This is a genomic window from Vibrio eleionomae (assembly GCF_009874545.1).
Taxonomy (GTDB): Bacteria; Pseudomonadota; Gammaproteobacteria; order Enterobacterales; family Vibrionaceae; genus Vibrio; species Vibrio nitrifigilis.
Genome location: NZ_WEKT01000009.1, coordinates 57672 through 115342, shown reverse-complemented (window position 1 = coordinate 115342; position 57671 = coordinate 57672). Strand labels below are relative to the sequence as shown.

Annotated in this window: 49 protein-coding genes and 1 pseudogene (2 of these 50 cut by a window edge); 24 read left to right on the top strand and 26 right to left on the bottom strand. The window is 42.6% G+C overall.

Annotated elements, in window-relative coordinates; all coding sequences use genetic code 11:
* The 3 genes from F9817_RS07650 to F9817_RS07640 all read right to left on the bottom strand — a co-directional run.
* Positions 1-780 carry the 5' portion of an APC family permease gene (locus F9817_RS07650; protein ID WP_161154370.1) on the bottom strand. The gene continues 666 nt to the left of window position 1, outside the view, so only the first 780 of its 1446 coding nucleotides appear in the window; it begins with the start codon at positions 778-780; the stop codon falls past the left edge of the window.
* 52 nt (positions 781-832) lie between these two features.
* Positions 833-2062 carry an aminotransferase class III-fold pyridoxal phosphate-dependent enzyme gene (locus F9817_RS07645; protein ID WP_161154369.1) on the bottom strand — a complete coding sequence of 410 codons (1230 nt, stop codon included), beginning with the start codon at positions 2060-2062 and terminating at the stop codon, positions 833-835.
* A 604-nt stretch (positions 2063-2666) separates the two neighbouring features.
* Positions 2667-3632 (bottom strand): nitrilase family protein, encoded by a 966-nt coding sequence (locus F9817_RS07640; protein WP_161154368.1) that lies wholly within the window; start codon positions 3630-3632, stop codon positions 2667-2669.
* A gap of 97 nt (positions 3633-3729) precedes the next feature.
* Here F9817_RS07640 and F9817_RS07635 point away from each other — a divergent pair, with 97 nt between their 5' ends.
* Positions 3730-4611 carry a LysR family transcriptional regulator gene (locus tag F9817_RS07635; protein WP_161154367.1) on the top strand — a complete coding sequence of 294 codons (882 nt, stop codon included), beginning with the start codon at positions 3730-3732 and terminating at the stop codon, positions 4609-4611.
* Between the two features lie 192 nt (positions 4612-4803).
* Here the strand turns inward: F9817_RS07635 and F9817_RS07630 are convergent, their stop codons facing one another.
* The 3 genes from F9817_RS07630 to F9817_RS07620 form a co-directional block, all read right to left on the bottom strand.
* Positions 4804-5439, bottom strand: a complete 636-nt coding sequence (locus tag F9817_RS07630; RefSeq protein ID WP_161154366.1) for an alanyl-tRNA editing protein — start codon at positions 5437-5439, stop codon at positions 4804-4806.
* Between the two features lie 69 nt (positions 5440-5508).
* A complete protein-coding gene (locus tag F9817_RS07625) occupies positions 5509-6081 on the bottom strand; it encodes a helix-turn-helix domain-containing protein (RefSeq protein WP_161154365.1) in 573 nt (190 codons plus the stop codon).
* An 82-nt stretch (positions 6082-6163) separates the two neighbouring features.
* Complete coding sequence (locus F9817_RS07620) at positions 6164-6976, bottom strand: carbon-nitrogen hydrolase family protein (RefSeq protein ID WP_161154364.1); 813 nt, start codon at positions 6974-6976, stop codon at positions 6164-6166.
* A 194-nt stretch (positions 6977-7170) separates the two neighbouring features.
* Here F9817_RS07620 and F9817_RS07615 point away from each other — a divergent pair, with 194 nt between their 5' ends.
* The 7 genes and pseudogenes from F9817_RS07615 to F9817_RS07590 all read left to right on the top strand — a co-directional run bounded on the left by F9817_RS07615 (position 7171) and on the right by F9817_RS07590 (position 12247).
* Positions 7171-7590 carry an Lrp/AsnC family transcriptional regulator gene (locus F9817_RS07615; protein WP_161154363.1) on the top strand — a complete coding sequence of 140 codons (420 nt, stop codon included), beginning with the start codon at positions 7171-7173 and terminating at the stop codon, positions 7588-7590.
* A 498-nt stretch (positions 7591-8088) separates the two neighbouring features.
* Entirely contained in the window at positions 8089-8550 is a 462-nt protein-coding gene (locus tag F9817_RS07610) for a GNAT family N-acetyltransferase (RefSeq protein WP_161154362.1), read from the top strand.
* Between the two features lie 138 nt (positions 8551-8688).
* Positions 8689-9093 carry a GFA family protein gene (locus tag F9817_RS07605; protein WP_161154361.1) on the top strand — a complete coding sequence of 135 codons (405 nt, stop codon included), beginning with the start codon at positions 8689-8691 and terminating at the stop codon, positions 9091-9093.
* A 451-nt stretch (positions 9094-9544) separates the two neighbouring features.
* Positions 9545-10564 carry a TauD/TfdA family dioxygenase gene (locus F9817_RS07600; RefSeq protein WP_161154360.1) on the top strand — a complete coding sequence of 340 codons (1020 nt, stop codon included), beginning with the start codon at positions 9545-9547 and terminating at the stop codon, positions 10562-10564.
* Positions 10560-10667: pseudogene (locus F9817_RS23985) on the top strand (NAD(P)-dependent oxidoreductase); the annotation flags it as partial. The gene F9817_RS07600 and the pseudogene F9817_RS23985, both read left to right, overlap by 5 nt.
* 20 nt (positions 10668-10687) lie before the next feature.
* Positions 10688-11470, top strand: a complete 783-nt coding sequence (locus F9817_RS07595; RefSeq protein ID WP_161154359.1) for a sulfite exporter TauE/SafE family protein — start codon at positions 10688-10690, stop codon at positions 11468-11470.
* A gap of 231 nt (positions 11471-11701) precedes the next feature.
* Complete coding sequence (locus F9817_RS07590) at positions 11702-12247, top strand: GrpB family protein (RefSeq protein ID WP_161154358.1); 546 nt, start codon at positions 11702-11704, stop codon at positions 12245-12247.
* Between the two features lie 4 nt (positions 12248-12251).
* Here F9817_RS07590 and F9817_RS07585 read toward each other — a convergent pair whose 3' ends face one another.
* Entirely contained in the window at positions 12252-13412 is a 1161-nt protein-coding gene (locus tag F9817_RS07585; RefSeq protein ID WP_161154357.1) for an MFS transporter, read from the bottom strand.
* Positions 13413-13542: 130 nt separating this feature from the next.
* On the opposite strand from F9817_RS07585, the gene F9817_RS07580 reads away from it, so the two are divergent.
* The gene (locus F9817_RS07580) at positions 13543-14427 is read left to right on the top strand and encodes a LysR family transcriptional regulator (protein WP_161154356.1); all 885 of its coding nucleotides are present in this window, start codon (positions 13543-13545) and stop codon (positions 14425-14427) included.
* Between the two features lie 67 nt (positions 14428-14494).
* On the opposite strand, the gene groL is transcribed toward F9817_RS07580, so the two are convergent.
* Both groL and F9817_RS07570 read right to left on the bottom strand, forming a co-directional pair.
* Entirely contained in the window at positions 14495-16093 is a 1599-nt protein-coding gene (groL, locus tag F9817_RS07575) for a chaperonin GroEL (protein ID WP_161154355.1), read from the bottom strand.
* Between the two features lie 37 nt (positions 16094-16130).
* Positions 16131-16421 (bottom strand): co-chaperone GroES, encoded by a 291-nt coding sequence (locus F9817_RS07570; RefSeq protein ID WP_161154354.1) that lies wholly within the window; start codon positions 16419-16421, stop codon positions 16131-16133.
* 466 nt (positions 16422-16887) lie between these two features.
* Here F9817_RS07570 and F9817_RS07565 point away from each other — a divergent pair, with 466 nt between their 5' ends.
* Together F9817_RS07565 and F9817_RS07560 are read left to right on the top strand one after the other, a co-directional pair.
* Positions 16888-17913 carry a DMT family transporter gene (locus F9817_RS07565; RefSeq protein ID WP_161154353.1) on the top strand — a complete coding sequence of 342 codons (1026 nt, stop codon included), beginning with the start codon at positions 16888-16890 and terminating at the stop codon, positions 17911-17913.
* Between the two features lie 118 nt (positions 17914-18031).
* Complete coding sequence (locus F9817_RS07560) at positions 18032-18421, top strand: ribosome recycling factor family protein (RefSeq protein ID WP_161154352.1); 390 nt, start codon at positions 18032-18034, stop codon at positions 18419-18421.
* 77 nt (positions 18422-18498) lie between these two features.
* On the opposite strand, the gene F9817_RS07555 is transcribed toward F9817_RS07560, so the two are convergent.
* The 3 genes from F9817_RS07555 to F9817_RS07545 are packed head-to-tail and all read right to left on the bottom strand — an operon-like array spanning position 18499 to position 21842.
* The gene (locus F9817_RS07555; protein ID WP_161154351.1) at positions 18499-19359 is read right to left on the bottom strand and encodes an ABC transporter permease; all 861 of its coding nucleotides are present in this window, start codon (positions 19357-19359) and stop codon (positions 18499-18501) included.
* Positions 19359-20279 (bottom strand): ABC transporter permease, encoded by a 921-nt coding sequence (locus F9817_RS07550; RefSeq protein ID WP_161154350.1) that lies wholly within the window; start codon positions 20277-20279, stop codon positions 19359-19361. Before F9817_RS07550 ends, F9817_RS07555 begins: the two co-directional genes overlap by 1 nt.
* A 15-nt stretch (positions 20280-20294) precedes the next feature.
* On the bottom strand, positions 20295-21842 hold the full coding sequence (locus F9817_RS07545) for an ABC transporter substrate-binding protein (RefSeq protein ID WP_161154349.1): 1548 nt from the start codon (positions 21840-21842) through the stop codon (positions 20295-20297).
* Positions 21843-22151: 309 nt separating this feature from the next.
* Between F9817_RS07545 and F9817_RS07540 the strand changes: the two genes are divergently transcribed.
* The 4 genes from F9817_RS07540 (at position 22152) to F9817_RS07525 (ending at position 27258) form a co-directional block, all read left to right on the top strand.
* Positions 22152-23294 (top strand): ROK family protein, encoded by a 1143-nt coding sequence (locus tag F9817_RS07540; RefSeq protein ID WP_161154348.1) that lies wholly within the window; start codon positions 22152-22154, stop codon positions 23292-23294.
* Between the two features lie 52 nt (positions 23295-23346).
* Complete coding sequence (locus tag F9817_RS07535; protein WP_161154347.1) at positions 23347-24783, top strand: M81 family metallopeptidase; 1437 nt, start codon at positions 23347-23349, stop codon at positions 24781-24783.
* Positions 24784-24856: 73 nt separating this feature from the next.
* Positions 24857-26674, top strand: a complete 1818-nt coding sequence (locus F9817_RS07530) for an ABC transporter ATP-binding protein (protein WP_202436379.1) — start codon at positions 24857-24859, stop codon at positions 26672-26674.
* A 332-nt stretch (positions 26675-27006) separates the two neighbouring features.
* A complete protein-coding gene (locus F9817_RS07525) occupies positions 27007-27258 on the top strand; it encodes a hypothetical protein (RefSeq protein WP_161154345.1) in 252 nt (83 codons plus the stop codon).
* Between the two features lie 77 nt (positions 27259-27335).
* On the opposite strand, the gene F9817_RS07520 is transcribed toward F9817_RS07525, so the two are convergent.
* The 4 genes from F9817_RS07520 to iolD all read right to left on the bottom strand — a co-directional run bounded on the left by F9817_RS07520 (position 27336) and on the right by iolD (position 32866).
* Positions 27336-28523, bottom strand: a complete 1188-nt coding sequence (locus F9817_RS07520; RefSeq protein WP_161154344.1) for an arabinose transporter — start codon at positions 28521-28523, stop codon at positions 27336-27338.
* 365 nt (positions 28524-28888) lie between these two features.
* Complete coding sequence (locus tag F9817_RS07515) at positions 28889-29776, bottom strand: DMT family transporter (protein WP_161154343.1); 888 nt, start codon at positions 29774-29776, stop codon at positions 28889-28891.
* 170 nt (positions 29777-29946) lie between these two features.
* On the bottom strand, positions 29947-30828 hold the full coding sequence (locus F9817_RS07510) for a sugar phosphate isomerase/epimerase family protein (protein ID WP_161154342.1): 882 nt from the start codon (positions 30826-30828) through the stop codon (positions 29947-29949).
* A 97-nt stretch (positions 30829-30925) separates the two neighbouring features.
* Positions 30926-32866, bottom strand: coding sequence for a 3D-(3,5/4)-trihydroxycyclohexane-1,2-dione acylhydrolase (decyclizing) (gene iolD, locus F9817_RS07505; protein ID WP_161154341.1), 1941 nt, complete (start codon positions 32864-32866; stop codon positions 30926-30928).
* A gap of 336 nt (positions 32867-33202) precedes the next feature.
* Here iolD and F9817_RS07500 point away from each other — a divergent pair, with 336 nt between their 5' ends.
* The 3 genes from F9817_RS07500 to F9817_RS07490 all read left to right on the top strand — a co-directional run bounded on the left by F9817_RS07500 (position 33203) and on the right by F9817_RS07490 (position 37467).
* Positions 33203-35125: a bifunctional 5-dehydro-2-deoxygluconokinase/5-dehydro-2-deoxyphosphogluconate aldolase gene (locus F9817_RS07500; RefSeq protein ID WP_161154340.1), complete on the top strand. Its 1923-nt coding sequence runs from the start codon at positions 33203-33205 to the stop codon at positions 35123-35125.
* A 193-nt stretch (positions 35126-35318) separates the two neighbouring features.
* Entirely contained in the window at positions 35319-36149 is an 831-nt protein-coding gene (locus F9817_RS07495; protein ID WP_161154339.1) for a MurR/RpiR family transcriptional regulator, read from the top strand.
* A 268-nt stretch (positions 36150-36417) separates the two neighbouring features.
* Positions 36418-37467 carry an NAD(P)-dependent alcohol dehydrogenase gene (locus tag F9817_RS07490; RefSeq protein WP_161154338.1) on the top strand — a complete coding sequence of 350 codons (1050 nt, stop codon included), beginning with the start codon at positions 36418-36420 and terminating at the stop codon, positions 37465-37467.
* 369 nt (positions 37468-37836) lie between these two features.
* Here F9817_RS07490 and F9817_RS07485 read toward each other — a convergent pair whose 3' ends face one another.
* On the bottom strand, positions 37837-40050 hold the full coding sequence (locus F9817_RS07485; RefSeq protein ID WP_161154337.1) for an AAA family ATPase: 2214 nt from the start codon (positions 40048-40050) through the stop codon (positions 37837-37839).
* A 763-nt stretch (positions 40051-40813) separates the two neighbouring features.
* Between F9817_RS07485 and ltrA the strand changes: the two genes are divergently transcribed.
* Both ltrA and F9817_RS23980 read left to right on the top strand, forming a co-directional pair.
* The gene (gene ltrA, locus F9817_RS07480) at positions 40814-42286 is read left to right on the top strand and encodes a group II intron reverse transcriptase/maturase (RefSeq protein WP_161154336.1); all 1473 of its coding nucleotides are present in this window, start codon (positions 40814-40816) and stop codon (positions 42284-42286) included.
* A gap of 382 nt (positions 42287-42668) precedes the next feature.
* The gene (locus F9817_RS23980; protein ID WP_161154335.1) at positions 42669-43046 is read left to right on the top strand and encodes a DUF4430 domain-containing protein; all 378 of its coding nucleotides are present in this window, start codon (positions 42669-42671) and stop codon (positions 43044-43046) included.
* Between the two features lie 95 nt (positions 43047-43141).
* Here the strand turns inward: F9817_RS23980 and iolB are convergent, their stop codons facing one another.
* Together iolB and F9817_RS07465 are read right to left on the bottom strand one after the other, a co-directional pair.
* Positions 43142-43960: a 5-deoxy-glucuronate isomerase gene (gene iolB / locus F9817_RS07470; RefSeq protein ID WP_161154334.1), complete on the bottom strand. Its 819-nt coding sequence runs from the start codon at positions 43958-43960 to the stop codon at positions 43142-43144.
* Positions 43961-44049: 89 nt separating this feature from the next.
* A complete protein-coding gene (locus tag F9817_RS07465; RefSeq protein WP_161154333.1) occupies positions 44050-45558 on the bottom strand; it encodes a CoA-acylating methylmalonate-semialdehyde dehydrogenase in 1509 nt (502 codons plus the stop codon).
* Between the two features lie 730 nt (positions 45559-46288).
* On the opposite strand from F9817_RS07465, the gene F9817_RS07460 reads away from it, so the two are divergent.
* Positions 46289-47842 carry a DUF1593 domain-containing protein gene (locus F9817_RS07460; RefSeq protein ID WP_202436378.1) on the top strand — a complete coding sequence of 518 codons (1554 nt, stop codon included), beginning with the start codon at positions 46289-46291 and terminating at the stop codon, positions 47840-47842.
* Positions 47843-47930: 88 nt separating this feature from the next.
* Here F9817_RS07460 and F9817_RS07455 read toward each other — a convergent pair whose 3' ends face one another.
* From F9817_RS07455 to F9817_RS23970, 7 genes are all read right to left on the bottom strand, one after another.
* Positions 47931-49100, bottom strand: coding sequence for an ROK family protein (locus F9817_RS07455; protein WP_161154332.1), 1170 nt, complete (start codon positions 49098-49100; stop codon positions 47931-47933).
* Positions 49101-49339: 239 nt separating this feature from the next.
* Positions 49340-50515 (bottom strand): pectate lyase family protein, encoded by a 1176-nt coding sequence (locus F9817_RS07450; RefSeq protein WP_161154331.1) that lies wholly within the window; start codon positions 50513-50515, stop codon positions 49340-49342.
* A gap of 11 nt (positions 50516-50526) precedes the next feature.
* Complete coding sequence (locus F9817_RS07445) at positions 50527-51615, bottom strand: pectinesterase family protein (protein WP_161154330.1); 1089 nt, start codon at positions 51613-51615, stop codon at positions 50527-50529.
* A gap of 109 nt (positions 51616-51724) precedes the next feature.
* Positions 51725-52474: an oligogalacturonate-specific porin KdgM family protein gene (locus F9817_RS07440; protein WP_161154329.1), complete on the bottom strand. Its 750-nt coding sequence runs from the start codon at positions 52472-52474 to the stop codon at positions 51725-51727.
* A gap of 12 nt (positions 52475-52486) precedes the next feature.
* Positions 52487-53323, bottom strand: coding sequence for a hypothetical protein (locus tag F9817_RS07435; protein WP_161154328.1), 837 nt, complete (start codon positions 53321-53323; stop codon positions 52487-52489).
* A 464-nt stretch (positions 53324-53787) separates the two neighbouring features.
* A complete protein-coding gene (locus tag F9817_RS23975; RefSeq protein WP_237476202.1) occupies positions 53788-54297 on the bottom strand; it encodes an AEC family transporter in 510 nt (169 codons plus the stop codon).
* Positions 54278-54727 carry an AEC family transporter gene (locus F9817_RS23970; RefSeq protein WP_237476201.1) on the bottom strand — a complete coding sequence of 150 codons (450 nt, stop codon included), beginning with the start codon at positions 54725-54727 and terminating at the stop codon, positions 54278-54280. The genes F9817_RS23975 and F9817_RS23970 overlap by 20 nt, the downstream gene beginning before the upstream one ends.
* A gap of 314 nt (positions 54728-55041) precedes the next feature.
* On the opposite strand from F9817_RS23970, the gene nifH reads away from it, so the two are divergent.
* The 3 genes from nifH to nifK all read left to right on the top strand — a co-directional run.
* Positions 55042-55920, top strand: a complete 879-nt coding sequence (nifH, locus tag F9817_RS07425; protein WP_161154327.1) for a nitrogenase iron protein — start codon at positions 55042-55044, stop codon at positions 55918-55920.
* Positions 55921-55964: 44 nt separating this feature from the next.
* Positions 55965-57443: a nitrogenase molybdenum-iron protein alpha chain gene (gene nifD, locus F9817_RS07420; RefSeq protein WP_161154326.1), complete on the top strand. Its 1479-nt coding sequence runs from the start codon at positions 55965-55967 to the stop codon at positions 57441-57443.
* Positions 57444-57516: 73 nt separating this feature from the next.
* Positions 57517-57671, top strand: partial view of a nitrogenase molybdenum-iron protein subunit beta gene (nifK, locus tag F9817_RS07415; protein WP_161154325.1) — the beginning only. Its footprint extends 1417 nt past the window's final position; 155 of the gene's 1572 nt are visible here — the first part of the coding sequence; the start codon lies at positions 57517-57519; its stop codon lies off the right edge, out of view.

Sequence of the window (57671 nt, the reverse complement as noted above, 5' to 3'; positions counted from 1 at the left end):
CGTAAGGAAATAAAATATCGCAATGGAACTAACACCTAAAATTAAAGAACGTGGAATAGTTTTATCTGGATCGACCGCTTCTTCTGAATAAAGAACCGCTGTTTCAAAGCCTATGAAAGATGTAAAGCCGATCATTACAGCTATGCCTAAACCTGCGCTAAACATATATTGGTGAGCAAATATCTCAGTTGGTAGAGCATTGGTTGTTTTATGTATTCCTATGGTTGCATCTAAAATAGTCAGAATAATAAATTCTACCATTACGATAATAATGACACCACGCGCACCAATATCAGCCGACTTTCTACCTAAAAGCGACACGAGAATGAAGTAAATCAGTGTCCATAATTGCCAGCCAAGGTGGATACCATATGGCGAGACTGTTATATCAGTAAAATACCCTGCTGCGGCTCCGACAGCAGAAGTTAATGATGAGTAGGAAAACAGAGCGACAAACGCTGATGCCATACCTACTTTCTTACCCAAGATAGTATTTATGTAGGTGTAAAATCCTCCTTCACCTTTGACTTCAACGGTTAGTGCAGAAAATCCAATTGTAAAGCACATTAAAATAGCGCCAGCAATAATATAGGCGATAGGCAATCCTGGCCCATTACCTAATAACACCCCGACCGACACATTTCCAAGCATTGAAGCTAGAGGCGCTGCACAAGCGATAATTAAAAACACAATATGAGACGTTTTAAGATAGCGTTTCATATGCTCTGAATTTGGAGGTATTTTGTTTTTCGACTTTTGAGAAAGTGCCGTTTTTTCCATACTAGTCACCTTATATCCCTATATCAGTTAACATTGATGTATTAATGGTGTTTTATCGATAACAAGCGAGCTTTATAAATGCCTGTTCCGTTGCGTAGAGAGTCGCTTCGATATCAGATTTTTTATGAGCAGCACTGATGAACATGTTGTGATAAGGGTGAAAATAGACCCCTTGTTCAATCAGTTCAGACGTCCATTTAAAGCCCAATTGAGCTTTAGGATCGTTAGCAAACAACATTTGTGGCATAGCGACAGGACCTGTTTGATGTAATTCAAAATCATATTGTTCTGCTTGTTTAGTAATACCTTCACGCAGCATTGTCGCCATAGCATAAATGTGCTCTAGATAGGACGTATTCTCGATGATGTTGAGCGTCGCAAGCGCTGCTGCCATTGGGACAGCAGAGAACCAGTATGTCCCGGTAACGAATATTTTTGTAGCGGCATCGCGCAGTTTGTTATTTGCACATAGAGCTGAAATAGGGTAACCGTTACTTAATGCTTTACCCCAAGTAGAAATATCCGGTTGAACACCCATTTGGCTCCATAAAGTATCACGGGCGACTCGAAAACCTGTACGCACTTCGTCTACTATTAAAATAGCATCGTGTTCATCACAAAGTTGTCGTGCTAGTTTTGCGTATTCGACATCTGGGAAAAATTGGTCTTCGAATGTCTCGTGGCGAAATGGTGTTGCAAAAATTCCAGCAACATCACCGTTAGCTTGAGCAAATGCATCATGTAAACTTTGCGGATCGTTATATTCAAAATAAATAATATTGGCACGGTCTTCTTTAGTGATACCAACTAACACTGGCGTATTCCAGTTTGCCGAACCGTGATAAGCTCCGCGAGCTACTAATATTGTTTTTTTTCCTTTATAGGCACGAGCTAACATCATCGCGATGTTATTTCCATCTGCTCCATTTTTACTGAACATAGCCCAATCGGCATGGGAAATCATAGAAACCAACTTCTCCGCTAGTGATACGATGAGTTCGGTTGGTCCTGTTAACGTATCAGCCATCATCTTTTGTCCTAACGCTGCGGCTTCAACTTCACAGTGGTTATACCCCAAAAGGTTAGCACCATAGCCACACATATAATCTATGTATTCATTATCATCAACGTCCCACATTCGACAGCCGCTAGCTTTTTTAAAAAACTGTGGATAGTTGCTTGGCAAGCTTGCCGAATTTAGATGTCCATACATTCCTCCTGGAATTACCATTTGTGCGCGGTCTTTCAATTCATCGTGTTTTACCAGTTTTCTGTTGCTCATATCGATCGTCTCAAATAGGTAGAAAATTTCATTTTTATCCTATGCATTTACCTTGCCACCGCACTGGTTAAGTCATTTTTAGGTTTTTTTACAACTTAAACGCTAAATAATGCACCATGATGGATTTATTGCTTTATTTTTGTTCAATAATCTTCGGTTAAAATAAAATTATCTATCAGATATGGTTCAATGTTTGCTCTGTTGATTCGTTGTTAGAAATGTTTTTCTGTAATCATGTGATGAAACGACAAAATATTGAATGGGTGCTCGTAATGATTGGGAAACACAAATAAAGGCAAAACCATCCAATGCTTGTGACCCCGATGGGAGCTCATATGACGATTGATTTCGATGAACAGCAAGTCGTGCTTGATCAGCCTTGGATTGGTGATTAAAGACTGCGTTTAATACGGTTGTTTTATCTTGTTATCATTTTAAACATGAGCGATGAGGACAGGCACTTTAGGAAGTGCCTGTTTTTTGTAAATTTTAAATTTATTCAATTATTTAGTTCTATTGTTTTTCGACCTTTGTATTGTCTATCGTCCAAACGGGATTGCCAGTCAGGATAAGTCCAAGTTAGCCAACCGGATACATAGTAACTCTAGTCGATTTCTTCTTTGGAAAACCTCGCGTCAAATGCTGATAATTCATCGCCTTTGGCTGTAAGTGGTTGATAGAGTTCTGGCCTGCGACCACGAATCCAACGCCTGCCCGTACACATATCTAGCTCCTGTGCTTTGAGATCTGCAATAACCATATCATTATCAACACTATCGGTTTCAGCTAAGATCTGTCCATATGGATTGAGGATCATGGCGTTTCCAGTCCTGACTTCATTCATATCGACACCCACACCATTGCTAAATATTAGAAACATCCCGTTGTCATGAGCGCGTGAAGGCAACCAGCGCATTAGCCATTCACGGCCTTTGTGTCCATGCATCTCTTGGCGAATGGCCTCAGGGTTTTGGTTTCGGTTGTACCATAACTGTGTATCGATAAGTCCCATAGCGTTAGGGCTACGGGAGTCACATCCACCGGTTTGGTGGGGAGCAAGCAGAATATCTGCTCCTTTGAGGGCCGTGATTCTAGCGTTTTCAATCAAGTTGTTATCCCAACAGATAAGTATTCCGACGCGACATCCATGTGGGGTGTCAAACACGGTATATTCATTACCGCTTGTCATGTGTCGACTCACAAAAGTATGCAGTTTTCGATGTTTCGCCAGTCGACCATCAGGCATCGCTACTAGATAGGTGTTATAGAGTTTCCCTTTCTCATCTATTTCAATTAGCCCAGCACCAATACTGATCTGGTACTTCTCGGACATAGCAAGTAGAGCCAAAGATATTTCTCCTTGGGGAACAAACTCCGCCAGATCTTGAACCTCTCGCTTACTGAGTTTTGATACATGCCAGTATCCGGTAATGCACATTTCGGGGAAGACAATAATACTCACATCAAGCTTTGCTGCTTCTTCGACATAATGCTGAATAATCGAGATATTATAGTGCTTGTCATTGGCTCTATGATTAAACTGAACTGAGGCAACGCGTATGTCTTGCATGAAAACTCCTTAGCTGTTGACTATTAACGTTGTCAGTATAAAAACTCAGTTACATTCCATATAATGAATAATATTCTGCATTCAATGACTATATAGAATGGATATCGATCAACTACGAACATTTTGCCAGTTAGCATTAGATTGTAACTACCGAGTTGCGTCTGAGCACCTTTGTATCACTCAATCAGCGCTAACCAAAAAGATTCAGCGTCTGGAGGCGCATATTGGATTGGTTTTGTTTGAGAGAGGGAGAAAGGGCGCATGTTTAACGCCTGCCGGACAAGTGTTGTTACCTGAAGCACAGCGTTTGGTGGATAATTTCAGCGCTTTCCAAGCTCTAACGTATCGGGTCGCTGAGGGGATAACAGGATCTTTAAAAATGGGGTTCGGTATATCTTCTTATACATTAGCGCCAGATTATATCGTAAGGTTTAAATCACAGTTTCCTCATATTCATATTGAACTCAATGACATACCATCACAGGTACAAACGGATTTGTTACTTCGTGGAGAGCTTCAGCTTGGTTTCAGCCGACTTCCTGTGTCCTCTCCGCCGCTTAAAGGTATCAAGCTTAAGTCCGATCATTTAGTGATCGCCGTTCACCGTAGCCATACTATAGATGAGGATAACCCTTGGGATGCATTAGAGCATTTGGATTATTTAAGGCTTACTCCAGTACGAGGGAAAGGGTTATCGAAGCAGATAGACAAGTTATTAATAGAGGAAAATCAATCAATAAACCCGGTACAGGAAGCGGATGATATTGCTACGCTGCTCGCTCTTGTTTCGGCTAATACGGGGTTTACAATTGTTCCTGTCAGCGTTGGCCATATTGCTAATGATAGTGTTCGACTTATTCCATTAAGTAGTCCAAGTGCCGTATGGGATATAGGCCTAATTTGGAATGAGCGGCTAGATTGTGCTGCGAGAGACCGTTTCATTCAGTTTGTCGTTAGAGAACCACATGCTAACCTTTGACTCTAAGTTACCTTGCTCTTACTTAAAGTTATGCTGTCGAATGAAAAGACAGCTCTAATGGGGCTAGTATTTTTGGTCCACTTTCGTTTAAGAATGCTCTGGCTGAAACCTTTTAGCCCCATTTAATTTAAGCCCAGCAGATTTGTGTCGTTATTTGACATACTTTAATAATGAATAAGCGCCATAAAGTGCTCATTCTACTGTAATTTCTACTCGTTCCTTTCCTCGACCAAGATTTCTTCGCCGTAATTTCACTTTACCCACTTCAGACGTTCTACGGATATGTGTGCCTCCGCAAGGAACCTCAGAGAACCCATTAATTTTCCAATATCTTCGTTCTTGACCTATATCGGAAAAACAACTTTCAACCACAACATCAGCATCAACTATTTCTTGTACTTGTTTTTCTATTTCTTCAGCTAAGCTTCCAATATTCCCATCATAACGGAAGTCGATTCTGCTTTTGTCTTCAGAAATATGAGCCCCAATTTTCTCTATGGTCAGGCGTTTATAAAAGCACTCAAGAACTAATTCCGCAGCAAAATGGAGCTTCATCAGAGAATATCTTCTGGGCCAGCTTATTACAGTAATCACGTCGTCTCCAATGGAGAAGGGAGGAGCAGAATTGAGGGTATACTGAATACGTGTCCCTGTTTTATCAGCTCGAATTACCTCAATTCCACCGATTGTGCCGTGATCACTTTCTTGACCACCAGACTCTGCATAAAAGATAGTTTCGGACAGTTCGATAGTTTGACTGTCGATACTGGTGACACGAGATGTTAGTTCACATAGATAGGGGTCTTCCCAAAACATTTTTTTAGTCATAATTTTCCCTTTTTAAAATCCATTTCAAAAACAAAACCAATAATGACAAGCCCATTAATAATGATGAGTTCAGTAATCAGTCGGTGGATAGTGAATAATGTTGTGAAAAACAGCACGACCATTACCAATATTCTTATATGAATGAGGCTGAGCACCACTAAAACGAATAGCTTGTCCTTCTCCCAAAACATGCCAAGCATCGTCACAGTGAATTGCCATTCGCCCAGATACACATATAACGTGCTCAATTACACCGAGGTTATGCGCTTCTGATTTATGTTCGTAACTTTCTTTAAGTCCAAGTTCATAAACTTCGAAGCCAAGTGACGCCTCGTAAGGGAAAAGTACATTGACGAAAAAATCATCATTGACCCAATCATCTGCAGATCGGTCATCACTCATTTTGAGTGTGTTTGGTTGAGTGTTTATCACCGGACTTGCAATAACGAACTGTGAGAAGGATACATTTAACCCTGAAGCTATCTGCCATAGTCTTGCGATAGTTGGACTAGATACCCCGCGTTCTATCTGACTTAACATGGCTTTACTAACTCCTGTTAATTCCGCTGTTTTATCCAACGTCAGGCCTTTTTCTTTCCTTATACGACGTAAATTTTTACTGACTTCTTGGTCTATTTGCATAACCCTAAACCTAAATCTGCTATAACATACAAAAGGTAGCATAAATCTGTTATAGCATACAACAACGCTGAGATAACTAGGATTAGTCTTGGATGGTCACTGATCTTTCGGGTAAGCACTGCGATATGAAAGTTTCACGCACATAACATGGGTATTGTTTTTGCTGTTTTTTAACTAATTCTAAATCAAGTTCAAATGAAACTATGGGGTTATTGGTAGAAGTTTCAGATATGAACGAGCCATCGGGGGCAAAAGCAAATCCTTTACCGCCGAAAACTAAATGGTCATTGATTTTTCCGACACGGTTAGAGCTGACGACATAACAACCAGAAACAATTGCAGCCATTGATGCTGCTGTTTTCCATTTTTCAAAGCTCTGTTCTGTTGCTCTAGGTACAACAATTAATTGAGCGCCTTGGTATCGGTAAGACCTAGCCCATTCATTGAACATGACCTCCGTACACAAAAGAAAGCCTACGGCTAAATTCTCGCTTTTGAATACATCAAAACCTTTCTTTTCAGTACGAAACCATGATGTTTCATAAAACCCCGTCTCTTCAGGGAAGTAATGTTTCTGATGTGCAAAGCTATATTCACCATTTACGAGAGCAAACGCTTCGTTTGCCAGAATATCCTCACATTTGATTGGTCGTGAGGACAGAATAAGAGGAATATTAAGCTCCTTTAATGCGTTGATGCCAATGTGATGAGCAGAAATAGACTCTTCTGCGCACTGTGCGTCGAAGTTGTTACTTGCGGATAGCCATTTTCCAAAAGGCATTTCATTTGTTACCAACACATCAGGTCTTTCAGAAGCAATTTTTTTCCTTATATCTTCCCAATCACTACCTTCGGCTGTTAAACCTTCAGGGAATTCAACATAGGTAATTTTCATCTTGTATAATCCTTATCGCTGGTCGATTGATGCTTGATTACTAACTTACCGTGACAACGGAAAAATTCAGATAGGCAAGACGTCATCATTAACCAACGATCTGTTGTTTATGCAGGTGAATCGTCGGTGATGCTGATAGATATGCTATATTGCATATCTCTAATGACTTCGAACTACTGATTTTGAAAGGGTTTATGGACAAGTTTGATCAGAATATATTAGCTTGCCTAACTAATGATGCACGCCAAACTAACGCAGAAATAGCACGAAAAGTGGGTTTATCGCGCAGTGCTGTGTCGGAGCGCATTCGTAAAATGGAGGAACAGAAACTTATTCTGGGCTATCGAGCTGCTCTAAAGGCACAAGAAAACAAGATTGCTGCTTATTTTCAATTGTCCTTTAGTAAGAGTTGTTGTGATGAAGTTGAGGTTATTATTCGGCCATACAAAGAAATCAAAAGTTGCCACAGTACTTCGGGGGAAGTGGATATGATTATTTTTGCCGAAGCTGAGGGGATAACCGAATTAAACAACCTTAGAAACCGTCTTGAACAACTACCGAATTTGACGAGAATTATCACGCATACAGTCTTAGAAGAGCGTATTCGTAGGTAACGCACCGCTGCCATAAAAGGTTACCTAAATCACCAGAAAACCGATTGGTATGAGTTAATCTAGTATCGATATTCAATTACCGCATAGATTGTTTGGGTGATGAAAGGAGTTATCCAGTACCTTTCGGTATTATTGGTGCCATTTCGTTATTGGGAATACAAGAAGTTATCTGCAGATCGATTTTGACGGCTTTATTCTAAGTAGCATTTGTCCCAACCCCAATTTACGGAACTGTTAGGTAAAAAAACTGCTCTAAAATCATCTAGTAAACAATTCGTGATCACTCTATTAAGTCAGTTATTGACCGACTTTTCTTAATGATAGATTATGCTTCTAGTTGAGCATTTTTAACTAGACAGACATGTTCTGTAATTTGTGAGCGCTAGGAAAAATAAGACACATAGAATAGTATGTTGCAGCTATGGCGTATGTATTTTCTGAAAATATTATAAAGACAATGTCTGCTGAAAAGACACTGTTAGTCGTTTAGGGAGAAAAATGGAAATTTCTTTATTAGCGGAACATCCGCACTGTGTACCAGAAATTGCTCAATGGTACTTTACTGAATGGGCTTCTAAATCTCCTACCGGAACTCTCGAAAAAGTAATAGTTGATGTAAAAGCTAGGTCAGAGAATAGAGACAAACTGCCACTTTCTTATATTGGGTTACAAAATGGAGTTTTAGCTGGTGTAGTGGAGCTAAAATTCAGAGAGCACAAAAAGTATCCGGAATATGAGCATTGGCTGGGAGGAGTATACGTTAAATCAGATTTTCGTAAGCAGGGAGTAGCAAAGGCAATAATAGTAAAAGCGTTGTCTCATGCTGACAGTTTGGGTATTTCTGAATTGTATCTCCAAACGGAAGAAAAGAATGTGTCATTATACGCGCAGTTTGGTTTTAAAGAGCTTCATAAAGCAGAGCTTGGCATAACAATAATGGTACGGTTAAAAAAGGGATAATAGATTGCTCAAGCAGACTGCTAATACGTGGCATTTTTAATCTAAAAAGTTTAGTGATTGTAGAACATTACGATAAGCAGGGTATTGCGTTACCCAGTCGCTTATCAAGGCATTATGTAACTATAGAAGGATCTCACTATGACAGTAATTTATAAAGGGAGTTGTTTATGTGGTCAGGTTACTTTTGAAACTTCTGGTTTCAAAGATCATATAGCAAATTGCCATTGTTCAATGTGCCGTAAATTTCATGGGGCTGCATTTGGCACATTATCTAAAGTTAAAAATCTAACTTGGCTATCAGGTCAAGAACTACTCAAAGATTATGTTGCTCCAAACGGCACAATTAGAACATTTTGTGCAAACTGCGGGTCTAGTATTGGTTTTCGTAGTAAAGGTAATCCTTTGTCAGAAATCGAGCTTTCGCTGTCGTTATTCGATGAAAATATTCCAGTAAAAGCCGATGCCCATATTTATACGGATTACAAAAGTAATTGGTATGAAATAACCGATGATCTGCCCCAATATAAGGAAGGTCGAGAGTAACAGTATAGTTACATAACAAACGTCCAATACTTTTCCTAATATGGCAGAAGCTAGTCCTAGCTCGTTTGGACAAACGTACCTCGACCAATAAATAATTTTCCCCTTTGTCATTTAGCGACTTATAAGCTCTTGAAACAGTTATAGGCGTCGTTCCAAGTTTTTCAGCGAGTAACCGATGAGTGGTTAAGCTCTTTGAACTCGGTGAACATTCACCTGCTTTGATTTTCTTGTCGACGAATTTTGCTATTCGGAAGAATTTACTATTACTCACAAAGGGTCACTAGAGCAATCTTCATTCTCAATAGCATATAACATATGTTTTTTTAGTAATTCTTATTATTTAAATATATCAAATCAATATTGACATAACTCAATTGTGGTAATAATCTACAAAAAATAATATTGAATCAATTCAATGCAAACTATAACAACATCAAATCAGGCTTAAAAAATGTTAAAAGAAATGGTAGAGGCACTTAAAAAGCAAAGTGTTCAAAAAGTACATGTATCATATGAAGCTACAAATAAGTTAGTTAGTGCATTCAGTCACTTACGATTTAGAGAGGACAGTGAGTGGCTTAACGTAAGAGAATGGCTTGGAAATGTAGTCAAGCACAGCCTTAATGATGAAGTAATCCATTCTATTCAGGGTTTTAAATCAGATGATGAGCAATGTGCCCTGATTATCCGCGGTTTACCTGTTGATAGTCATTTATGTGCGACGCCATACAACGGTTATGTTCCACCATCAAAAATTCCTTTAGCTATCGCCATTCACATTGGAATATATCAATTGGCTGGAATTGAACCAGTGTCATACCAAAATGAAAATAAAGGGTTGTTATTTAGGCATGTGGTACCAGCACTCAATGCTCTAAATGAAAAGTCCTCTCATGGATCCACTTTTACCTTTGGTCATCATGTTGATAACCCCGATTTACCATTAGCATGTGAGCCAGTGACAGAAAGAAGTGGTTGTCCTGAATTCTTATCACTAATGGCATTACGATCCGATCTTAAGGTTAGATCGAATTTTATTCTATTGGATGATTTGATTGCTCAACTAAGCCACGGTGTAGTTAACGAATTATGCCAACCTAATTACCGTATTAACCGACCTGATTCATTTGGTCAGTCACGTTCTAGCCGTCTTCCTGTTTTGATAATTGGAGAGGACGGTACGATGTTATGTCGTTATGACAAGGAAAATACAACGCCTCTTACTGAAAGTGCCGCAGCAGCATTAGTAATGCTGGAAGCTCAGTTACAAAACGAGTTATTAAAACAACTCGTGGTATATCAACCTGGTGATTTATTGATAATTAAAAACCAGCGGCTTCTGCATAGCCGTGAAGGTTTTAAATCTAGATCAGATGGCGCAGACCGCTGGTTAGTTCGCATGTTTGGGATGAGTTCATTAGAGCGTATCGTTCCGGCTTTACCAGAATATAAACACATCGGCAAAGATTAAGCTTCCATTAACTAAGAAAGTCGACAATGAATATCAAATCCTGCGGCAACGAGGTTTAGGCCGTATGGATACCTCTGTGCTTTTCAAAATCTACAGTTTATAACTTCAATAGGAAACTACCTTATGGAACTCTTCGGTAATGACATTACATTTTTAATATTAATAGCATTAATGGTATCGGCCTTTGCGGCCGGTTTTATTGACTCAGTAGCTGGTGGGGGAGGTTTAATTTTAGTTCCATCTTTTATCCTTGCTGGATTGCCTCCTCAGTTAGCTCTTGGACAAGAAAAAATTGTTAGTACATTAGGTACTATCGCAGCAATACGCAATTTCATGCGAAATAAAAAGGTAATTTGGACTGCAGTTGCAACCGGCATTCCTGCAGGTCTTGTCGGTGCATATGCGGGAGCACAATCAATTCTTTACTTTGATCCCGATACTATCGGCAAAATTATTCTCTTTATGCTTCCTTTCGGAATAATCTTATCTTTCATTCCGAAAAAGAAACGCAATGAAGATAATTCTACGCTAATTAATAAACAGGTCCTTTTATTCGGCGTACCAGCCGCTGTGTTCGTAATTGGTTTCTATGATGGATTCTTCGGGCCTGGTACAGGTAGCTTTTTAATTCTAGCGTTACACTACTTACTGAGGTTCGATTTAGTTTCAGCATCCGCGACTTCAAAATTATTTAATTTTTCGTCTAACATAGGCGCATTATTCGCCTTCATGATTGCAGGTAACGTCTTATATATGTTGGCGATACCTTTAGTAGCAATGAATTTACTTGGTAACCATGTTGGTAGCTCATCAGCAATGAAGTATGGCGCTAAACTGATTCAACGAACCATTTCAGTTTCACTTAGTCTACTGATGATTTCACTGGGGTATAAATTTCTGTTCTAAGCGTCAGCCACAAAATTTATACGATAGAACTCTCATTCAATGCGGATGAGAGTTCTAGCACGTCACTGCCACAAATCCTATAGAGTTGGGGCGGTCCTAGCCCTAAGGATGACTCCTTGTGACTTTATGCATGATGTTGTTAATGCAACTTTGTTGATAGTGTTTGTGTATTCTTAACATATTTTAAAGGCAACGTTGGTTAAAAAGGATCTGTTAGGTAAATCAGAAGTTATGAGTAAGAGAATTATTGAAGTCATTGATTATCAGCCTGAATGGCGGTTTGAGTTTGCCACAGAAAAAGAGTGTATTAGTTCTGTTTTAACTGCCGCTAACATTTATGCGATACATCATATCGGTAGTACATCAGTTAAAGGGCTATGCGCTAAGCCAATCATCGACATTCTTTTGGAAGTGAACAGCCTTGATACTTTAGATTCTGAATCAGCCAAGATGGCTTCTTTGGGCTATTTAGCAAAGGGTGAATTTGGTATTAAAGGGCGTCGTTATTTCCAAAAAGGTGGAATACAAAGAACGCATCAGGTTCATGCATTCCTAGCGGACTCGCCGGAAGTGAAAAGGCATATCGCATTTCGTGACTATCTCAGAGCATTTCCTGATGTAGCGTTTAAGTACGGGGAAATCAAAAAGGCGGGTGCGCTCATGTGTAACAATGACATCGATGTTTATATTGATTACAAAAACAGTTTTATAAAAGAACATGAAGCAAAGGCACTGCGGTGGAAATCTGCCTCAAAGAACCATCAATATTCAGACTAGTTTCTTAGCTTATCTTTGGCTGCTCAACATGATCCGATTTTCTTTGTGTCAGAAATAGCAATGCAATGATTAGGGCAGCAATTCCCGCAACCAGAAAGGTGTCTCGGCCGTTGCCTGGGATATAACTCATAAATGAGGAAAGGAATTGGCCTAGAAAAATCGCCACTGAAAGCATTGCTAAGTTCTGGTTGCGGTGCGATGCATAGCTGCGTTCAACGATCATATGGTTAACTAAAGGAACCGATAGTCCAAAGCCTATTCCCATGACGATGGCACCTACAATCATGATAGGTAAACTGCCACTTGAATAGAGAGCGTGGGATAGGGCATAAGCGATAAATGCGAGGCTTAACGTGCTTATACTGCCCAGTTTATGTTGTACTTTGGGCATTTGTGATGCGGCACCTACCGCAATCAGCGAGATAAACGCCATAAAGTAACCCGTTTGCGATTCATTCAACCCCAGCGTACTGAGAAAACGAGGCATCATAATAACAGCGGTAAAAAACAGAATCATGGATAAACAGGCAGCAAAATAGACAATACGAACTTGCTCTTTACCTGTGGTTTCTTCCGGTTTTATTGAGGAGTTAGTCATGCCATGGTGGGATAGGCGTGGTTTAGGAACAAAAAAGACCACTAAGATTAAGAAAACCCATGCCATAAGGTACAAATAGAAAGGAAATGACCAGTGCATTTTCGCGAGAATGCCCCCAATCGCTAAGAAGATAACACCACCAAGTTCTATCGACATACCTTGTAGAGCAATCATTTTAAGCCGTTGTGAACCCTGATAAAAATCAGAAATGAGGGCTGTTCCCGATGCCATTACCATTGCGGTTGCTCCACCTAACACCAACCTATCTGCAAATAAAACAACCGTATTCTCAATCCACATACCGATGATGCCTAAAGCGCCATACAGCACCAAGCCAATAATCAGTACCGAATAGGCTCCAAGCCGTTTCATTACTCGCCCTACTGGCGCGCCAAAAATCACCACGCCTAAAGAGGGAAGGGTGACTAACCAGCTACTTTGCTGAGGGGATAGGTGAAGCTGGTTAGCAATATCAGGCAAACCAGGCACAATAACGCACCCTACCATGATGGTAAGACAGGCGACCGCCATAAGAGCAAACGCACCTAAATTCCCTAATTTTGTCATATTGTATTACATCCGTTGTGTTGAACTGTGCATCATTGGCACTCGATTGGTGTCGCACCAGTTATAGCTAGATGTTGTTAGTAAGGGAAATAGATTGAATTGATACTGGTAATCAGTAAAGATGATTACTATGTTAGAAATTAAACCAATGCGATATTTTATCGCTATCGCCGAAGAGCTGCATTTTGGACGCGCAGCTAAACGGCTGCATATTGTGCAGCCAGCGTTGAGTATGCAAATTAAAAAGTTGGAAGAAACGTTAGGCGCTAACCTATTAATTCGCAATCGACATCAAGTCTCTTTAACGCCGATTGGCGAACTGTTCTACAAAGAAGCCATTGATATTGTGGCGCGTACAGAACGCTTGGCAACGCGAGTTGGGTTAGCGAGTCAGGGAGAGATTGGTCAACTTAAGATCGGCGTTTCTGCGAGCGCTTTGACTAGTGACATTTTGCCGAATCTTATCAAGAGGTTTAAAACGCTATATCCGCATATTCAAGTTGAACTAAAAGAGGTTCACCCTGCAACACAGCAAAAATCCTTACTGACTCGAGAAGTTGATATTGTGATAGGGCCTAGCCAAGTGTTTGCTGGGGTTCAGGATAAAGTTAATGGTATTTATCTTAGTCAATTCGGCTTTAAGTTAGCGTGCTCAGGTGAGCATTCCCTTGCTAAGCACAGCAGAGTTGATGTGGAGAGCTTGCAACAGGAAACTTTTGTAGGATTGTCAGCTGATGAGGATGTGCTCGGCATGATGGTCACTGGATTTGCGTTGCCTTTTATTCCTCGGCATTCGATACAAGTGAAAAGTACAGCCGCGCTCTTTAGTGTCGTGGAATCTAATTTGGGGGTGGCGATTGTTTCTAGTGCATTAGAAAGAACGGCTCCACCAAACCTTGCTTTTCTCGATCTCGAAGGGATCGAAAATAACATGCCTATCTATGCGTTTACACGTCATAGCGATCAAGACCCAGTTTTGCATCATTTCAACGAGTTAATATTAAATCAGTGCTAAAAGCTTGGTAGCACTTACCAGTTTTTAGAGTAAGAAAAAGGCCACCGGAGTGGCCTTTAATGAGTGATTAAGCTGTGGCTTTTTCTTCGTCAACGTGGTCAGTCACCATGGCTTCGGTGGTGATCATTAAGCCCGCGACAGAGGCTGCAAATTGCAGTGCAGAACGCGTCACTTTCGCTGGGTCGATAATGCCTTGTTCAAGCATATCTCCGTATTCACCCGTTGCAGCGTTATAACCGAAGTTAGCGCCGCCTTCTGCCACCTTGTTGGCGACTACGGAACCTTCATCACCTGCGTTGATAGCAATTTGACGTAAAGGTTCTTCCATTGCACGCAGTGCCACGCGAATACCCACGTTTTGTTCTTGGTTATCACCTGTTAGGTGAGTTAGACTTTTAGCGATTTTCGCCAGTGCCACACCACCGCCAGGGATTATACCTTCTTCAACCGCTGCGCGAGTTGCGTTCAGTGCATCGTCAACACGGTCTTTTTTCTCTTTCATTTCGACTTCAGTCGCAGCACCAATCTTGATCACTGCCACGCCACCGGATAGTTTGGCGATGCGTTGTTGCAGTTTTTCTTTATCGTAATTTGATGTGCTGTTTTCAAGCTGGTTACGAATGGTTGCCACGCAGTCAGCAATCGCAGATTTATCGGCGACACCATCGACGATTAAGGTGGCGTCTTTACTGATAGTCACTTTTTTCGCGCTACCTAAGTGCTCTAGAGTTGTGTGCTCTAAATCTAGGCCAACTTCTTCGGCAATCACGGTTGCGCCAGTCAATGCTGCGATATCTTGCACCATGGCTTTGCGGTTATCACCAAAGCCAGGGGCTTTGACGGCTGCTGCTTTCACAATGCCGCGCATGTTATTCACAACTAGGGTAGCCAGCGCTTCACCTTCAACATCTTCTGCCACAATTAACAGTGGGCGAGAAGCTTTGGCAACGGATTCAAGTACAGGCAATAGTTCACGAATGTTGCTGATTTTCTTGTCGACCAGCAAAATGTATGGATTGTCGAGTTCGACAGTGCCCGCATCTGCGTTGTTAATGAAGTAGGGTGATAAATAACCGCGGTCGAACTGCATACCTTCAACAACCGACAATTCATTTTCTAAGCCTTGGCCTTCTTCTACGGTTATCAAACCGTCGCGGCCAACTTTTTCCATTGCTTCAGCAATGATTTCACCAATCGCCTTATCACTGTTGGCAGAAATGGTGGCTACTTGAGTGATAGATTGCTTGTCATCACAAGGTTTGGATAGTGTTTTTAACTCTTTGATCGCTTCACCAACGGCTTTATCGATACCACGTTTTAAATCCATTGGATTTAAGCCAGAGGCAACCGATTTTAGTCCTTCATTGATTAATGACTGAGCTAAAACCGTCGCAGTAGTGGTGCCATCGCCAGCTTCATCGTTAGCTTTGGAGGCGACTTGTTTTACCATCTGTGCGCCCATATTTTCGAACTTATCTTGCAGTTCGATTTCTTTTGCAACGGACACACCATCTTTGGTAATGGTGGGTGCACCAAAGGATTTGTCTAAAACAACGTTACGTCCTTTAGGGCCTAACGTTACTTTGACTGCATCGGCTAATGTATTGACACCTGCTAGCATTTTTTGACGTGCATCATTAGCGAATAATACTTCTTTTGCTGCCATGATTATCTCCTATAAAACATCACAAATTCAGATTCAATTACTCAGCGATAGCGAGCACATCGGATTCAGCTAAAATGACGTATTCTTTACCGTCGATTTTTTCTTCTTTGACGCCATAACCATCATTAAACAAGACAGTGTCTCCGGCTTTAATTTCCATTGGGACACGATCGCCATTGTTTAATACACGGCCTTTGCCGACAGCAAGGACCTTACCAATGTTGGATTTTTTGACTGATTTGGATGTCAGAACAATTCCCCCTTCGGATTTGTTTTCGACTTCTTGTCGTTCAACAATCACCTTGTCGTTTAAAGGACGAATTTTCATTTGAAGTTGCCTCCTAAATAACACTCTAGATAAAAGACATCACATGTTCGGCTCAACGATTAGTTTGAGGCCACACTCTGTGGCGAGTCATCGCTAATAGCCCGAGTTGAATATGCGCTTACCTGCGCTTGCATGATCTATATAAGTGCTCAAAGCTGAACTTCAAGGGGATTTTTCGATAAAAAATATCTATTGTAACGATAAATATTATGAATCAATTTAGGCTGTTTTATTGCCAAAGGTAGCAAAGAATCGCCCTCTTATAGCACGCCGTTATGTTGTTTTTTTGCAACATGTAGTAGATCAATGTTTATGTGATCTTCTTCAAGTTTTCCTAGAGAAACCGGGCTCGCAGCGTTATCCTTAAGTGGCTAAATAAGCGTAGCTGTCACCCCGATAGATAGCTGAATTATTGTTATCAATATTGTTCTTTTAACCAGTTAAAGGGGGCGTTAAAGGTTTAATAATGAACAAAGGTTATTTTTATATTCTGTTCGCTACACTGTTCTTTAGTTCTATGGAGGTGGCATTAAAAATAGTGGCGACAGACTTCAATCCGTTGGAATTGAACTTCCTGCGCTTTGTCATAGGCACTGTGGTTTTATGGCCGATGGCAATAAGAAGTCTGAAAGAAAAAAACTTACATGTAACTAAGCAGCATTGGCCATTCTTTTTGCTGACTGGTTTTTTGTGTGTGGTCGTTAGTATGACTTTCTTTCAGTTGGCAATTATGTACGCGCATGCATCGATTGTTGCTATCTTGTTTAGCTGTAACGCGATTTTCGTTATTCCATTGGCACACGTGTTCCTTAAACAGCGTATGACTTGGGTAAGCGTTGGGTCTTTGGCCTTAAGCGTTGTAGGGATGCTATTTATCGTCAATCCTCAACACTTGCCAAACGTAGTGGGGGTCACACTCTCATTATTGGCCGCTGTTACCTTTGCCTTGTATGGCATTGTGGGGCAAATGGGCAATCGAAAATATGGTTTCACGGGGATCTCGCTAACGTTCTTTAGCTTTATCGCAGGATGTATCGAGATGGTCGTGTTCATGGCATTCACCCATATTCCGGCTGTTGCTACCACCTTCACTCATATGGGGTTGGCTAATTTTGCAAACATCCCATTTGTACAAGGTATCAGTGTGCATACGTTACCTGCGCTTATTTATTTAGGCATTTTCGTGACAGGTTTTGGTTACGCGTTCTATTTTATGGCAATGGAAGAAACCAGTGCTGCTACCGCGTCGGTGATCTTTTATATCAAACCGGCGTTAGCACCCATTTTGGCTATGGCTGTATTAGGCGAAGTGATCCATGAAAACACTGTTATTGGGATTATGTTTATCATCGCAGGCTCGGCACTGACTTTTGCGGCGGCGGGTATCGATCGTCGGATTATTCGCAATACTCGTGCTTACATGCGGCACTTACGTTTTCAACGCTATCTGCGCCATCATCACGGGCAGCGTCATCAACATTCTTACCAATAGAATGAATGAGAGAAAACTAGAGTTAAGCCCTCGTGATTGAGGGCTTTTTAGTCTCTATGGTGTTATCCAAACTGCATTTATGCTACGGTGAGGACGTTCAACTGACTGCCGCACGATCATGACCGAAACCACGCTTACTATACCTTTACCTTCTTTGATTCACCGTATTGGTGGCATGCAAACTAAAGCACTCAAAATGGTTGCTACCCAACATCAGTGTGAATTGAAACGTGTGCGACGTTCACGCAATTGGCAGCTACAAGGCGAGGCGTTACATATTGAGCAATTTTATCGTCAATGCCAGCAACAATCGCCAGACACCTTAAAGTTTGTGATTAACAAAATTGCGCCTGTACTCGCTCAGAATCAAACCCTGCTTGAACCGTTGGCAGATAAACTTCAGCGCCTGTTAAGAGAGCAGCCGAACCTGACGTTGTCTGAACTGATGGCTCAAACCCAATGTACAGTGCAGCAGGCAAGACAAGCACGCTTTGCGGTGGAAGAGTGATCAGAGACGGTTGATAGTGGAAGGTGATGTGCATAGCAGGAGGAAACATCATTCCCTCCTGCTGATGTTGTAAGCGGTTAAGAACGGCTATCAAGCAAATCGCTAAGACCGTCACCAAGAATATTAAAGCCCAGCACTGTGACCAAAATGGCTAAACCAGGAAACAGCGAAAGATAAATATCTAAGCCGAGGAAGTTACGGCCATCACTCATCATTGTGCCCCATTCTGGGCTGGGTGGTTGTACCCCTAATCCCAAGAACGAGAGGCTTGCCGCGGAAAGGACGACACTACCTGCGGTCAGCGTTGATTGCACGATCAAAGGACCAATCGCATTACGAATAACGTAACGAGTAATGATTCTAGAATGACGCACCCCTAGGGAATGAGCGGCTTCAACGTATTCTTGAGTCTTAATATTGAGGGTTAAGTTACGGCTCAAACGAGCGTACACCGGAATAGAGAAAATGGAGATGGCAATCAGCATATTCACTAATCCCTCTCCCAACACACTGACGATCAATATGGCTAATACAATCCCTGGGAAAGCAAAAATAATATCCATCACCCACATGATCACTTGATCAAGGCGGCGGTGACCTAACCCAGCTAACACCCCAAGTGGAACACCAATGAGCATGGATAAGCCAACGCTTAGCAGCACTTCTAAAATGGTGATACGTGCGCCGTAAATCACCCGCGTGAAAATATCACGGCCATAATCATCAGTACCAAACCAATGTGTCAGTGAAGGCGGTTGTAAGGTGCTTAATAAATCTTGCGCAGCAGGATCATAGTGAGTGAGCCACGGGGCAAATAATGCGGCTAGGGCCAAAATAGCCACTAAAATGCCGCCGAGTACCAAGCTAGAGTGAGTTGAAAGATGGTACCAAAGTATCTGCAGTCGTTCTGATCCTGCGCGTTTTTCTGTCAATTCCATTAGTTAAACCTGATCTTTGGATTTAAGAAACCGATGACTACTTCACCAAGCAAGTTCATCAATACCACGCCGCTTACCGCCACTAAGGTTACCCCTTCAATCACTGGGTAATCACGATAACGCACAGAATCAACCAATAAACGGCCAATACCAGGCCAGTTAAATAGAGATTCGGTCACAACGGCACCACCAATTAAGCTTCCAAAATTGAGTGCGATAATAGTAACAATAGGCACTAAAGCATTACGAAACGCGTGCAGCCAATAGATACGAACAGGGGATAAGCCTTTGGCTTTCGCCGTGCGAATATAATCGGCAGATAGCACATCGATAACGCCAGAACGTGTCATACGGGCGACGACTGCCATTGGAAATATTGCGAGCGTTAAGGTAGGGAGAATGTAGCTCTTCCAACTGGTTGCGCCCAACAAAGGCAACCAATGCAGCTCAACAGAAAAATAGTTCATGGCAAGTAGTGCGAGCCAGAAGTTTGCGACTGAAGCGCCAGTGATGGCCAATATCATCACTATTTGGTCAATCGCCCGGTGTTGATACACCGCACCGAGCATGCCTGCCGGTACCCCGACAACAATGGCGACTATGTAGGCGAGCAATGCAAGAATGAGAGTGTAGGGTAGGCGCTCTGAAATTTCAGACAGCACTGGTTGCTTAGATTTTAACGAGTGCCCGAAATCGCCCTGTACGGCACCTTCGACAAATTTAATATATTGAACGGGAAGGGGCTGTTCGAGTCCTAAACGCACTCGCATATCTTGTACAGCTTCTGGCGTGGCTTGGTTGCCTGCCATTAACCGGGCGGGATCGCCCGGTAATGAGCGTATGGCAATGAAGACCACTAAAGAGACGCCAATCAAAATAAAAGGAAAGGCGAACAGTTTTTTAATGATGTATGACTTCATGTTACCGCTTAACCATTATTGCGCGCTGGTTGTGGCATTGCGTACCACCAGATTACCACCAGGGATCATCTCTACGCCTTTGATATTTTTACCTGATGCATAAAGATCATCTTGATAATAAAGCAATACTTGTGGCGCATCGTGACTGATCAGTTTCTGCAATTTGACGTACAGTGCTGCACGCTTGTTTGCATCAAGTGATGACGATGCTTGATCGATTAGCTTGTCCACTTCACTGTTTTTGTAGAAACCGAGGTTAGCGCCACTCGGTGCAAAGCTGCGCGAATCATACAGTGGGCGCAGTTGGTTATCGTTACCCACTAGACCTGATGACCATGAAGCGAGTACCGAGCTCACACCCAATTTGGCTTTTTCTTCAGCATTAGCAAACGCTGCTTTGGTCCACACACCGCTTTCCATCTGTTTGACATCAAGTTGAACGCCAATCTTCTTCCACATGGCTTGCAATACTTGTGCGGTACGAGCGTCAGGGCCTTGCACAGCAATCGACATGCTAAATCCGTTCGGATAACCTGCTTCTTTAAGCAGCGTTTTGGCTTTCTCGATATTGTATGGATAGTCATTCAGTTTGGCATCGTATCCTGGTGCGATAGAGGCCAACGGTGAATTAGCCGGTTTCGCGTAGCCAAATGATACGGCTTTAACCAGTGTGTCACGATTCGTCGCAAAGTTTAGAGCTTGGCGAACACGAATGTCGTTGAGCGGTTTCATTTTCGTATCGAGTGCGACCCAGAATACTGCCGAGCCCGGTGAACGATTTAATGAAACGTTAGGATTGTTCTGTAATAAACGAGCAAACTGCGGTGGCACTGGGTTAATCACATCAGCTTCACCTGATTGAATCGCCATATTCATTACTGACATCTCTTCGCTCCACGTCCATTTCAGATCGTCAGCGCCGGTCGTTTTACCCCAATAATCCGGATTACGTTTTTCCAAAACGTATTCACCAGTTTTGTATTTTACAAATTCATAAGGGCCAGTACCGTCAGCTTGCATACTTAATGTTCCGGCTTTGTCAGCTTTAGGGCTAACCATCATTGCCGCGCCAGAGGTCATTAAGTTAAGAAATGTCGGGAACGTTTTTTTCAGTGTAATAACGACTTTGTCATCGCCTTGTGCTTTCACGCTCGCAATCACATTGCGTAAACGCCCACTGGCAGCCAGGCCGCGTGATTTATCTAAATGACGCTGGATGTTATACACCACGGCTTTGGCGTTAAACGGCGTTCCATCATGGAAGGTGACATCTTTACGTAGCGTAAATGTCCACACTTTGCCGGTTTTGTCGTTTTCCCAACTGGTCGCCAGTGCTGGAATGATCTGCTTTTCTTTATTAAAGCGCACCAAGCCTTCATACATAGGGTCGAGCATATTGAAAGTATAGGTGGCGGTTTGATCGCCTGGATCCATGCTACGCGGAGGTTCGCTTTGCATGATAGTCACTGTTGATGCTAAGGCCATTTGGGGTAGGCAGAGTAGAGCGATTTTGCTTAATGAAAGCACTCGCCCGCGCCAATTGTGTCGCTTGGTATGTTGCATGTGATTCCCTCACGTCTTTCCGTTGATGCTCTTAGTGTCCTATTGCCTATATGGCCCTTGAGCTTGTGTATTCGCTATTAACTTCTTCATTAAAGTTAATTTATTGCAATAACATGCATAATTAGTCCTATATTGTGACTTTATTGCCCTAATTAGGTGCTGATTAGCACGTCTTTGGTGCATTTTTAGTTAAATAATCATATAAGTTAACTAAAAATAGGTTATTTTGTAATTATATAAAACTAATTAGTTGATTTATTCATTTTCACTCAGTATTGTCAAGACAAACAGGTTAAAAAAAGATCTCTAATGCTCGATTCATCACAGCAATCCATTGTTACGCTCATTCATCGCGGGGGCCCTTTAAGCCGAACCGCTTTAGCGCGCGCACTTGGTATTAGTAAAACAGCCATTAGCCACCCGGTGCGCCAGTTGCTAGAACTGGGTTTTCTCGAAGAAGAAGCCGCAAGTGCAACAGGCCAAGGGAGACCATCAGTACTATTGGCTTTGCAGAGCGGGCACAGCTTTTTTATTGGTGTTTCTCTACTTAATGAACAATTAGAGTTGTTACTGCTCGATCTTAACGGTGAGGTCCATGCTCACCGCCAATGTGAGATTGAACGGCAGCCCGAGCGACTCGTCGCCTTAATCACCGAGCAAATTCCACTGTTGATTGAACAGGGAGAAATAAGTCGCGAGTCAGTATTAGGTATTGGTATTGCTCTTTCTGGTGTCGTGACTGAATCACGTGACCGCTGTTTAAAATCGACCATTCTTGATTGGGTGGATGTGCCTTTAGCTGACATGCTAGAGCGTTCTCTGGTCCAGACGCATGCTCTCTCGATTCCTGTCTGTATGGAAAACGATGCGAAATCTTTGGCGATTGCTCAGCACCTTTTCGCCCATGCTCGTGATGTGAAAGATTTCACCTTAATTACTCTGGGTGAGGGGATTGGCTCGGCACATTTTATTAATGGTCAGCTTTATCGAGGAGCTCATGGTGGTGCAGGTGAGATAGCGCATACGACAGTAGAGCCTAATAATTTGCCTTGCCGCTGTGGTAAACGCGGTTGTCTGGATACGGTCGCATCGCTCATTGCCATTCGCGAACAAGCGCAGCAAGAGCAACTGTCGGCAGTGACAATTCCTGAACTTGAAGCGTTAGCTGCTACAGGGCATTCCCCGGCCGTGCGAATTTTGCATCGTGCGGGTAATGCCTTGGGGTTGGCGATGGCGAACATTATCCAAATCAATGATCCAGAACGAGTCTTACTCGCCCACCCGGAACACTATTTTGAAGGACTATTTGCCACCATTGTTAAACAGAGCATGATGGCCAATGTATTGCCTAATATTGCAGACAAAATTGAAATTAAACCATTTGTGATCACACCGCAAAGTTGGCCTTATGCCGCTGCAAGCGTGGCGATTTACCAGTTTTTATATCAGTAATACCGAGCGCATTGCGATGCTCGGTATCACATAGACTCAAAAAGGAAGAGATATGCGTATTGCTGTTGGAGGCATTCATATTGAATGCAGCACATACAACCCAGTGCTTACTTATCAGGATGAATTTCGAGTGACTGAAGGAGAGGCATTGCTTGAGCACCCAAGTTTTGCTTTTCTGAATGATTATCCGGCAGAGTTTATTCCAACGCTGCATGCGCGTGCCATTCCTGGTGGTCCCGTTGCTAAAGAAACCTATGACGAATTCAAGCGTCGATTTTTGGTGGGTTTGAAAAAGGCGCTGCCTGTTGATGGTGTTTATCTTGCAATGCATGGTGCTATGTATGTGGAAGGCATGGAAGATGCGGAAGCGAATTGGATTAGCGCGACTCGCGAGGTCGTAGGGCCGGATTGCTTAATTAGCGCAAGTTATGACTTACACGGCAACGTGTCGCAAACAATCATCGATCAAATCAATATGTACTCGGCTTATCGCACTGCACCGCATATTGATATTGAAGAAACCCAGCGTCGCTCTGTGGATATGTTGGTTAAGAGTATTCAAACTGGCGTAAAACCCAAACTGTATTGGTGTCCTGTGCCGGTCGTGTTGGCTGGCGAACAAACCAGTACGGAAGATGAACCCGCAGGGCAACTCTATGCTCAGTTACCCGACATCGATAAGCTTGATGGTGTTTGGGATGCTTCGTTATTAGTCGGGTATGTTTGGGCTGATGAACCACGAGGCACCGCGTGTGCCGTGTTAACTGGCACAGATGAGGCGGTGCTCAAAGCGCAGGCAGAGAAACTGGCTTTAGATTATTGGCAAGCGCGCGAAACGTTTGCTTTTGGGTGCCAAACCGGCACGGTTGAAGAGTGTGTACGCTGGGCAAAAGAGTCACAAACTCATCCCGTTGTCTTAGCGGATTCTGGAGATAACCCAACCGGCGGCGGTGTCGGTGACCGTGGTGATGTGCTAGCGGAACTTATCCAGCAAGATGCGCAAAATGTTGTAGTTGCAGGTATCGCTGATAAAGCGGCAACCCAAGCTGCGTTTAAAGCAGGTGTGGGCGCTCAACTAGCCTTAACCATTGGTGCAAGTCTCGATCCGAAAGGGGGCTCTGCGACGGCTAATTTTACTGTGAAACGCTTGATTGATGCTACGGTTGAGACTGCGCCACAGGCAATTTTGAGCACAGGCGGCATCGATGTCGTAGTGTGTGAGCGTCGCCGTCCATATCATAACTTGAGTGACTTTGAGCTATTAGGCATCGATGTAAAAGAAGTGGGTATTTTAGTCGTGAAGTCAGGTTATCTATCGCCAGACTTAGCACCACTGGCAAGCCCTAATTTAATGGCCTTATCGCAGGGAGTGGTCGATCAGTATGTTGAGCGTTTACCAAGACCGCGCAAAAAAGTGCTGACGTTCCCATTTGATCGCGAGTTTGATTATACGCCGAAGGCGTTTGCTAGCCGCCAAAATGCATCTTAGTTAAAAATAAATTCATACCATTAGAGCGGCTTAGCGGCCGCTTTTGATAGAGATTATGTTGTTGGAGAATCGTATGCCAGGGCAGGCACCCGTACTTGAAGTCACAAATTTATCGACTCAGTTTCGTGATAAACATCGTTGGAAAACCGTGATCGAAGATATTCACTTTTGTGTCTATCCTGGTGAAACACTCGCGATAGTGGGTGAGTCCGGCTCAGGTAAGAGCGTGACGTCATTATCCATTATGCGTTTGTTGAATCCGCGGCAGAGTCGGATCTCTGGCAGTATAAAATTGGCTGGCCAAGAGCTGACGACATTGTCGGATAAAGCGATGCGGCAAATCCGTGCAAACGATATTGCAATGATTTTCCAAGAGCCGATGACATCGCTTAACCCTGCTTTTACGGTGGGGGAGCAAATCGCTGAATTATTAAAAGTTCATCAACATTGCAGTCATAAAGAAGCGCGTGAGCAAACCATCGAATTACTCAATAAAGTCCGCATTCCTAATGCACAGCAACGGTTTGATGAATATCCGCATCAGTTTTCTGGCGGTATGCGCCAACGAGTAATGATTGCGATGGCTCTAGCGCTAAAGCCTAAGTTGCTGATTGCGGATGAGCCAACGACCGCTTTGGATGTCACCATCCAAGGGCAAATCTTGGATTTAATTAAAACCCTGCAACAAGAAGAGGGGATGGCGGTGTTGTTTATCACTCATGATATGGGGGTGGTTGCAGAAGTCGCTGACCGTACCTTAGTTATGTTTCGTGGTCACCAAGTGGAAGAGAACACCACCGAGAAGCTGTTTGCTGAGCCTGAGCAATATTACACTCGCATGTTGCTTAATGCAGTCCCGAAACTGGGTGAAGTGGCCGATAGTCATGAGCCGATTAAGTTTCCTCAATTAGAAGAGCAAAGTGGTGAACCGATTCATTACGCTCCGCAGCCAGCTCTCTTAGAGGGGCAGTTGCCGTTACTTGAAGTGAAAAACTTAACTACGCGTTTTCCCATTCATGGCGGTTTTTGGTCACGCCAAACCGCAGCGGTACATGCGGTTGAAGACATCAGTTTTTGTGTTTACCCCGGAGAAACGCTCTCTTTTGTTGGTGAGTCGGGATGTGGCAAGTCGACGACGGGCCGTTCATTAATGCGTTTGGTAGAGCCAGACAGTGGCTACGTTGAATTTAATGGTTACGATGTGCGTTCGTTAAATAAAGCGGATTTACGCAAAATGCGCCGTGATATTCAGTTTATCTTCCAAGACCCATTTGCCAGTTTAAATCCGCGAATGACGGTGGAAGAAACCTTGATCGAACCACTTCTCGAACATGGATTGGCGACCAAATCGGAAGCGAAAAAGAAAGCCGCTGATCTAATTGAGCAAGTGGGTCTATCCGTTGACATGTTACGCCGTTATCCGCATGAATTTTCTGGTGGTCAGCGCCAGCGGATCGCCATTGCTCGCGCATTAACGCTTGATCCGAAATTGATCATTGCCGATGAATCTGTGTCGGCGCTCGATGTGTCGGTTAAAGCTCAAGTTGTGAATCTATTGATGGATTTGCAGCAGCAGCGCAATCTTGCGTATTTGTTTATTTCTCATGATATGGCGGTGGTCGAGCGAATTAGTCATCGTGTTGCTGTGATGTATTTGGGTGAGATTGTTGAAATTGGTCCAAGACAAGCGGTGTTTAATTCACCGCAGCATCCTTACACCAAAAAGCTGTTACAAGCGGTGCCAGTGGCAGACCCGAAACGACGTCATTTAAAACGAGAGCAAGAGATATCGGAGCTGAAAAGTCCTATTCGAGATTTGGATTATGTTGCGCCCAAACGGCATTATCAGCAAGTGGGAGAGGACCACTGGGTAATGGCATCCGCATCATGAATAAGGCTAAAAGTTATTGATTTAAATATAATTAACCCGACGTGTTTGTTGCAGATGGTTTAACTTCTGGAGCGAGATCAAGGTTTATTATTGTGGGCATGGTGGTCTTTGTGGGTTTTCGGTAGGGTTGCGACCGCGTTAGAAGAAGGTTTGCAACGAATACTGTAATCGCTTTGATTATCATCAGCTCGCTTGCGATATCGGTGACAGAGATGAGTCATGAGGCTCAAAATTTATACATGACGACTCTCTTTCACTCTGGCCTTCTGAAAACTGGCTAGAGGTTGGAAAACCAACCAATAAAAATATCGTAAAAAAAGAGATAACACCTCATGTTTAGTAGTTTAAAAAATAAAGCAAAATCACTTTCTGAAGATCTTAATAAAGCAGCAGATAAAGCGAATGAAAAACTTAGCCAAGGCGCTAAGTTTGTGGATGAACTTAAGAAAGACACCACAGAATTTGCCAATGATGTGAAAGGCAGTGTAGATAAAAAGACCGACGCTGCAATGAAGTCATTTAATGAGCAGAAAGATCAGCTTGGCAAAAACATCGACGAGCAGATCGAAAAAATCACCAAATAATGTCGATGTGATAAGTCAATGGTTAAGCGAAAAAAACGAGCAATATTGCTCGTTTTTTTATGGCTAAATTTTACTAATTAGTGGGAGTGGCTGTGAGTTCGGGCTGCATGCTGTTGGCGCATTTTTAATACCCCTACGAAACCGACGGCGGCGAAGATGGCGCAAAGAAAAAAGATGTCTCGATAGCCATAATGGTTAGCGATAACGCCAGTAAATGGTCCCGTAACCCCGTAGGCGATATCTTGAAATGCAGAGTATGCACCTAATGCTGTGCCGCGACTTTGCGGTTCAACGCGGTCAACCACAATGATGCCTAACGATGGGAAAATCATGGAACAACCGGCTCCAGTTAATGCCGCGCCGATAAGTCCTAAAATCGCATTAGGCGCAGCGCCTAACAGTGCTAAGCCAATCACTTCAACCACAAAGCAATATTTAGCGACCTCGACTCCGCCAATTCTATCGGGTAGCGATCCGACGGCAATACGAGTTAGAACAAACGAAATCCCAAACGCAGATAACGCAAAACCACTCATCGCCCAGTTTTGATGGTGAAAATACAGCACCACAAAGCTACTGATCACAGCAAAGCCTGTGCCTTGTAAACCCAACGCTAACCCGGGCTGCCAGATTTTTCGAATCACAGTGGTAAATGGGGCACGTTTACCGGATTTAATTGGCACAGCGGGCACACCAACAATAAAGACGGTGGCAATCACTGGCAGTAATAACGTCACAAGACCGACTGCGCCGAAACCGCCCGTTTGATACACCCATAAGCCGATAGGCGCAGACGTAGCCAAGGCTCCATAGGTTGCCATGCCATTCCAAGACATCACTTTTCCTGAATGCGTTGCATCAACCAAACCAATGCCCCATGCAAGGTTTCCGGTTAAAATAATGCTTTCACCAAAACCGAGTATGATCCGGCCAAGAATCAAAATCACAAAAGCGACGGCAGGCTGATAAGTAAAGGGCGTTGAGGCAAGATAGAGTAGCCCAGACGCGGCACAACAGGCCATACCCAACCAAGTGGTTTGTCTTGCTCCAGATTGGTCGGCACGTTTACCAGCAAAGTTACGGGTTAAAAGGGTAGTAATAAATTGAGCACCGATAGCCAAACCGACAAAAAGGTTACTAAGTCCGAGCTGTTGCTGAACGTATAAAGCGATTGCAGGCAGCGCGAGCCCTATTGTCATATAGGAAAAATACATGCCGAATACAATACGTAAAAGACGAGAGTCTTCTTTTGAAAGCGTGTTCATGGTGGCCTTCTCCTCATTGTTGTGAGCGCTGTTAATCGTGCCAGTCCTCATTAGCCAAATGATGAATCACTAGGCAAACGTAACCAAACCCAGTGCGAGCATTAGGTTAACGAGTGGCGTTAGCGAGCCTGTCCTGATAAGAGGCGAGCAATGAGGGCAAGGCTAGCACTTATTTAACAGTAGTTATGCAATCGATTGTACCCTTCATTAGACCTGTTAAGTTAATATAGTGTTATTAATTTATGTAAAAATATGAATACACCTTAATGGATTAGGTGCAGGATTCAGCACGGTCGCTAAGAGCACAGACCAAGCTCGGCAACGGCAGTGTTGGGCATTTTAGTTCTACACGCCCTTTACTGTTTTTAAACAGGGTGTGCATCGCGATGCTTCATTTGTCGGTGAAGCGTAAATCGATAGAACAATTGAGCACATAAGATCAATGAACAACCAGCGAGTTTGTTGGCTGGCAATTGTTCGCTGTACCAGTAGGCCGAAATTAATAAGGTGAATACTGGCTCCATAATCATGATGACGGCAGCATTGGTTGGTGACGTGTTCTTCTGTCCACGTAGTTGAATCCAAAAACGTAAGCTGGTAGCAATGACGACACTGGCAACAAACCAACTCCAAGTTTCAGTCGAGAAGTGGCTTGGCCAGTGTTCCCAAATTCCGGAAATAATCAGTGAGGCTATACCGGTTACCGCCAGTTGGATCGACGTCAGTGGCGTGACGGGAACCCGTGCAGAAAAGTAGCTATTGAAGCGGAAATAGACCGCTTGAGTTAAAGCAGCGATTAAAAACCAGCCTTGCGAGGGAGAAAATGACGCGTTGTGATTGAAGGTCAGTAATCCGAGGCCACATATCGCAATCGGTAATGAACGCCAGTATGCACTTGAAGGCATTGTACGAAGCCAAATAAGGTCAAGCAGCGGGACGATGAGCATCGACAGGCTCATAATAAATGCACCATCACCGAGAGTAGTGGCAGTGGCTACCGCGTACATCCAGAAATCGATCGATATTGCTTGGAGTAATCCCCCAATAAGCATGTAGCCCCATTGTTTGGATGTGATGCCTTTGAAGGCATGAAAGCCAAGACAAGCGATAATAATGGCACCGGCAGTAAAACGCAGGCCAATAAAACCGAAAATAGGCATTTCAACGGTCGCTTCTTTGGAAAAAATCCAACCCCAACCGGCGATAAAAGTAGTCAATAAAAGAAGTAAATCGGCGCTTCGCTGCTGTTTCATATCGTTCATGCTTAAGTTAATTTGCATCAATGATGATGGTTTCACATCGACAAATCTGTGATGGTTCATTAATGCTTAAGAGAATAAAAAGAAAGTGGCCTTCCCAAAGGAAAGCCACCTTAGTTGTGCGTTATCTCAAGAGTTGGGAGTGATGAGATGCGCACCTCACATCAGAGCAAAAGCTCACGTTCAATTCGTTCGCGCGTTTCTATTGCTTGGACATCCATTTTTTCAGGGAAACCAAATAGAGCCGCTGCCACAATAGGGTCACCACCGACTTTAAATTTGCGTTGAGCAAAACCGGTATCGCGTAGACCTTGGAAAATACCATCGAAGTCGACTTCACCTTCACCCATACCAACGTGTTGGTGAATCGTTGCGTCCACACCCGGTGGGTTAACAATGTAGCGGTTTGGTTTCGTGTGATTGTAGGTATCGCCAATCAACACATGAGAAAGGTCCTGACCACAGTATTCGATCATAGAGCGAACATCGCCTTTACCTTTATCGTAGAAGAAAGTGTGTGGTGAGCTGTACAGATAAGTGACGTTATCACTGCGCAGTGATTGTACAAGATCAACGGTTTCGTTGTTTAGTTCACAGAAATCGTAAGGGTGTGATTGGATTTCGATACGAATACCTTCGCGTTCGATGATTGGAAGAATTTCTTCCATGGATTTGTACCACATCTCTTCACAGATTTCTGGTTGATTAGGATCGCCCGATAGTTCGGTATTGATGACTTCAACGCCCATCTCAACGGCGATTTCAATCATACGTTTCCAGTTTTTCACTGCCGCTTGGCGACGAGCTTCATCTGGACCAGACCAACGATACACCACAATAAACGATGAGATTTCTACGCCAGTTTCACGTAGCGCACGTTTATATTCATTCATGATGTCACGGCCCGCTTTAGGGTGACGGTAGAATGGGTTGATCTGTGGGTGAGGAGATTGTTCGATGTATTTGTAGCCCCAGTCTGCGACTTTGTGCACCATTTGGGTGATGCCCAATGGGCGAATAACATCGACGTCGAAAGCAATTTTCATTTTGAACAGCTCCTTTACGTAGGGTAGGAATTAAGGGGGCTTACGGCCCCTCTTAGTTAGTAATATCGATAGGTCTTATCAACTAATCCGTTCAGGCTTAGTACTGTCTTGATTGACTGACTTTTTCGTTGATCACTTTAGTGATTTCATTAATACGGTCACTTTCTGATACTTGAGCGACACCGACACGCCAGAAGCTAAAGTATTTATGCACCATGGTTTTTGGTAGAACTTTTACATCAATCACGGTTGAGCAATCTTGTTTTACTGCGTCATCTAGCGCGGCTTTAAGTTGTTCTACAGTAGTCACCCGGTAGGTTTTACAGCCATAGCCTTCACCAATTTTGGCAAAATCCATTGGGACAAAACCACCGTCTAAACGGTCTGAACGTTGGTCACGGAAGCGGAATTCTGTGTAGAAACTGTCCATACCGTGTTCCATTTGCAGGTTGTTGATACAACCATTGGTCATGTTATCGAATACGATGACGTTGATCTTTTGGCGTTCTTGAATCGAGGTGACCAACTCAGAATGAAGCATCATAAATGCGCCATCCCCTACCAATGTGAATACTTCTTTTTCTGGGTTGGCCAATTTGACCCCTAAAGAAGCATTGACCTCGTAACCCATACAAGAGTAACCATATTCAACGTGGTAACTGTTTGGACTACGAGTCTTCCAAATACGTTGTAAATCGCCAGGTAAGCTACCTGAAGCACCAACAATCACGGAATTCTCTGGGATTAAATCATTCACCATGCCTAATGCGCGGGTTTGGGTAAGCACTGAATCAGTTAAGGCCTGGAACTCTTTAAATACTTGTTCACGTGGTAAGTGGTCATCAATTTCAGGAACAAACTCTTTTTCATTAAATTCAACAGCGTATAAACGTTGACGTTCTTTAATGTACTCATTTTGCACGGATTGAATTTCATCAGCCCAACCGCCGCGATAACCTGTGGTATTCAGTTTGTCGCCAAGAGCGGTTAGTGCTTGTTTTGCATCGGCAACCACTTGTACACCATCCAACTTGAAGGCATCAAAGCGGCTAACGTTAATGTTGACGTATTTGACGTCTGGGTTTTGGAAAATCCATTTTGAAGATGTAGTGAAGTCGGTATAACGAGTACCCACCCCGATAATCAAATCCGCTTCTTTAGCCAGTGTATTCGCTGCCAGACAGCCAGTTTCACCGATACCACCCACGTTATAAGGGTGTTCTGAAACTAATGTCCCTTTACCAGCTTGAGTTTCAGCAAATGGAATCGCAAATTTTTCGCTAAATTGGCTAAGAATGTCGCCAGCTTGTGCGTATTTCAAACCGCCACCACAAATCAGCAGAGGTTTTTTCGCTGCGCTAATCAGTTCAACAGCATCTTGCAACGATTCTTCTGTCGCGATTTGACGTTCAATACGGTGAACGCGTTTAGTAAAGAAGTAATCAGGGTAATCGTACGCTTCACCTTGCACATCTTGTGGTAGAGCAATAGTGACTGCGCCTGTGTCTGCAGGATCGGTCAATACACGCATCGCGTTGATACAAGCGGTCATTAACTGCTCTGGACGAGTCACACGATCCCAGTATTTACATACCGGTTTGAAGGCATCATTAGTACTGATACTCAAATCATGAGGTTGTTCTACTTGTTGTAAAACGGGATCTGGTTGGCGAGTTGCGTAAGTATCACCAGGTAGTAGCAATAATGGGATGTGGTTAGCAGTTGCAGTTGCTGCAGCTGTTACCATGTTGGCAGCACCAGGACCAATAGAGGAAGTACACGCATAAATTTGTTGACGTAAAGACTGTTTTGCAAAACCGATGGCAGCATGTGCCATACCTTGTTCGTTACGTCCTTGGTGGATTTCCAAATCCCCTGCATTTTGTTCTAAGGCTTGGCCGAGTCCCAACACGTTTCCGTGCCCGAAGATACCAAAAATGCCTTTAACGAATTTAATTTCTTGTCCATCAACACTGACGTACTGATTGTCCAGAAATTTTACTAAGGCTTGAGCCACTGTGAGTCGAATTGTTTTCATTGTCTTGGTTCCTGTTCACGACAACCGAGCGGGTTGAAATAGGGTAGATATTCATATCAATCAACGAGTCCATTATAAGCAGCTATTTTTTCATTGGAATAGAAAATAAAATTAATATTTCATTGTGAGAGGTGGATCAAATTAAGCGATTTTTAACGCTAGTTCACTGTATATAAAGGCTTTATCTATAGGTGTGCTGTTTTTGAATTGTGATGAAAGTGGAATTTTTTAAAGGAAAATGAAATGAATAGCTCAAGTTGTTTCAAAATTCGTTGAAAATGAAATTTTTATTCCTAATAATAATCCCATCGCATCTACGAGTATGAGGATTGCAAGATGAACGAGGTGAATAAACAACTGGATGTCATCTGTATAGGTCGCGTCGCATTAGACTTATATGGACAACAAATTGGCTCACGTTTGGAAGACATGAATTCTTTCTCTAAATACCTAGGGGGATCGTCTGGTAACGTAGCTTACGGTACAGCTATTCAAGGTTTAAAATCAGGGATGCTGGCTCGTGTCGGTGATGAGCACATGGGACGCTTTTTGCGCGAAGAATTGCAACGTGTTGGTTGTGATACCCAATGTCTTATTACAGATAAAGAAAGATTAACTGCATTAGTTATTCTAGGGATTAAAGACCAAGACACTTTCCCATTGATTTTCTACCGTGACAACTGTGCAGACATGGCATTGTGTGAAGATGATATCGATGAAAACTACATCGCATCATCTCGTGCATTGGCGATTACAGGTACCCACCTGTCTCACCCAAATACCCGTGGTGCGGTACTAAAAGCACTAGAATATGCTAAAAAACATGGTCTAAAACGTGCGCTTGATATCGATTATCGTCCTGTTTTATGGGGATTAACTTCTCTAGGCGACGGTGAAACACGTTTTATCGAATCTGATGCAGTGACTAAATCATTGCAAGAAGTATTAGGTAACTTCGACCTTATTGTCGGTACAGAAGAAGAGTTCCATATTGCCGGTGGTACCACAAATACATTGGCCGCGCTACGTAAAGTCCGTGAATTTACTGATGCAGCATTGGTGTGTAAACGCGGAGCGGATGGCTGTTCTGTATTTGAAGGTCCAATTCCAGCAAGCTGGGATGACGTTGCGCTACAAAGTGGCGTCAAAGTCAAAGTACTGAACGTGTTAGGTGCTGGCGATGCCTTTATGTCTGGCTTGCTACGTGGCTACTTAAACGACGAAAGTTGGGAACAAAGCTGCCGTTACGCAAACGCTTGTGGTGCATTGGTGGTTTCTCGCCATGGTTGTGCACCTGCTATGCCAACTAAAGCTGAGCTGGATAATTACTTACTACGTGATAAAGATGTTCCTCGCCCTGATAAAGATGAACTTTTGAATCACTTACACCGTGTGACTACACGCAAACAAGAATGGCCTGAATTGTGTGTCTTCGCGTTTGACCATCGTCGTCAATTAACCGATATGTGTGAAGAAGTTGGCGCTGATGAAAGTCGCATTCCACAGTTGAAGCAGTTATTGCTACAAGCTGCACGCCAAACGGCAGAAGCGGCAGGGCTGAATCACTCCAGTGGCATTTTGGCGGACACGACCTTTGGCCAAGATGCATTGAATGAAATTACTGGTAATAACTGGTGGATCGGTCGACCAATTGAAATGCCAAGTTCTCGTCCACTGCGCTTAGAACACGGTAATATCGGTTCTCAACTAATTTCATGGCCACAAGAACATGTTGTGAAATGCCTGTTCTTCTACCACCCAAATGACACACAAGCGATGCGTGAAGAGCAAGAAGCATTGGTGACAGAAGTGTATCAAGCATGCTGCCAATCTGGCCATGAATTGCTTCTTGAATTGATTCTTCCAGCCGATTCAGCTGATAAAGATGAAAAACACTACGCAACGATTGTACAGCGCTTCTACGATTTGGGCGTGAAACCGGATTGGTGGAAACTTCCTCCACTAAAAGAAAAAGCAAATTGGGACACTATCAGTGGTTTGATTGACCAATATGACCCATATTGCCGTGGCATCGTTATTCTTGGTCTTGATGCTCCAAGTGATGAGTTGAAAGCTGGCTTTGCTAACGCGAAAGATGTAGAAAAAGTGAAAGGTTTCGCAGTTGGCCGTACTATCTTCGGTGAACCATCGAAGCAATGGTTGGCTGGTGAATATGATGATTATCAACTGATTCAAGCAGTTTCAGAAAACTATCTACGCTTGATTGGTTATTGGCGTGAAGTAAGACCTGCCAAATAAACCATCGTTTTAAAAAGCCAGCATTTTGCTGGCTTTTTTATCACCTAAGATAGAAATTTGAGAGCATTTCCTTTATAGTTCCACACGGAACGTGAAATATTTGTATTAAAAAAATAAAAACCGGAACACCTTCGTCAAATTTAATCTTATTTGGGCTTTCTATTCATTAACAGAAGCATAGATGACAAACATTATGACAACAACAACACAACTTGCGGAGCTACAGGAAGAGATCCGTGCTCGTTATAGTAGTTTAAGTAAACGTTTAAAGCAGATCGCACAATATGTGCTAGATAATAGCAGTACTATTCCTTTTGATACCATAGCGGAAATAGCCAAAAAAGCCGATGTTCCACCTTCTACATTAATTCGTTTTGCGAATGCGTTTGGCTATGATGGTTTTAATGAAATGAAACAAGTATTCCGGGATAACTTGATGGAAGATACCGTAAGTTATACCGAACGAGTTAAGCTATATCGTCAAACCAATGATGACGGTATGGATGCACCAGAATCGCCCAGTGAGATTTTAAAAACGTTCAGCATGGTGAACGCCACGGCACTTAAGCAGTTACCTAACTCCATTAATAAAGAGGATTTGGCGCTTGCCGTTGAGTTACTCAATAACGCGGAAAATATCTACGTGATTGGTTTAAGGCGTTCTTTTAGTGTCGCTTCTTACTTAACTTACGCGTTCCGCCACTTAGAACGTCGAACCTTTTTAATTGATGGCTTAGGCGGCATGTTCCGTGAACAATTGGCATTAGTGAAACCGACCGATGTCGTGATTGCCATTAGCTATTCACCTTATTCTAAAGAAGTGGTCGATTTGGTCCAATTAGGTGTTGAAAAGGGCGCCAAACAGATTGCGATTACCGATAGTATGGTCAGCCCACTTTCTGCCTTTAGTGATGTGTCTTTTGTGATTCGTGAAGCACAAATGGACGGCTTCCGTTCGCAAATCTCTTCTATGTGCCTAGCACAGACTCTCATGCTGTCTATGGCCGTTGATAACGCCAAATAACTGCTAAGTGCAATGTATATAGAGCGCCACATGATGGCGCTCTTTTCGTTTTATGAAATAGCATCTGGCAAATATTATAGAATTAGGCAGAATTCTCGGACTATCAGGCAGTCACTTCCACTTAAATTTCTACTAAGATTATTTATTCATAAAAGTAATATTCGTCCTCATTGAATACTCTTTAGTTTTTTCAGTAAAAGAGACTACAGAGAATGATTCGAGCCGTTCTATTGCAAAAGTCATACAGCTAAATTCAAAGGAAGCGAAAATGAAAACAGTAGGTTATGCAGCACATTCTGCAGATTCTGAATTGGTTCCATATCATTTTGAACGTCGTGAATTACGCGGCAATGATGTCGCAATTGAAATTACCTATTGCGGCGTGTGCCATTCAGATTTACATACCGTAAATGGTGATTGGGGGCCTCAGCCATATCCTTTAGTTCCTGGACATGAAATTGTCGGAGTAGTGACTGCAATTGGTGACGACGTGGCAACCTATAAAGTAGGTGATAAAGTCGCTGTTGGTTGTATGGTGGATTCTTGTCAAGAATGTGACCAGTGTGAGCACGGTGAAGAGCAGTACTGTCGTCATGGCATGACGCCAACCTACGGGGCTCCTGATCGTGAAACTGGGGAAATCACTCAAGGTGGTTACTCAAAACACATTGTGGTCCGTGAAGAGTTTGTCTTACGTATTCCAGACAATATGGATATGTCGCGCGCGGCGCCGATTCTATGTGCAGGTATTACGACATTTTCACCGCTGCGTACGTGGAATGTGAAAGCAGGCACACGGGTTGGTGTTATCGGCCTTGGTGGTTTAGGGCATATGGCGGTTAAACTGGCCGTCGCAATGGGTGCTGAAGTGACGGTGATCAGTCGCTCGAACAATAAAGAAGCCGAAGCAAAAGAGCTAGGGGCAAAAGGGATCTTAGCATCCACCGATAATGAAGCGATGCAACAATCACTCAATGCGTTTGATTTAATTATCGATACTGTGCCAACTAAGCACGATGTGAATATCTACACGCCGTTATTAGATGTTGACGGTTCACTCGTTATTGTCGGGCAAGTAGGGCCTTTAGAAGAGCTAATGTCAGTACCTCTCGTGTTTGGCCGCCGCCGTGTTGCGGGCTCTCTCATTGGTGGTATTGCGGAAACTCAAGAAGTGTTGGATTTCTGCGCGAAGCACAATGTGTATCCAGAATGCGAAATGATTAAGATTGATGAAATCAACTCTGCATTTGAACGCTTAGCAAAAGGCGATTTAGCGCACCGTTTTGTGATTGATATGGGTTCTTTAACCGCCGCCTAATTCAATGATGAAAGAATGGCGATAAAAAGGCCATTAGTAGAATAAAGCGACCCCCAATAGTTGGACGCCAATTATTGGGGGCTTTTTATTTGCGTGAAATGAACAGTAGAAGGGCACAGCTGTCGTCGAACATTAAAGTTTTGAACTCAACAATAATGACTAGAACTGGGACAATAAAGTTCGAAACTTTTTGAACCTTTTTGTCATAATTGGCGTTTTTGCTCTAACAAGGTTTTGCCCCAAAATGAGTTTGAGGCAGCAAACACCATAAATATCAGTTCGACGGTTTCTTTTAGATTTTCTTATGCGACCATGGAGTCAGCCTAGGAATCACTGACTCTAGGTTGAGGTCAAAACGCAAAGAATATATCAAGCGAAATAAGCGTCATAGTGTGGCTTATCATTCATTTCAATAGCAGCGCAGATTATGTTCCAAATAGCCACTAATTGTGGTTGTACGGCTTGAGGGAGTTGAGTACCAAGCTCCATCGACTTTGCATGGCATTTTTCATTCATGTACTCGTACAATGCGTTTGCCTTCACTTCTGCGTCATCAATACCTTTCAAGAAATTAGGGGCGATATGATCTATCCCTTGCCTTCTGAAATCAGTCAGGTTGAACCTAAAAGAAAAATACACTTCCATAATCTTTCTGACATACGACTGAACCGCGATAGCGTCACAGTTTTGTGGTTGGGTAACAGCTTCTTTGACTTTACTGATTAGATAAGCGTATTCAGACCTATGATTTTTCAATATGTCAGGCAACTGGTCAATTTGCGAATAATCGCCATTACGGTTAATCAAGAAGTACTGCGAACGTTTCTGATTGCCCTTAGTTGCACGATAGTAAGACATCCACATCTTCACTAGATTGAAGAATTCAAAGTTATGCGTAGATATAAATAGCTGTTCTACGTGGTCATGATTAAGCTTATTTTTAATAATCCCAAGAACGTTGTAAATATGGTTTGAATCTAGGCTAGATATGGGGTCATCTAGATACACAATTGGCTTAATATCTTTCAGTGCTTCATCTTCAAGCTGCGTTATGAAATACGCAAAGGCAATAGCCGTGCGTTCACCATCAGATAAGTGCTTGGCTTCTCGGTCTTCACGCATGAACTTGTAAGTGCCAGCAATCGGTTTAATTTCAATATCTGTCTTACCAAAGTACTGTCTTAGGTTGTTATTAAGGCTTTGGGCGCCTTGCTTAGTATTATTCAGTTCAGATTTGATGATATCGACACGTGTATTCATAGCAATGATGTTATCTTGCAATGTTTGAGCAGTATCTTTAAATGCTTTTATATCTAATGCTGCATTTGAGTGGTCGTAATCCTGAGACTCTTGATATACATAGTGACGCTTGATCGCTTCAATAGCTTGTCTCTGTTCAGTTGAATGATTAGAGGCTCTTTTGTTATGCGCTGCTATTTGCGCATTGAATTTTTCAAGTAACTCTGTTGCATCTGGCAAAGTATAATCTGAAGCACTGAAGGGGACATCTTCAGCCATGTGTTCTTTTTTATCGGTTAGTAAATTAATTAGTGATAGCTTTACAGCATCAAAAGATAGATTTAGTGGTTCAACTTCATTTCTAAGATCATCAAATCCAGCCTGTAGGTCAGGGTACAACTGGCTAGTTTTAGGAATACCGGAAATTAATGATTTTGCTTTTACTGAGGCAATAGCAGAATCAATTCGCTGACTTAACTCTTTGTACGCCTTTGAGAAGTATGTATTTAGTTCATCTAACCGTGCTGGATTGATCGGACTTTGACAGAACTGACAAGTCGTGTGGCCTTCGTTATGTTCAATACCTTCTTCAACCCAGTCCCTTAATTTCTTGTCTGCATCTAATTCAGCGATGGTTATCTGTGTAACTGACGTATGCAAGATATCTGCGACTTCATTTAAGAGAATTGTCATATCAGGAACAGTAATTACTGTTTTAGGCGCACTAGCTACGGCAGTGGCTTTTGCTGTATCTGTGAACGCACTAAGTTGCTCTGGTGTCAGTTTATGTTCAGCGATTGCACCACCAAGCATTGATTTTACACTTGCTGCATTGAAGGTAGATCTGCCAAGAATGTTTAAGTCTGTGACATTGCGACCAACGGCTGAAAGTCGTGAGTTCTTTTCTTTTTCTTTGTTATTCTTTGATTCTAATATTTTTATTCGTTCTTGTTCTTTGTTGGGAATAGCTGCTTCAAGTTCTTGAATTTCATTTTCTAAGTCTATATTGCGTTCACCAACAATCAAAACGGGGCTAACACTTGATTCATCAAAATTAACGTTCTTTGCTATGTAATCTGAATTGAATACACGTAGGTTCTCAACCTTTTGGAGCTCGTTACTTTTGATTGAAATGCTTTCATGCTGATCAATTACAAACGAACCAGTTTCATACCCCTCAGGCGTTTCACCTAACTGCAACGCACGGAAGATTCTAGATAATGTTGTCTTCCCTGAATAGTTAAAGCCATAGAACAGATTGAATTGATAGAAAGGCTGGCCAGCATTAGTCTTAGCATCCTTAAAAATACCAAAATTTTTTATCGATTTTATGTTTTTAAACATGTATATACTCCAGAAAAAGCTCAGAGTATTGTACTACGTGTTATGTGTTTATTAATGCAACTTATTTTATATTTCGATTATCTGTGAATAGTAACCGAATTTGAAGATGAATCTCCCCCAAAAATCTATTTATCAGATATAGCAGCACTCAACCGCAATTCCTAACTTGGTTTTGTCCGTGCGACCTGAAGTCGTATGGAGCGTTGTTCACCACGATAAGAGTGAACCATCTGTATCACCAGGTGACCCTAGGATTCTGAATAAAGCAGCGAATCCGACAATGTAACGAAACTCGGTTGTTAGACTGAGTGGGAACTGAATCGTGAGAGAACGTTCCTCCTGATAACCACAAATCGGGTAAGTGCTAGGGTGTCAGTATGATGAACGTAAGTGAATCCATGTAAGGCGCGTTATACGATGAAGCAGCGGAAGTGGTTTGTACGCTGTGGCCAAGAAGGCAATGAGAGCCGGAAAGAAGTTGGACAGTACTCTTTCGTGATCGATGTGCTCTCCGCACTATAGTGGGCATCTAACCTGATATTTTACGCGACATACGAAACAGGGTAAGCCTGTATATCTCCCTTTCGGGAAAGTAGTCTGCGAAGACTGCCGATAGGTGTGCAGGTAAAGGAGGTTAGAAAAAGCAAATGCCGCTTTGTAATGAAGTGGATACAGGTTTATATCTGGCGCGAAAGCGAGCTGACTTCTAACTGGTCTCCCGTTGCAAGATGATTTGAAGAACTTTATTTAAGGAGAAACGCAAATGGTGGCTTCATTAGAAGTTAGTGCCTCTCCTAACAGCATTCAATGGCAATCCATCGATTGGAAAACTGTCGAGTTGCACGTATTAAAGCTTCAAATGCGCATTGCAAAAGCAACCCGAGAGGGAAAACACAGTAAAGCGAGAGCTTTGCAGTGGATCTTAACACACTCAAGATCAGCTAAACTACTGGCTGTGAAGCGAGTGTCTCAAAACAAAGGCAGTAACACACCCGGAATAGATGGAGTCATCTGGAATACAGATGCTCGTCGGATGACCGCAGTAGATCAATTGAATCGTAAAGGTTATCGAGCCAAACCACTCAGACGCATCTACATCCCGAAAAAGAACGGCAAACTTAGACCTCTAGGCATTCCATGCATGATAGATAGAGCGCAACAGGCTCTGTATTTACTTGCTTTGGAGCCGATATCGGAAACGATAGCTGATCCTAACAGCTACGGTTTTCGCCCGAATCGCAGTACTGCTGACGCTATAGCACAATGCTTTAAATGTTTGTGTCTTAAGCGCTCAGGTAAATGGGTTTTGGAGGGGGATATTAAAGCTTGCTTCGACAAAATCGGGCATGAATGGCTAATTGAAAATGTTCAAATAGACAAACGAATGCTAAAGCAGTGGCTAGGCTCAGGCTATATTGATAAAGGTTTGTTTTACCGAACATCGGAGGGAACTCCGCAAGGCGGAATTATCTCTCCAACACTTATGTTACTGACACTTGCGGGCTTAGAAAAGCTTGTAAAGGAAGTAGGCAAGAGCTCGGGAGAACGAGTTAACTTCATCGGTTATGCGGATGATTTTATAATAACCGGATCATCAAAAGATGTTCTTATTAATGAAATCAAACCTCGGTTAATTGGTTTTCTAAAAGAAAGAGGGTTGGTACTCTCTGAAGAGAAAACACACCTTACTCATATAGATGATGGCTTTGACTTTTTAGGTTTTAACCTAAGGAAGTACAAAGGTAAATTGCTCATCAAACCGAGTAAAACTAACGTTCTCTCTTTCTTGGGAAACTTGCGTGAACTCATCAAGAAGCACGCAACAATGCCAGTCAATGATCTTATTAGACTATTGAATCCTAAACTGAAAGGTTGGGCGAATTATTATCGTCACTGCGTTGCAAAACGAACCTTCGGCTATCTCGGTCATCAAATCTTCTGGCTTCTTTGGCGATGGGCGGTTAGACGCCATCCTACTAAGCCAAAAGACTGGGTCAGGCGCAAATACTACATGAATAGAAGTGGTGGTTGGCAATTTCACGGTTGGCAGAAAATCGCGAACATGGACTGTCATTACAACTTAGTTCAAATAGCGAAAACGCCGATTAAAAGACATGTGAAGATCCGAAGTGCGGCTACACCATTCGACCCCCAATACCAAGATTACTTGGCAAAGAGGAAATCGAAAAAGGAAAGTCGTCACTCATGGTTGGAGCCTGCTTTAACTGCTATCTAGGTTGTTGGGTAACGTAATACGCCTTAGTGGAGGCTTGAGCCGTATGCAGTGAAAGTTGTACGTACGGTTCTTAGGAGGGCGGCACTTGGTAACAGGTGTCGCCTATCCGACAAAAGTGTGTTTCGAATTTTGTTGTAGCACATTCTTTGGATAGCTACGCGGATTGACTGTAAGTTTCAATTTTTATTGTTACATTTGATCTCTGATCGTCACGATGGAAACGAGCTTCGGAAGCACTAAAGTTTCAAATTTTAATGTTCTCCGACAACAGCAAAGGCTTTTTAGCACAATCAGTTAACCAGTTCGTGATCCCATTCTTGTTGTTTAATTAAACCGTAGACTATGCTTTTTATTTGATAATTAACGAAAAGGGAGCGGTCGAGTGATCACAATTAATATTCAAGACAAACCCCTAGTGGAGATTGAATATCTTCATCCAATGAATGCACAACAAGCGTTAGAAATGGCTTACGATATTATCGATGATGCAAGCAAGTTTTCTTATTCACTAGAATACTATGGCGCTAATCTAGGGTACTTGGTTGATATGATCAACGATACTTATGATACCTACGAGCCTGGAGAACATCCGTATTTCTTCTGGGAGTTTTTGGTGAATAACCAAGAAGCCATGGTTGGGATTGATAATTTAGATTTACACGATAACGATGTGATTAACATGCGCTACATTGAGTTTGATCCTAACGAACATGATGAATGGATGCAGTCACAAACAAAAAGAGACAAGTTGCACTCGTAGTAGAATAAATGAAACAAAAAAGGCGGCCAGTCGGGTGACAATCTGGCCGCAATAAATTATACCCAGCAGCTTGAGGAGACTGAGTATAAACCTACCTAGTCTTCTTTAGGGTAATCGGCGGTGTTGATCCAAGAATGATCATCTTCCCAAGTGAATTTCCATTGGCGGATAGGACCTGCCATTACGTTTAAGTAATAGCCGTCATAACCCGCTAACATGGCTACTGGGTGGTAGCCGCGTGGTACTTTAACAACATCATGATCGTAAACCGCCATGGTTTCATCGAGATCACGTTCATCAGTATAAACACGTTGTAAACAGAAACCTTGCGCTGGATTTAAGCGGTGGTAGTAGGTTTCTTCCAAATAAGTTTCAGTATCCGAAGCTGTGTCGTGCTTGTGGCTAGGGTATGAGCTGGTATCACCTTCGGCGGTATAAACTTCAACCACTAGCAAGCTATCTGCAGGTTCTGTTTCTGGCAGAATATTTTGTACGTGACGTTTGTTGCGACCTTTACCACGGTATTCAACACTGACGTCATCAGGGCCGATTAAGCGAGCTGGCAAGTTGCCTTGGCTAGGGGCGCTACATACGGCTAATTCAAGTTTTGTTGTGGCTTCAACGACTACTTTGTCATCATGTGGGACATAGACAGAGTAGGCTGGTATTTTTTCAAATACATCCATACGTTGGCCAATTTCCCCAAAAGACTCTTTGCTTGTGGTGATTTTTGCTTTACCAGCGATCAACACCAAACATAGCTCACGATCGCCACTTTCTAGTGTGATGGTTTGACCTTTAGTCAGTTGATAAGCATCGAAACCAACATATTTCCAACCTGCGTTTTCTGGAGTGATATGTTGAATGAGGCCTTCCCCATTCGGTTTTTGGTATTTCGATAGTAAGTTACTCACTGGAGACTCCTTATTTTCCCTGTCGAATGGGAAGTTGTAGCGTGCTATTCAGAGCACGCTACAGCTCCTATGGCTTTGGGGTTATTAGTTTAACCTAGCGTTGGCATGCTGAACTCAGCAATGCTGTGTTCGCCATTTGGCCAACGTGTTGTAATGGTTTTCATACGAGTGTAGAAACGAACGCCGTCTGGACCGTGTACGTGTAGCGCACCAAAGATTGAACGTTTCCAACCACCAAATGAGTGATAAGCCATTGGTACAGCAACTGGAACGTTAACGCCGACCATACCTGCTTGTACACGCATAGTGAAGTCACGAGCGTATTGGCCATTAGTAGTAAAGATCGCGCTACCGTTACCGTATTCGCTGCTATTTACGATTTCAAGGGCTGTTTCATAATCTGGTGCGCGGATAATACCGAGTACAGGGCCGAAGATTTCTTCGCGGTGAATACGCATACCTGGTTTCACATTGTCAAATAGCGTACCGCCAACGAAATAGCCATCAGGGTATCCTGCCACTTCATGGTGGCGACCATCGACAACCAATTTAGCCCCTTCTTGTTCACCAATGTTGATGTAACCTAGCACTTTTTCTTGGTGAGCTTTAGAAATTAGTGGGCCCATGTCTTTGTCTTTTTGGCCTGGTTCAGGAATACCTGCACCAATTTGTAGAGCTTGTACTTTTGGTGTTAATTGGCTAATCAGTTTGTCTGCGGTGTCATCACCGACAGCAACAACAATTGGTAGTGCCATACAACGTTCACCAGCAGAGCCGTAAGCACCGCCCATGATGGCATCAACACAAGAATCAAGATCGGCATCCGGCATGACAATCGCATGGTTTTTCGCTGCGCCAAAGGCTTGAACGCGTTTACCGTGTTTACTTGCTGTGCTGTAAACGATTTCTGCAACAGCAGATGAACCAACAAAACTTACCGCTTGAATGCGTGGATCTTCAGAAAGAATCGCTGCACTGTCGTTAGGGCAGTGGATCACGTTGAAGACACCATCAGGAAGGCCGGCTTCTTTTAGCAGTTCTGCCATTTTCATTGCTGCAGATGGTGCTGTGACAGGTGGCTTCAAGACGAAAGTGTTACCACAAGCAAGAGCAACAGGGAACATCCACATCGGTACCATTGCTGGGAAGTTAAATGGTGTGATACCAGCAACAACACCAAGAGGTTGCATGACAGAGAAGCTGTCGACATTAGTACCTACGTTGTTCGAAAACTCACCTTTTAATAGGTGTGGGATACCACAAGCAAATTCAACAACTTCAATACCACGAGTAAGTTCGCCTTGAGCATCTGATAATACTTTGCCGTTTTCTTCAGAAATGATTTTTGCTAGTTCTGTACGATTTTCTTCGAGCAAATCTTTAAATTTAAACAGAATGCGTGCTCTGCGTAGTGGAGTCATTGCCGACCATGATGGGAATGCTTTGTCTGCTGTATCAATTGCAGCGCGAATTTCATCATCACTACTTTGAGTCAGTTGGGCAATCACTTGACCTGTTGCTGGGTTATAAATAGGTTCAGTTTTGCCTGTGTGGCTGACTTGAGTACGTCCACCAATAAAATTGCCGACCGTGTTCATATCTAGTTCCTTTTGTTTCGTTGTTTGGAAAATGCGTTATCGAACTGTGCGTTTTGGTTCTCGTGGTTGGCTTCATTCGAAAACGATGGTGATAATTTATTATTTCGAAATAAATATTTCAATATTATTGGTCATTAATTTGTTGTTTCATTTTTGGCTTTGTGATGATCCGCTCGTTTTGATGGGAAAAACGTTAAGATTAGACTTAATAGCAGAAATGAGCGGTTTTATGTGAGCCAAACCACTGTAATTATATGATTAATGTGGAAGTTATCGTTCTTTCTTATTTTGGGAGTGTTTTATATAGCGTATTCAAATCGATAAAAACGGGGACGATAAACTGAGTGAGGAACGAAAAATGGTCAAGGGAGATCAAAAGAATTGGGTCAAAAATGGAATGTTCATTAAGAAATGAAATGCAGAGATTTTCATTGTTGTCGTTAATTTTGGAATAAAATTTCTATTTTTAAAACGGCAGACAGTCACAATTGTGATGCGTCTAGCTGAAATAATCAGTGCATACGTTATCATGGCAGTATGAATTAAGTGGTCATATTCCTTCCAATAGCCAAATTTCTTCAGCTCTGTTCTTCCTTATGCCTAAGTGAACTCCGAATATACGATCCTGTGCTCATCAAAGAATACAGTTCAAGAAAAATCACAGCATAAATGTCATTCTTTCGTTCGAAGTGTTCTGTCACTCCTAACACCCAAACAAAAGGTTAATTCTATGACTAAACACAAACACGTTACTTCTGCGATGTTAATGTCGGCCAAAAAGTGGGCGTTCTCTTCTTTAGCTGCGTTAGTGATGTCTAGCTATGGGCTGACTGTTCAAGCTCACAGTTATCAACCAAACCATGTCGATCAGTATACGGGTCATACCCGCATTTTTGTATTGTCTGATATTGGTAATGAACCCGATGATCAAATGTCGATGGTTCGCTTGCTGACTTATTCAAATGAGGTCGATATTGAAGGACTTGTCGCTACCACATCAGTTTGGCAGCGGGCAAAACGTGAAAAAGATACCATCAACCATATTATTGATGCTTACCAACAGGTTCGTCCTAATTTAATGCAAAATGCCCAAGGCTGGCCTACAGCCAAAGCTCTGAAGGCGGTAGTGAGTACCGGACAACCGGGATATGGTATGGCTGATGTTGGCAAAGGGAAGTTATCACAAGGGGCGAAAAACTTAATTGCTGCGGTAGACAAACAAGATGATCGACCTTTATGGGTGACGGTATGGGGTGGTGCAAATACCCTAGCGCAAGCACTCTACCAAGTAAAAGAGACGCGCAGTGCTGATGAATTGGCGGCGTTTGTGTCTAAACTTCGTGTTTACTCCATCTCTGACCAAGATGATGCGGGCCCATGGATTCGGCAACATTTCCCTCACTTATTCTATATTGTAAAACCGTCTTCTCCTGATGGCGGTGAGTATGCATCTGCAACGTGGACTGGGATTGCTGGGGATAAATATTATAAAAATGGTGCAGGTGCAGATTTCAGCCATGTGACCAATGAATGGTTGGAAACACACATTCGTAAGGGCCCACTAGGTAAACATTATCTGAAATACATGTTCATTATGGAAGGCGATACCCCTGCCTTTTTAGGCTTAACCCAAAATGGTCTAAACAGTTTTCGTAACCCAAGTTGGGGTGGGTGGGGTGGCCGTTATATCTACCGTCAACCTTATGGTGAACAGCATGCTATTTGGACTCAAGGGGGAGATTGGTTCGGCCGTATAACGTCTTCAGATACAGTAACAGGTATGGACGGTAAACAATACACCTCAGATCAAGCGACAATTTGGCGCTGGCGAGATGCGTTCCAAAATGATTTTGCGGCCAGAATGGACTGGACGGTCAAACCATTTGATGAGGCAAATCATCAGCCAGTGGCGGTTGTGAATAGTAATAGCTCTAAGGATGTGATTTATATTCAGGCGCAACCAGGGGCAACTGTCACTCTCGATGCTGCAGAAAGTAGTGATCCTGATGATAACGATTTAACCTATCACTGGTTCAATTATAAAGAGGCGGGGTTCTCTGGGATCGCGAATCAACCGGGCATTGCAGACATCACCGTTCAGGATGCGGATAAAGCAAAAGCACGTGTGAAGATAAACCAAGCATGTCGTGAAGGATGGCTTACTTTACCCAATGCAACCTGTCCTAACGGAGGTGAGGCTCAGGTTATTTTGGAAGTGACTGATAATGGGCAGCCTCAATTGACCAGTTATCGTCGAGTGATTATTAAAGTCAAAAATGACTAGGGTGATTCCTTGTCAAAATGGCATAATTGATTGAAAAAAAGAGGCATGATGATGCCTCTTTTTTGATCTATTAATCGTGGGCTACCACTTATACTTGATAAGACGAGTTGGTCAGTTCAATAAGTCCGTAAAAAGGGAGGTTATGGTCTTTTTCGTACCAAAGGTTAAGTTTGGACTCTGCGAATTTGAAATCGTTACTTTCATTGAGCTGCCGTAAAATAACAGGCTTTAAGTGATCGTATAAAATACCCACGGGACCCGATAAAATCACGTCATGGATATCCCACACAGTAGTAAACTGCCCAATGATAAAGCCTAAGGCTTCACCTGCTTTGTTAACCACATCGATATACGGACGATTGCCTTCGGTTACCTGAGTTGAAATATATTTCAGTTGCTCTTTGTAATCGGCGCCAGGAATCGTTTTTCCCGTGCTGTCCTCGATCTGCTGAATGATAGCGCGATATGTGACATATGTTTCGCAGCAACCATGCGCACCACAATAACAAGGATTACCATCGCGTTTGTAGTTCATATGAGTAATTTCAGGTGCAGTACCATCAGGGCCGAGCATGATTTTATCATCGATACTGATCCCAATACCTACGCCATAGGCAAGCAAGAGATCAACAAAGTTGCGGATACGACTGTAGTTAATCTGTAATTGAGTGGTATTACAAAATGCAATGTTGAATATTTTTGCTGGACATCCAAGCTCTTGTTCAATCAAGTTTGCAAAATTGAAATGGCGCTCTTTAAATAATTGGCTCGAGTGAATGACACCGCTACGTTGCGCAATTTTGCCTTGTGTCGCGACGGTAACAATACGAAGCTCATTAAAAGGGACATGATGCTGACGGCACAGTTTTTTGCCATGTTGCTTAATGATCGCTACTAATTCTTTCGCTTCAAATACTCGCTTTTCTTTAGGTAGATCCCAAGAAATTTTTTCATGCCCTAATATCTTGTTGGTATGATCGATCAAAATGACGTACAGCCCTTCGATCGATAAGTGGCAACAAATGCTCACATTTTTACCTGCGACTAACCTTAATAGCGTTTTTGGTCGGCCTTTAGTGCATTTAGCGGTGCTTTCATGTTCAGGCACTTCTTCAACTAACTGTCGTGTTATGAGTTGTTGAGTGATCTTTGTCAGCGATGATTTAACTAAGCCGGTTTGATTGGCTAAATCAACTCGTGACAGAGGTTGGCGTCTGAGCAGTGCAATCACCTGGTTCTTACCGTTTATATCTGTCATTACACCTCTGTATCCATATCCATTGCGATGAGCAAAATCATGTTATTCATGAGGAGCACTATAACAGGTTTCGAACACTGTATTCTATTAGCAAATTAAAATAATAGGTAGCATGTCCCAATACAGACAAATTATGTAATTTCAACTGGTTAGTTATATTTTGTGTGAGTTCTGGTGTGGCGTAAAACAAACAGAAAAGGTGGGCGTGATGCCCACCTCGGTTGAGTCTATGTAAGTGACTAACTTGAAAACAGTTTTCCCGCTCCTGCCTGCTTAATTAGTGTGGTTAGCTCAGCAACTGGTTTGAGTTGATAATGATAGGGAAGTGACCATTTAGTCTGTTGCTTTAAGCCGCAAGCATTCAGATCGAGCGGTTTATCGTTAACGAGTGATCCGCTGTCAACCAGTTGGCCAAAATGTCCGTGACTTAAATCCTTATAAATATCACAAGGATTGGAGAGGTGGGCGACTTGAAAGAGATTGTTTTCTGACAATACTTTCCCTTCTGATCCCATGCCAAATGAATAACTGTAATGATAGTTTTTGGCGTCTTTATTACCGAAAAAGACGTTGTTATATGCATGGATCTGACCAAACCTAACTCGAGGTGTACGTTGGGTGACATTGCGGAACACATTGTCAACTAAGGTCACATGGAGTTTTCCTTGGTCTTGTTTGCCATTATGGTCGCTATGACCGATGAGCATGGTTTTGTCATGATTTTCAAACACAGAGTTTGAAATAGTCACATAATCGCTGCCTCGCTTTATATCCAATTCGCCATCATGTTGAACGTATTTCCATCCGTCTTTATGCTGATACATACTGTCGGTAAAGCTACCATCAGTAATGGTAATGTGATCAATCCACACATTGTTTGCTGTGGTAATGTTCATTCCGTCCCACTCGGCATTCCAGCCATCGCCTTTTTCGAAATGAGGGGCGACATCGACGGGCGTTTCAATAGCGATATTACGCACAATGATGTTATGCACTTTTTTTATAATCAGTGAACCATTTTTGAACCCAGCAGATTGAGTCATACCAATAATTGTGGTGTTGCTCGGAATTCTAATTTGAGAGCGCCGCTTTTGGTCGGCAAAACTGGTGTAGGGCTGACCGCCACTGAGGTCAATGCTAGCCTCAATCAGCAAGATTTTTGCTTGTCCCTTTGCTGAGTTAAGTGCTTGACGGAATGTATCGTTAGATGTGATGTGATAGATGTGCTCAGCGTTCGCTTGTGAGCCACCGCTGGTGCCACCATTCATGGCGGCCCAGCCATTGCTGGGCGCGCTTTGGTGAATAATCGCTTGGGTATTATCCGCTGCCAGCGCTGACGCTGAAACAAACGCAAGAGCCGCCAGTGCTGTATGAATACATGGTTTCCAAGCGAAAGATAAATAGTGTGTTGCCATGATTGATTCCGTTATGAATGATACCAAGTGCCACCAAGAACATGCTCAATGGTAAGTTGTTTGGCGGCTTTGTCACTTAAGATATGCTGTTTACCTGCTTTATTTGCTGCTGGGCCTGTACTGCCGTATTCATAAAAACGGGCATCCGTATCGGGATTAAACCAAATACGTTGTTTGTCTTTATCCCAGCCCGACATCTTATCCCAGCCATATAGATGATCATCAAGATAGCAGTGGTAGTAAATGGTTGAACCTTTGGCGTTTGGATCGGCATAGCGTCCGTCGGCAAAGGTTCTGGATGGATGCCAAGGTCGTCCTAACCCAAAGCTATCGGCAGGAACATTGGCCTCTTTGGTAATGCGGCTATTAATAAACACCAACCCATACGGTTGGTTGATGTCCGTACTTGGCGCGGTAATGAAGCCCATTGTTGTCATTGGACGTGTTCTGGCGCGAGCCACAATGTTACATTGATCGAAAACGGCGACACCACCGCCAAAGATAAAATCCACGTTTCCTTTTACCGTGCAGTGATTGAAATAACTGGTACTGTCGTGACGCACCAACAAAGTGTCTTGGTAGCCATCCAGAGTCACATTAAGAATTTTGGCTCTTTCCGCGCCATTGCCAACCGATAATGCCACCGCTTGTGAAGAGTTGATGCGAGTAGGATCATCTTTCGTTTTGACATCGTTCGCCGGGTAATCAAAGCTATTTTTTACCGTAAGATTTTTTAATGTCACATCATTGGCTTTGATGCGAATAACAAAACTTTTTGATGTACCCCAATGTTGGCCTTGTGGGTTGGTCATTCCTGATGCTGCGTCATATTGAACAATCGTTTTATCTTCGCTTTCGCCTTCTAGCGTGACGTGATCGACATTGACATCAAACTTTTCGTTGTACACCCCGTTTTTTATATAAATCACATAGTTTTCTTTGTTGCTGTTTTTAGCGGCTTGCAGCGCTTGAGTTATTTTGCTGAATTGATGTTCACCGTTGGGAGTAGGGGTGACTAGCGCATCGAATTGAGCTGGATTAGCATAAGCAAAGGTACTTGATAAAGCGCAGAGCAATGCTGCGGTCATTTGAATTTTCATTGTATGCCTCACGGTATACCTATCCCTGACAAGAGTTAGGTACCTAACGTAATAACGGGTTTTGTCGGTTTAGTAACAAAACCCGACAAGTCGTAAATAAGATGCTGAATTAAAAATAAAAATTAAAACCAGCGGTTAACTTCGCTTCTCGGTGATCGCTATCGGTCGCCACGGCGACATCATCAACACCTAAGTAAGGCTGCCAATCGCGATTGACGCGGTAGGACAATAAAGCGCCTTGTTCATAATTGGAGCGCTTGTTGTCGTATAACGTATAGTCAGAATCCTGATACTGGGCAGTGTAGGTCAACATCATTGCTTCGCTTAATTGGTAACTTGCCCCGATCTTATATACATTACGGTGCTGGTTTGGTTCTGATGTCTCTTCCTTTTTGTGCGTAAATTTACGCCATTCATATTGATAGCCCGTAAAGAACGCTAACTCATCGTTGATAGCATACCGGACTGCAACGCCAGGGATATAACGCGCGCCCGTATCTCCTGAATCGCCAATTTCACCGCTAAAGTCATAATCATCGCCGGCTCCCGTATAGAATTTCATACGAATACTTGGGATGACTGATAATTGCTCGTTAATAGCATATTGATAACTGGTATCAAAATATTCACTATAGTTGGTAGGATCATCAAAGCTATCGCGCTTTTTATTAATCAAATTGGCCGCTATTTGAAAACGCAGACCGCCATCAAATTTATACGTTAGAGATAATTTGTCACTATGGAAACGATTCTCAAGTCGATAGTTGTGTTCAAAAGAGATATAACTCGTATCGGCCATAGATGTGATTGGTAATAAAGCTACAGCGGTAACTGGTAGCCATAATAAATATGATTTCATATTAAACTCCTACTAAAAATACCAGTTGAATCCAGCTTTTAAGCACGCTTGTTCTTGTGATGTTGAACTTGATACTGCTTTTTGATCAATTTCCATATAGGGAATAACTGATTTAAATCCTGTGTATTGGACTTTAAATTCGTTATATAAGTAGCCATGTTTATTATTAAACGCATAATATTTAAGTGGCGTGCAACTATAACTGTCACAAGATTGGGGACTATTCGTATATTTTGAGTAGTCATATAAAAGAATGTATTGGAAACGCCAATTTTCGACGCCACGATAATCGATACCTGTTTCGAAACGGTGGGTTCCTATATTCCCTTTTGAAAGGTAACTGACCGATTCGGTTCCTTGGCTTGAATCGCCATTAATGTACATATCGCGAGTTTTGTAGCTGTCGGTACTTGCGTAGTCTCGAAATTGATAGCGGTAACGGACATAGCCACCCCAGTTGGTACTGAGTTTGCGATAAAGTGTAGCGCCAGCTAGGTATTGTAAGCTATCACTTTGGAAATCTATTTCAAATTGAGGGGATAGGTAACTTTTTTTATCAAGGATATAGCTCTTAGATAAAACAAACCCAGCACTACCACCGTAGTAGTTTTCGTACGCATAATCAGAGTCGCGGGGGTAAATACCAAACTTCACCTCAAAGCCCCAGTTCTCTGGTGTTTTATGGACCAATTTGATTGAGTCACCATGGCGACGATTTTCAGTTTGATAGTTGTGTTCGTACTGCAAATAGGTTTTACCTTTTACAGTGTCGTCGACATCCATCGCAGCATAGGCCTGATTGATCATGAGCAGACCTAAACTTGTAAGGTATAGAGGTTTTATATTCATATAATCACCGATTAAATATTTTATAAAATCGCACAGAAATAAATTCTGAGCATAAAATCCATTAAGATGATGGCGATCATCTTTGGTTATTACTTTTAAGTGAAAATATTTAAGGTAATAGAGTCCCGCAGGAATTTAATTCCCTGAGTAACGGTAGGTTACTAATTCTATTTCCCGTCATGAATAAAAAATTCAATTAATGAAATAATAACAACATTATAATGAAACGTTGTTTTGTTTTATTTGTAATCTAGAGTTTGTCTGAATGAAAAACAACAGGTTTTATAGGAGAGTGTGATGTGGGATATATTATGTGTTCTGATGTATAAAAATAGTGAATCTATCTCACACAATGATTGAAAAAAACGTCTATTTGTAAAGTAACGTCAACGTCTTAAGTGTGAGCCTATTAACATCCTAAAGTTATCCGCATATTCAGAGGGTTAACATGGAAAAAGGCATATCTACAGCACATTTTGAGCAAACGCAACCATGATAGGAATTGTTAAGATGGATAGTGCGTTAGCGGCCAATTGTGCGGTCGTACAAAAGGATTGTTTACCGTAAATATCGCCAATTACAGAATAAACACTAAACATTGGCATCGAGGTAATAATGACTAACGCCAACTTCAAATCGTGTGCGGCGGGTAACCATAGCCACAGCATAAACGCCGTCATTAAAGGATGAATAAAGAGTTTACCAACGGTGACGGCGGTTAATTGAGTGCGGTTAGTATGGCGTAGTTCAATGCCCGCTAATGAGCCACCGATGACAAAAAGAGCGACTGCAACTGCCGATGGGGCAAGGATCCCTAACGTTGAGTCTATTGCTGCAGGAACTTGTATATGGAGTAGGTTACCAACGACACCAATGACAATTGAAATCAATAGTGGGTTTTTTATGATGCGTTTGAGCAGTGATTTCAATTTACCATTTAACGCCTGTTGCGACTCAAGTGCACCGTAGTCCATTAAAATAAAGCAGAGTAATACATAAGTTTTCGACTAAAAGAGCCATGGCAAAGGCATTGACGGGTGGGTTATCAATTAATTGTAAGATAACGGGATAGCCAATGAATGAACTGTTTGGTACAACCATGCCCGTAATTGAAACCGCACTGTCGAGCTTGTTTAATTTCATCACCCGAATATAGAAAAGCCAGCCTAACGCCGTCACAACCAAAGAGCTGCATAAATAAGCGGCAAGATAGCGCACGTTGAGCATCGCTTGTATATCAATACTCAACACCGTTTTGATGATGACTGCAGGCAGAGCAATATAGATGACATACCGTCCCATTTCAGACAAAGCCTGCTGCGACAATAATTTGAGCTTAGAACTCACATAGCCCACCAAAATAACCAGAAAGATGGGCAGGATGACAGAAAAGACAGTCAGCATAATGAGTCCTTATTATGTGAATGTAAGATGGTTAATCAGACAAAAAAGATAACCGACAAAATAATTAGTTGGTAAGTGCTTGTTTGTTAGACAGTATACGCCCATCAATTGTTATTCCCAACCTAAGATAAATGGATTTATTCCCTACCAATAAGCAGACAAACAAAGCTTGTTACAAAACGAACATTGTTATGCATACCAACAACATAAATGGGATGAATATTTTATAAGTAATTGAATTTTATGGCTTTTTATAGTTGGTACAATTTTCGCTCTATACCTCCTGAGTCTTAATAATTAAGGAGATAGACCCCATGGCAATTCGTCAATGTGCAATTTACGGTAAAGGTGGTATCGGTAAATCAACCACAACACAAAACCTTGTTGCAGCCCTCGCCGAGCTCGGCAAAAAAGTCATGATCATAGGATGTGACCCAAAAGCGGACTCTACTCGTTTGATTCTGCACTCTAAAGCACAAAACACCATCATGGAAATGGCAGCTCAAGCCGGTACTGTTGAAGATATCGAACTTGAAGATGTATTGAAAATTGGTTTTGGTGATGTGCGTTGCGTTGAATCAGGCGGTCCAGAGCCAGGTGTCGGTTGTGCAGGTCGTGGTGTTATTACAGCGATCAACTTCCTAGAAGAAGAAGGCGCGTATGAAGACGACCTTGACTTCGTATTTTATGACGTACTAGGTGATGTTGTGTGTGGTGGTTTCGCAATGCCAATTCGCGAAAACAAAGCCCAAGAAATTTACATCGTGGTATCTGGTGAAATGATGGCGATGTACGCCGCGAACAACATTTCTAAAGGTATTTGTAAATATGCAGCAACCGGTAGTGTGCGTCTTGCTGGTTTGATCTGTAACTCTCGTAATACTGACCGTGAAGATGAATTGATTGAAGCATTAGCAGGCCGAATCGGTACTCAAATGATTCACTTTGTTCCACGTGACAACATTGTACAACGTGCCGAAATTCGTCGTATGACTGTTATTGAATACGATACCAAATGTAAACAAGCTGACGAATACCGCACTCTTGCGCAAAAAGTCATTGATAACAAACTCTTTGTTGTGCCTAAACCCGTCACTATGGACGAACTTGAAGAACTGCTAATGGAATTCGGCATCATCGATGAAGAAGACGAGTCCATCATTGGTAAGAAAGCTGACGAAGCTGTCGCATAAGTTAAGCGCTTCATTGTCACTCTAAGGTATACAAGGATTTCACTATGGATATGAATAAAGAGCAAATGCAGGCTTTGGTCGATGAGGTGTTAGAAGTCTATCCAGACGTGGCGCGTGAAGAACGCGCCAAACACATCGTCGTTAATGATGAGAGCCAAGACAGTAGTAAATGTATCAGCTCCAACCGTAAAGCAACCCCAGGCACAATGACCATCCGTGGTTGTGCTTATGCGGGTTCAAAAGGGGTGGTATGGGGACCTGTGAAAGATATGATTCACATTTCTCATGGCCCTATTGGTTGTGGTCAATACTCTCGTGCTGGACGTCGTAACTATTACAAAGGCACAACAGGTGTTGATAGCTTTTGTACTATGGACTTCACTACCGATTTCCAAGAACGCGATATCGTGTTTGGTGGTGATAAAAAACTGGCTGGTGCTATTGAAGAAATTGAACAATTGTTCCCTCTTTCAAAAGGCCTATCAGTTCAGTCTGAATGTCCAGTTGGTTTGATTGGGGACGATATCGAAGCCGTAGCAAAAACACAAAGTGCAGCGATTGGTAAGAAAATCGTGCCTGTACGTTGTGAAGGTTTCCGTGGCGTATCTCAATCTCTAGGTCACCATATTGCCAACGATACTATTCGCGACTACGTGCTCAATGATGCTGATGAAAAAGAGTTTGAAACCACAGATTACGATGTTGCCATTATTGGTGACTACAACATCGGTGGTGACGCTTGGTCTTCACGCATTATCTTAGAAGATATGGGTTTACGCGTTGTTGCACAATGGTCTGGTGACGGTACATTGCCTGAAATGGAACACACACCAAAAGTGAAATTGAACCTAGTTCACTGCTATCGTTCAATGAACTATATCGTGCGTTACATGGAAGAAAAACATGGGATTCCATGGGTGGAATATAACTTATTTGGCCCAACGAAGATCATGGAATCTATGCGCAAAATCGCGTCTTATTTTGATGAAAAAATTCAAAAACAAACTGAAGAAGTCATTGCTCGTTATAGCGAACAATGGGATGCCGTGATTGCTAAATATCGTCCTCGTTTAGAAAACAAAAAGGTCATGTTGTACGTTGGTGGCTTACGTCCTCGTCACGTGATTGGTGCGTACGAAGATCTAGGTATGGATATTGTGGGTGCTGGTTATGAATTTGCTCACAATGATGACTACCAAAAAACCACCCCAATGATCAAAGATGCCACTTTGTTATTTGATGATGCCGCAACCTATGAATTGGAAGAATTCGTTAAAGCACTACAACCTGATTTGATTGGTTCTGGTGTGAAAGAAAAATACGTTTTCCACAAAATGGGTTACCCATTCCGTCAAATGCACAGTTGGGACTACTCTGGCCCATACCACGGTGTTGATGGCTTTGCCATTTTTGCCCGCGACATGGACATGACGATTAACAACCCATGCTGGAGCAACATAAAAGCTCCATGGCTGGATAATTCGGCAGCATCTGATAATGAACCAATGGCTAAATCAGCATAATCGCGATTGGAAAGGATTTCCGAAGATAACCGAGCCGGTGTTCACAGATTAGTGGCACGGTAGGAGAAAACTAATGACTCAAAATGTAGATGATATTAAAGCGGGCTATCAGTTATTCCAACAAGATGAGTATCAAACACTCATGGAAGGAAAACGCGAAGCATTTGAAAAAGCGCCTGATGCCGCCAAGGTAAAAGAGGTCTTCGAGTGGACGACCACCGAAGAATA

Coding starts and splice junctions, on each gene's coding strand:
- F9817_RS07600 (WP_161154360.1), top strand. CDS start 9,545: ATGTTAAAAGAAATGGTAGAGGCACTTAAAAAGCAAAGTGTTCAAAAA.
- F9817_RS07635 (WP_161154367.1), top strand. CDS start 3,730: ATGGATATCGATCAACTACGAACATTTTGCCAGTTAGCATTAGATTGT.
- F9817_RS07580 (WP_161154356.1), top strand. CDS start 13,543: ATGTTAGAAATTAAACCAATGCGATATTTTATCGCTATCGCCGAAGAG.
- F9817_RS07485 (WP_161154337.1), bottom strand. CDS start 40,050: ATGTTTAAAAACATAAAATCGATAAAAAATTTTGGTATTTTTAAGGAT.
- F9817_RS07530 (WP_202436379.1), top strand. CDS start 24,857: ATGCCAGGGCAGGCACCCGTACTTGAAGTCACAAATTTATCGACTCAG.
- F9817_RS07565 (WP_161154353.1), top strand. CDS start 16,888: ATGAACAAAGGTTATTTTTATATTCTGTTCGCTACACTGTTCTTTAGT.
- F9817_RS07450 (WP_161154331.1), bottom strand. CDS start 50,515: ATGGCAACACACTATTTATCTTTCGCTTGGAAACCATGTATTCATACA.
- F9817_RS07540 (WP_161154348.1), top strand. CDS start 22,152: ATGCTCGATTCATCACAGCAATCCATTGTTACGCTCATTCATCGCGGG.
- F9817_RS07465 (WP_161154333.1), bottom strand. CDS start 45,558: ATGAACACGGTCGGCAATTTTATTGGTGGACGTACTCAAGTCAGCCAC.
- F9817_RS07455 (WP_161154332.1), bottom strand. CDS start 49,100: ATGACAGATATAAACGGTAAGAACCAGGTGATTGCACTGCTCAGACGC.
- ltrA (WP_161154336.1), top strand. CDS start 40,814: ATGGTGGCTTCATTAGAAGTTAGTGCCTCTCCTAACAGCATTCAATGG.
- F9817_RS07645 (WP_161154369.1), bottom strand. CDS start 2,062: ATGAGCAACAGAAAACTGGTAAAACACGATGAATTGAAAGACCGCGCA.
- F9817_RS07570 (WP_161154354.1), bottom strand. CDS start 16,421: ATGAAAATTCGTCCTTTAAACGACAAGGTGATTGTTGAACGACAAGAA.
- F9817_RS07640 (WP_161154368.1), bottom strand. CDS start 3,632: ATGCAAGACATACGCGTTGCCTCAGTTCAGTTTAATCATAGAGCCAAT.
- F9817_RS07630 (WP_161154366.1), bottom strand. CDS start 5,439: ATGACTAAAAAAATGTTTTGGGAAGACCCCTATCTATGTGAACTAACA.
- F9817_RS07615 (WP_161154363.1), top strand. CDS start 7,171: ATGGACAAGTTTGATCAGAATATATTAGCTTGCCTAACTAATGATGCA.
- F9817_RS07545 (WP_161154349.1), bottom strand. CDS start 21,842: ATGCAACATACCAAGCGACACAATTGGCGCGGGCGAGTGCTTTCATTA.
- F9817_RS07610 (WP_161154362.1), top strand. CDS start 8,089: ATGGAAATTTCTTTATTAGCGGAACATCCGCACTGTGTACCAGAAATT.
- iolD (WP_161154341.1), bottom strand. CDS start 32,866: ATGAAAACAATTCGACTCACAGTGGCTCAAGCCTTAGTAAAATTTCTG.
- nifD (WP_161154326.1), top strand. CDS start 55,965: ATGGATATGAATAAAGAGCAAATGCAGGCTTTGGTCGATGAGGTGTTA.
- F9817_RS07625 (WP_161154365.1), bottom strand. CDS start 6,081: ATGCAAATAGACCAAGAAGTCAGTAAAAATTTACGTCGTATAAGGAAA.
- F9817_RS07520 (WP_161154344.1), bottom strand. CDS start 28,523: ATGAACACGCTTTCAAAAGAAGACTCTCGTCTTTTACGTATTGTATTC.
- F9817_RS23970 (WP_237476201.1), bottom strand. CDS start 54,727: ATGCTGACTGTCTTTTCTGTCATCCTGCCCATCTTTCTGGTTATTTTG.
- nifH (WP_161154327.1), top strand. CDS start 55,042: ATGGCAATTCGTCAATGTGCAATTTACGGTAAAGGTGGTATCGGTAAA.
- F9817_RS07535 (WP_161154347.1), top strand. CDS start 23,347: ATGCGTATTGCTGTTGGAGGCATTCATATTGAATGCAGCACATACAAC.
- F9817_RS07620 (WP_161154364.1), bottom strand. CDS start 6,976: ATGAAAATTACCTATGTTGAATTCCCTGAAGGTTTAACAGCCGAAGGT.
- F9817_RS07460 (WP_202436378.1), top strand. CDS start 46,289: ATGACTAAACACAAACACGTTACTTCTGCGATGTTAATGTCGGCCAAA.
- F9817_RS07500 (WP_161154340.1), top strand. CDS start 33,203: ATGAACGAGGTGAATAAACAACTGGATGTCATCTGTATAGGTCGCGTC.
- F9817_RS07595 (WP_161154359.1), top strand. CDS start 10,688: ATGGAACTCTTCGGTAATGACATTACATTTTTAATATTAATAGCATTA.
- F9817_RS07555 (WP_161154351.1), bottom strand. CDS start 19,359: ATGGAATTGACAGAAAAACGCGCAGGATCAGAACGACTGCAGATACTT.
- F9817_RS07585 (WP_161154357.1), bottom strand. CDS start 13,412: ATGACAAAATTAGGGAATTTAGGTGCGTTTGCTCTTATGGCGGTCGCC.
- F9817_RS23975 (WP_237476202.1), bottom strand. CDS start 54,297: ATGGACTACGGTGCACTTGAGTCGCAACAGGCGTTAAATGGTAAATTG.
- F9817_RS07590 (WP_161154358.1), top strand. CDS start 11,702: ATGAGTAAGAGAATTATTGAAGTCATTGATTATCAGCCTGAATGGCGG.
- F9817_RS07510 (WP_161154342.1), bottom strand. CDS start 30,828: ATGAAAATTGCTTTCGACGTCGATGTTATTCGCCCATTGGGCATCACC.
- F9817_RS07515 (WP_161154343.1), bottom strand. CDS start 29,776: ATGAAACAGCAGCGAAGCGCCGATTTACTTCTTTTATTGACTACTTTT.
- F9817_RS07525 (WP_161154345.1), top strand. CDS start 27,007: ATGTTTAGTAGTTTAAAAAATAAAGCAAAATCACTTTCTGAAGATCTT.
- F9817_RS07550 (WP_161154350.1), bottom strand. CDS start 20,279: ATGAAGTCATACATCATTAAAAAACTGTTCGCCTTTCCTTTTATTTTG.
- F9817_RS07495 (WP_161154339.1), top strand. CDS start 35,319: ATGACAACAACAACACAACTTGCGGAGCTACAGGAAGAGATCCGTGCT.
- F9817_RS07440 (WP_161154329.1), bottom strand. CDS start 52,474: ATGAAATCATATTTATTATGGCTACCAGTTACCGCTGTAGCTTTATTA.
- F9817_RS07605 (WP_161154361.1), top strand. CDS start 8,689: ATGACAGTAATTTATAAAGGGAGTTGTTTATGTGGTCAGGTTACTTTT.
- F9817_RS07445 (WP_161154330.1), bottom strand. CDS start 51,615: ATGAAAATTCAAATGACCGCAGCATTGCTCTGCGCTTTATCAAGTACC.
- F9817_RS07435 (WP_161154328.1), bottom strand. CDS start 53,323: ATGAATATAAAACCTCTATACCTTACAAGTTTAGGTCTGCTCATGATC.
- groL (WP_161154355.1), bottom strand. CDS start 16,093: ATGGCAGCAAAAGAAGTATTATTCGCTAATGATGCACGTCAAAAAATG.
- F9817_RS07490 (WP_161154338.1), top strand. CDS start 36,418: ATGAAAACAGTAGGTTATGCAGCACATTCTGCAGATTCTGAATTGGTT.
- F9817_RS07560 (WP_161154352.1), top strand. CDS start 18,032: ATGACCGAAACCACGCTTACTATACCTTTACCTTCTTTGATTCACCGT.